Here is a 57,671-nt window from a genome sequence, read left to right as displayed (position 1 = left end):
TTTCTGTTTCAGCTAATGCTTTTAAAGCTAAATTTCTTTGAACATTTTTTTCAGCTTGAGGCCTTGTGGACTCTGCTAATGACTTAACTAATTCCGGAGTGAAAGTAGATTTAACATCAAGACCTTGTTGAGCAAATCTTTGAGCGGTTTGTTCAATATTATTCCTCACTTCTATATCAATCATAGATTTTGGAATTTCAGCAACCAATTCGTTTGTTAAGGCATCTAATAAAGCTTCAATTTTGATATCTTTTTGAGTTTTTTCAAAATTGTCTTTAAGTTGCTTTTCAATATCTTTCTTTAACTCTTTTAATGATTCTTTGTTGCCAGACTGTTTTGCAAAATCGTCATTAAGTTCAGGCAATTCTTTTTCCTTAAGATCCTTAAGATTTACTTCAAAGATTGCCTCTTTGCCTCTTGAATCCTCATGAGAATAATCTTCAGGAAATTTAAGGTTAAGTGTTTTAGTATCACCAATTTTCATCTTTACGATTCCCTCAACGAAACCGGGAATCATTTTGTTCTTTTCTAACTCAAGATCCATTGATTCACTTGTTCCACCATCAATCTCTTTACCAGAATCTTTATATTTTCCTTTGAAACTAACTACAGCAATATCTCCTAATTTTGCTGCTCTATTGGTAACTGGAATAATGTTTGCAAACTGATTTCTAGATTTTTCTAGCGCTTCATCTATTGACTTAGGATCAAACTTTGTTTTTGATATTTCAACACTTAGTCCTTTGGATTTTTTAAGTTTTAATTCTGGGGCAACATCAGTTTGAAGAGTAACCTTAAGTGATTTTTCAGGACTAAACTTTGCAAGTAAAGATTCAAATCCATCTACCAATTCTGGCTCACTTAGTGGCTCTATAGATTTTATTTTTAACGCTTCTTGCCATGATTTATCAATAATTTTTTCCAGAGCAGAAGCATGTAATTGTGTGATGCCAATTCTTTGGATTAAGACTTGTTTAGGAATCTTACCAAGTCTAAATCCCGGAATTTTAGCCGAACGACTGATAGAACTGATTGTTTCATTTACACACGTTTTGCATGTCTCAGATGGTATTTCTAATTCGAATGAAATTCTACTTTGAGGCAGAGGAGTTGTTTTGACTATTAGTGCATCTTTAGCCATGTTTTTCTAAGTTATTACTATGAACCGAATCTTAATTATTTCACATTATGTGATTTCCTTGAAAGTTAATTTTTTGATAAAGTAAAAAAAATAGTCAATCTATTTATAAAAATCATTTTAAAGTGTGAGACAATCTCCGTATTTGCCTAATAGGCCATTAAAAGTTGCTGTTTTAGGTTCTTCAGGTGCTGTGGGATCTGAATTGCTAAAAATTCTTGAACAACGTGATTTCCCAATATCAGAATTGGTCTTGCTTTCATCAGAGCGGTCAGAAGGAAAAAAAATTATTTGGAAAGATGAAGAATTAGTTACAAAAAAAACAACTAAGGAAGAATTTAAGAATCTTGATTTAGTTTTGGCTTCAGCTGGCGGAAGTATTTCAAAAAAATGGTTGTCTACCATTATTGATCAAAATGCTTTACTGATAGATAATTCAAGTGCTTTCAGATTAGATAAGAACGTTCCTCTTATAGTCCCTGAAGTTAATGCTAGTGACGTACTTAATCATGATGGGGTAATAGCGAATCCAAACTGCACTACCATTTTGTTGACATTAGTTTTAGCTCCATTAAACAAACTTTCGACTATTCAAAGAGTTATTGTCTCAACATATCAATCTGTCAGTGGTGCAGGCCAACTGGCGATGGAGGAACTAAAACTTTTAACTGAACAATATCTTCAAGGAAATCCTCAAAAAAGTGAAGTTTTGCCATACTCCCTTGCTTTTAATTTGTTTTTACATAATTCCCCTATGCTTTCAAATAATTACTGCGAAGAAGAGATGAAAATGGTTAATGAGACAAGGAAAATATTAAATATTGCTGATTTAAAGCTCTCTGCTACATGTGTTCGAGTCCCAGTACTGAGAGCACATTCTGAATCGATCAATATTGAATTTGCCGATGTAGTTGAGCCTAAAGATGCTCTTGAAGAATTAAAAAAATCTCCTGGAATTGAAATTATTGAGGATTACAAAAATAATAGATTTCCTATGCCAAATGACGTTATGGGAAGGGATAATGTTGCTGTTGGCAGGCTAAGAACTGATATAAGTCAGCCTCATGGATTAGAATTATGGTTATGTGGAGATCAAATAAGAAAAGGAGCAGCTCTGAATGCTGTTCAAATAGCTGAGTTATTAATTCCAAAAAAATGATTACAGACAAAACTGAGTGTAATAATCCACTATTTGGAAGAATATTGACTGCAATGGTTACTCCATTCACTGAGAATGGAGATGTAGATTATGAACTAGCTATAAAACTTTCAAATTATCTTTTTGAGAACGGTTCCGATGGAATTGTGTTGTGCGGTACTACTGGAGAATCTCCGACTCTTTCATGGGCGGAACAGCATGATTTATTTATTGCGGTAAAAGGATCTTTGGATGCAAGCTGTAAAGTAATAGTTGGCACTGGTAGCAATTGTACAAGCGAAGCTGTGGAAGCTACAAAAAAAGCTTACGACTCTGGTGCCGACGGTGCTTTGGTCGTTGTTCCTTATTACAATAAGCCGCCTCAAGAAGGTCTTTATAAACATTTCAGTTCTATTGCTAAATCTGCAAAGGATTTGCCTCTTATGCTCTACAACATTCCTGGCAGGACTGGATGCAATTTATTACCTGATACTGTGAAGAAACTTATGGATTTCTCAAATATTCTCAGTATTAAAGCTGCAAGCGGTAGAATAGAAGAAGTAACAGAACTAAGAGCTATTTGTGGCTCTGAACTCTCTGTATATAGTGGCGACGATTCATTGTTGCTTCCAATGTTATCTGTAGGTGCTGTAGGAGTAGTAAGTGTTGCAAGTCATTTAGTTGGATTGCAATTGAAAGAGATGATTCATTCTTTTCAAAGTGGAAAGGTTTCCAATGCTCTTGCTATTCATGAAAAACTTCAGCCTCTTTTCAAAGCACTCTTTATGACTACTAATCCAATCCCAATTAAGGCTGCTTTGGAGCTATCGGGATGGGATGTAGGTAATCCTAGAAGTCCTTTGTCACCTTTAACCAATGACATGAAAAAGCAACTATCTTTTATCCTGAATTCCCTATAATAGGGATTATATTTAACTTGATAATTAAATTTAAATAAACCTTATTTGATTACAAGCAGGCCTTCATAAATTTCAAAATTATGCAATCAAGTACAAATTCAACTGTAAATAGATCTACTCATGATTCATCTAGATCTAAAAGTAATACGCCAGCTCTACGAGTAATACCTCTTGGAGGACTACATGAAATAGGAAAAAACACTTGCGTTTTTGAATATGGTGATGAATTAATGCTTGTTGATGCTGGCCTAGCTTTCCCATCTGATGGTATGCATGGCGTAAACGTTGTTATGCCTGATACAACTTTTTTAAAAGAAAATCAAAGAAGAATAAAAGGAATGATTGTCACTCACGGGCATGAAGATCATATTGGAGGTATTTCTCATCATCTAAAGCATTTTAATATTCCGATTATTTATGGCCCAAGACTGGCAATGTCAATGCTTAGAGGAAAAATGGAGGAAGCAGGGGTATCTGATAGAACAACTATACAGACAGTAAATCCAAGAGATGTTGTAAAAGTAGGACAACATTTTTCTGTTGAATTTATTCGAAATACCCATTCTATTTGCGATAGCTTTTCTTTAGCAGTTACAACACCTGTTGGCACAATTATTTTCACGGGAGATTTTAAGTTTGATCATATGCCAGTAGATGGAGAGCAATTTGATATTGAAAGAATGGTGCATTACGGAGAGAAGGGTGTTTTATGCATGTTCAGTGATTCTACTAATGCCGAAGTTCCAGGTTTTTGTCCTTCTGAGAAGACTATCTATCCCTCTTTAGAAAAACATATTGCAGAGGCAAAAGAACGAGTTATCCTTACCACTTTTGCTAGTTCTGTTCATAGAGTGACAATGATCTTAGAATTGGCCATGAAACATGGAAGAAAGGTCGGTTTGTTAGGTAGATCGATGATAAATGTTATTGCTAAGGCGAGAGATATTGGTTATATGAAATGCCCAGATGATTTGTTTGTTCCTATCAAGCAAATTAGAGATTTGCCAGATAGGGAGACCTTATTATTAATGACGGGTAGTCAAGGAGAACCCCTAGCAGCGTTAAGCAGAATCTCTCGTGGTGAACATCAGCATGTTCGTCTTAAGACTACTGATACTGTAATATTTTCAGCCAGCCCAATTCCTGGTAATACTATTTCTGTTGTTAATACAATAGATAGATTAATGAAACTCGGAGCAAAGGTTGTTTATGGAAAGGGTGAGAATATTCATGTTTCTGGTCATGGTTTTCAAGAAGATCAAAAGTTAATGTTGGCACTCGCAAAACCTAAGTTTTTTGTTCCTGTTCATGGAGAACATAGAATGCTTGTTTGTCATGGCAAGAGTGCACAAACTATGGGGGTTCCAAAGGACAATATTTTAATTATTGAAAATGGAGATGTAGTTGAGTTAACACCTAATTCTATTCAAAAGGGTGATCCTGTAAAAGCTGGTGTTGAACTGCTTGATAACTCACGAAATGGGATAGTAGATGCTCGAGTATTAAAGGAAAGGCAGCAATTAGCTGGGGATGGTGTAGTAACTGTTTTAGCTCCTATTAGTACAGATGGGAAGATGGTTGCGCCTCCCAGAGTTAATTTAAGAGGAGTTGTTACTACTGCAGAGCCAAGAAAAATGTCTATGTGGACAGAACGAGAAATAAGCTGGGTCTTAGAAAATAGATGGAAACAATTATCCAGACAAACTGGGCCGAATAATTTTGAGGTAGATTGGATTGGTGTACAAAGAGAAATTGAAAATGGTTTATCGAGAAGAATGAGAAGAGAATTACAAGTTGAACCACTTATTTTGTGTTTAGTTCAACCTGCTCCAAGTGGAACTCGTGCTTATATTCCAAAGATTACCGAAGAGCAAAATTTCTCCAATAGAAATAGAAATAATAATAATTTCCATAAGAAATCAAACAATAATCATCCTAATAGTTCAAATAACCCACAAAATACCCAAAAAAGTCCAAAAGTTTCACAGAATCCATCAGCTGAGACTGCTACAGAAGATTCATTTGAAGGTAGAACAAGAAGAAGAAGATCTGCTGTAACATCTTAACTTTTTTCAAAATTTATATAGTTTTTATCCCAAACAATTTTTAAAAACTCTTGCAGATTAATTTGACCTTTATTTTTTTCATAAATTGAAGTTGCTAATTTTGTCAGATTTTTAGAACTACATTGCTTTGCAGATATTTCTTTTAAAAATCTATTTAAGATTGTGCACCTCGCTTCAATACACATACCATTTAGGAGATTCCTATCGATACCTTTAACATCTTTACAATATAAATACGCTAGTTCACTAAGATCATTACGTTCATTATTGTATTTGCTCATTTTTTGGGAAAAATTATTTATCCTTTCAGAACAACCAGGATAGATGACTTCTAAGGTAGGAATAATTTTTTTTCTTACTAAATTTCTTTTTAATTTAAGATCTGAATTTGTAGGATCTTCCCAGACTGGGATCTTCATATCATTGCAAAATTGTTTTGTATCTTCCCTACTGAAAATTAATATTGGTCTTATTAAAAAAATTTGATTTTCTATTAATCTTTTACTCTCAATATTACTCAGACCTGCAAAATTGCTTCCTCTAGATAAATTGAGGATAAATGTTTCTGCATTATCACTACTCGTGTGACCAGTTAACAAATAAATATTATGTTTTTGCTGGTTTTTATTTAATAAAGTTTTGGCTCTTTCACATAATTTTTTATATCTCCATTCTCGTGCTTTTTCTTCTGAAGAAATACTTTCTTTATTTGCTTGATCAAAAGAGAATGAAATATTTTTATCTTCGCAATAATCTTTTAATTCAAGAGCATATAGTGATGATTTTTCGTGCCACTGATGATCACCATGCCAAACACTAATAGACCAATTATGTAGTTTTTTTAGGTCATTAATTAGGGTTAATAAGGCCATTGAGTCTTGACCCCCCGAAACACTTATTAAAATATTGGATCCTTTGGGAATTAATATTTTTTTGGTAAGAATCTCCTTATGAAGCTGATGATGCCATGATGACCAATTTTTCTGACTTAATTTTTTATCAGTCATTTTGTGTTGCTCAGATAATATTTTTTAAAAAATGCACTGTTTTACTAAAACAATGTCACAATCGGGTAATAAATTCATTAAGTAAATGAGTCTGATTAATCTTTTGCCACAAAAAATCAAAGAAGAGTTAAGAAGCAAATCCTTACTCAAAGTTATTTCAGGATTGAATAATTTCGATGTTCAATCTGTGAAAATAATTGTTGAGGCTGCTTCATTAGGAGGTGCAGATCTTGTCGATATTGCTTGTAAACCTGAACTCGTTGATTTAGCACTTAAGAATTCAACACTACCCGTTTGTGTTAGTTCAGTAGTGCCTCGATCTTTTCAAGATTGTGTAAAAGCAGGAGCATCATTAATTGAGATAGGAAATTACGATACTTTTTATGAAAAAGGCATTCATTTTTCAGATAAAAAAGTTTTAAACATTACAAAAGAGACGAGGGATTTATTGCCTAATTTTCCTTTATCAGTAACTGTTCCTCATACTATGCCTATTGATAAACAAGTTGATCTTGCTGTAAAGCTAGTGGAAGAAGGCGTTGATATTATTCAAACAGAAGGTGGTACCAGTTCTACTCCTTACTCTCCAGGAATTCAAGGTTTTTTTGAAAAATCAGTACCAACTCTTGCAGCTACCTATGCTATTCATCAAGAATTTAAGAAACAATCTCTGAATATACCAATCATGAGTGCCTCTGGATTAAGCCAAGTAACTTGTCCACTAGCAATATCCTCTGGAGCCTCAGCAGTTGGCGTTGGATCTGTAGTTAATAAATTAGATGATTTAATATCAATGATTGCGGTTGTTAGGGGCTTAAAAGAATCTTTGAAAAATTCAATAATTGGAGAAAAAATTTCTTAGTATAGCAATATCCTTTAGCTACTAGCTTGATGAACAACTATAAGCTTCAAGCTCCTTACGAACCAAATGGAGATCAACCAGAAGCTATTAAAAAATTAGTTAAAGGCGTAAATAATGGTAAACAGTTTCAGACTCTTTTAGGAGCTACTGGAACTGGTAAAACATTTACCATTGCCAATGTAATTCAACAAACAGGAAGACCAGCACTTGTTTTAGCCCATAACAAAACGTTGGCTGCACAACTATGTAATGAATTAAGGGAATTTTTTCCAAAAAATGCTGTTGAGTACTTCATTTCTTACTACGATTATTATCAACCTGAAGCTTATGTACCTGTAAGTGATACTTACATAGCCAAAACTGCTTCAATTAATGAAGAAATAGATATGCTTAGGCATTCTGCAACACGCTCATTATTTGAAAGAAAAGATGTAATTGTTGTAGCCTCAATAAGTTGTATTTATGGTCTTGGTATACCGAGTGAGTATTTAAAAGCTGCAGTTAAATTTGAAGTGGGAAAATCAATAAATCTACGTTCTTCTTTGAGGTCTCTCGTTGAAAATCAATATACTAGAAATGATATTGAAATTACTAGAGGTAGATTCAGAATTAAAGGTGATGTTTTAGAAATCGGTCCAGCTTATGAAGATAGATTAATAAGAATTGAGTTATTTGGTGATGAAGTCGAAGCTATTAGATATGTTGACCCTACTACAGGAGAAATACTTGAAAGTTTGGAACAAGTTAGCGTTTACCCAGCGAAGCATTTTGTGACTCCAAAAGAAAGACTTGAGAGTGCAATAAGTGCAATTAGAAGTGAATTAAAAACTCAACTCGATAAATTTACATACGAAGGAAAATTATTAGAGGCTCAACGTCTAGAACAACGTACAAAATATGATTTAGAAATGCTTAAAGAGGTTGGTTATTGTAATGGAGTTGAGAATTATGCTCGTCATTTATCAGGTAGGGAGGAAGGTTCACCGCCAGAATGCTTAATAGATTACTTTCCCAAAGATTGGTTGTTGGTAGTTGATGAGAGTCATGTAACATGTCCTCAACTTCATGCGATGTACAACGGTGATCAATCTAGAAAAAAAGTTTTAATAGATCATGGTTTTAGATTGCCAAGTGCTGCAGATAATAGACCTTTAAAATGTGAAGAGTTTTGGGAAAAATCAAAACAGACATTATTTATAAGTGCAACCCCCGGTCAATGGGAATTAGATCAATGTGATGGTGAATTTATTGAGCAAGTTATAAGACCAACTGGGGTATTAGACCCGGTAATTGATGTAAGACCTAGTGAAGGCCAAATAGAAGATCTGTTATCTGAAATAAGAATTCGAGCTGAAAAGAATCAAAGAGTGCTTGTGACAACACTTACTAAGAGAATGGCTGAAGATCTAACTGATTTTTTATCTGAAAATAAAGTAAGAGTTAGATATTTGCATTCCGAAATCCATTCAATTGAAAGAATTGAAATTATTCAAGACCTTAGAATGGGCGAATATGATGTTTTGGTAGGAGTTAATTTATTAAGAGAGGGACTAGATCTTCCTGAAGTATCCTTAGTTGCCATTTTAGATGCTGATAAAGAAGGTTTTCTGAGGGCAGAAAGGTCATTGATTCAAACAATAGGAAGAGCTGCCAGACATGTTGAAGGTGTTGCCTTGCTTTATGCAGATAACTTCACAGATTCAATGAAAAGAGCAATATCTGAAACTGAAAGAAGAAGAACTATTCAAAAAAAATATAACCAAGTCAATGGTATTACTCCAAAACCTGCAGGCAAAAAAATAGAAAATTCAATATTATCTTTTCTAGAACTTTCCAGAAAACTAGATGCTGGTGGTTTATCTAAAGATTTAATAAATATAGTTAATAACAAAACTGACGCAATTCTCAGTTCCAGTGATAATCAATGTTTGCTCGAAGAATTGCCTGACTTAATAGAAAAGTTAGAAATTAAAATGAAAGATGCTGCAAAAGAGTTAAATTTTGAAGAAGCAGCAAATTTGAGGGATAGAATCAAAAAATTAAGACAAAAATTGGCAAGAAATAATTAAAAAGAACTTATTTTTCTAATTCGAAATGATTATGAATCGCATTAACTGCTTTGTCACAATCTTTTTCTAAGACAATACATGAAGTCCTGATTTCACTAGTGGCAATCATTTCAATATTGATATTTTGGTCAGCCAATGCTCTAAATATTTTTCCAGCCGTTCCAACCTTAAATGCCATTCCCGCTCCTACAGTACTTACTTTGGCTATAGCAGGGCCATCTTCAATGTATGATCCGGGTAATTTTTTTGTTAAGGCCTCAAAAACTAAGTTAGCTTTTTCTCTATCTTGTTTATTCATTGTAAGACTAATATCCTTAGTTTTTAAAGAGGAAATTCTTTCAGACTGAACAATAGTATCGATAAGTAAATTATTTTCAGCTAATGCTAAACATATCGATGCTGCTACACCTGGACGATCAGGCAGTTTTCGAAAACTTACTTGAACTTGGTTTTTATCTAATGCAATTCCTCTTACTTCAGGTTGATCTTGTTTTTCATTGATTGGATTAACAAATATTTGTGTATCGGATAACTTAAATTTCTCAGCAACAAATCTAATAGCTTTTGGTATATTATTAATTTCAATTACACAGCTGACTTTAATTTCACTAGTAGCTATTAACCTAACATTTATATTCGCTTGAGATAAAGTATCAAATAAATCAGCTGAAACACTAGGTCTGCCCATAATGCCTGCTCCTTGAATACTTAATTTAGTCATGTTTGTTTTTAAGTTATATTCTCCTCCTAATTGACTAGTTATAAGTTCACATTGTTCTGCAGTCTTTTTAACTTCTAATTCACTAACAGTAAATGTAATATCGTTTTTATTTCCATCATTTGTCGCTTGTATTATTAAATCTACGTTAATACTTGCTTCTGAAAGTTTTTCAAATATTTGCGCAGCAATCCCAGGCCTATCAGGAATATTTGAGAGACTGAATACTGCTTGGTTTTCTAATACTTCAAGACTATTGACTGTTTTTGTTAATTCTAAGCTTCCTCTTTTTAGCGGGAGAGGTTGGATTTGACTTTCTAGGAGAGTCCCACTTGAGTCACTTTGGCTTGATTTGACACACAATTTAATTCCATAATTGCGAGCAATTTCTACTGCTCTTGGATGCAGAACTGAAGCACCGACACTTGCAAGTTCAAGCATTTCCTCGCAGCTAATTTCATCTAAGAGTTTTGCATTAGGAACAATTCTTGGATCAGTAGTAAGAACCCCTGGAACGTCTGTATAAATTTCGCAAGTCTCAGCTCCTAAAGCTGTTGATAAAGCTACTGCGGAAGTATCTGAACCACCTCTACCCAAAGTTGTAATTTCCATTGAACCCGTATGGCTTAATGTTGTTCCTTGAAATCCAGCCACTACAACTACAAAACCCTGATTTATATAATTTTGGATCCTTTCTGTTTTAATATCCAGAATTCTCGCTTTCCCATGAATTGATTCAGTAATAATTCCAACCTGGCTACCGGTCATTGAAATTGCAGGTATTCCGTATTCGTTTAATGCCATTGAGAGAAGAGCTATGGTTACTTGCTCTCCAGTTGAGAGAAGCATATCCAATTCTCTTCGATTAGGATTTTTACTAATTGATTCCGCTAAACAATTTAAATCATCTGTAGTTTGCCCCATTGCAGAGACAACTACGACAATTTCATTTCCTGCTTCTTTACTTTGACAAATGCTACTTGCAATATTTTTAATTTTTTTAATATCACCGACAGAAGTACCGCCAAATTTTTTTACTAGTAAAGCCATATTTAAATCATAATGTAAATTCTTAAACTTATAATTTGGTTAACTTAAATTAATTAATTTCTCTGTAAAAACATTTATAGGATTATTACCTTGTTTTAGTAATGATTCAATATCTAGTAAGTTACTCATTAAATTAATTAAATATTCTTGAGATACATTTTTGACTTTTCTTCGAATAAAAAAAATTCTTTTTGGATTAGAAATGCCTGCAAGATTACAAATCTTTTCTGCATTATCGTTACCTGAATTAACTGCTAATTTTATAATGGTATGAATTCTTATTTGACTAATTAAACCTGCATTTAGTCTTAAAGCAGGTTCTCCTTTCTGTAAAGAATAATTTATTTCAATGAGGCTTTCATTAATATTTTTTTGTAAGAGAAGATCAATGATTTTGAAAATATTGGATTGATGATCACTAAATATTTTTTTTACATCAATACTTTTAAGAAAAAGTTGTGAATTCGAATCACTTGATACTGCAGAAAGGTATGTTTTTGCTTTGGCTAATTCATTTATTAGTTTAAAGCTATCATTACCAACTGAATCAATTATTAATTCAGCTGCATTTTTATCAATTTTGATATTCATTTCATTTGCTGCATCTTCTAAAAATCTTTTTTGTCCCTCATAGTCCCAGATTTCTGGTAAAGAAAATGATTTTTCTTTGGCTAAATTATTTTTGATAAGTTTTTGTAAAAATTTAGTACTCTTTAGTCTTGAGTCTGGTTTTTTTGTATTTTGTAAAATGAAATAAGTATTTTGAGGTATATTGTCATGAATTTTTTCAAATTTAGTTCTTAGATCTTCATTTTTGGCAGTAAAAATGGGATTATTTTTCAATGTAACTATTCTGTATCCATCTCCAAAAGGAGGTGTAAGAACTTCATCAAAAGCTTTATTGACTTGCTCATCATCATCTCCATTTAAATTAGTTACGTTTATTTCTTTCCATTCTTTGGATACTTCCTTATCAATTAATTTTTGAATAAATGTATTTTGAGCATTTAGATCATTACCCCATAATATTTGTATTGGCATAATAGCTCAATAAAAACCATATATTAACTATGATTACTTCTAACACAAATTAAATTTAATGGTAATAGATCATCCAATTTTTTTGGAAAGCATCAGATTCATAAGATCTCGTTTAGTAGCCAATGATCTAAATTATTTGGAAAAAAAAGTTTTAGAGAGATTAGTCCATACTTCAGGAGATTTTACAGTTCAAAATCTTGTAAATTTTAGTGAAGGTGCTTGTGAAAAGGGTCTTCAGGCACTTAAAAATGGTGCTCCTATTTTAACTGATACCGATATGGCAGCAGCAGCAATAAAATCCATGGCAGAAAATACCACTAGGAATAAAGTATTCACCGCTAGAATGTGGTTTGGAAAAAATAATCATACAAACTTAACTAAAACTGCATATGGCTTAAGTGAAGGTTGGAAGGAGTTATCCGCTATAAATTCTGGAAGCAAATCTCCTATTGTAGTTATTGGCAGTTCGCCTACAGCGTTAACTTATTTAATTGATATTTTAGAAAATGCAAAAGATTTACCTAGTTTAATTATCGGAATGCCTGTTGGATTTATTGGAGTAGAGAATAGCAAAAACAAACTGATTTCCACCGATCTTCCTAGAATTGTTTTGAATTCAACTAGAGGAGGTGCTGCCATGGCAGCTGCTGCGGTTAACGCCTTATTGAGGGAAACTATTTAAAAAGTATTTATTTTATAAAAATGTCAAAAATCTACTTAATATCATAATTTAATTTGTTATTTTCTTCTAAAGAATTTAAAACTGATTTTGCTTTTTCTATAACTTCTTTTGGAACTCCTGCTAATTTAGCTGCTTCTATGCCATAGCTTTTGTTTGAGCCCCCTTTAACAATCCTGTGGCTAAAAATTAGCTGATCGTTATTTTGTTCTACTAAAACTTGAAAATTTTGTATATTCTTATTTGAATTTTTTAAATAATTAAGCTCATGATAGTGCGTAGCAAAAATAGTATTACATTGAATTTTTTTTGCAAGATATTCACTTACTGACCAAGCTATTGAAAGTCCATCAAAAGTAGATGTCCCTCTGCCTATCTCATCAAGTAAAACTAGTGAGCTAGAAGTTGCCTGATTTAGAATTGATGCAGTTTCAGACATTTCTACCATAAATGTTGATTGTCCAGATGATTGATCATCAACTGCCCCAATTCTTGTGAAAATCCTATCTGCAATCTTGATTTCAGCATTATTAGCAGGAACAAAGCTACCAATTTGTGTGAGAATTTGTATTAAACCAAGTTGTCTTATAAAGCAACTTTTTCCGCTTGCATTGGGACCGGTTAATATAATTAATTTTTGATTATCCTCAAAAGAGATATCGTTTGCTACAAACTTTTTATCACTTAACAATTGCTCTACAATTGGATTTCTTCCTGCGATAATTTTTGTACTATTTTTTGTCATTGAATCATTTATTGGTATTAATGAAGGTTTTATAAAATTGTTTTCTACTGAAGTAATTGATAAACCAAGCAGTGCATCAAGAGATGCTATGGATTTTGCGATTGATCTTATTTGTTTTGTTTTTTCAGCAACTATATTTCTTAATTCGCAGAAAATTTCATATTCTTTTGATGAAGCTCTACTTTTTATTTGGAAAATCTTATTTTCTTTATTTTTAATTTCTGAAGTGATATACCTTTCTTCATTAGTAAGTGTTTGCCTTTTGATCCAATGTTGTGGAGCTAAATTAACTTTTGACTTATTTATAGAAATGTAATAACCAAAATTTTTATGAAATTGAATTTTTAGGTTTGAAATTTTGCTAATTTTCCTTTCTTTTAATTCCTCTTTATTTAGCCACTCAGAGTAATCATCCATTAAATTGCGTAAACCATCTAATATATTGTCAACACCATCGTGGATCATGCCTCCTTCACTAATATTTAGAGGAGGATTTTCTATTAGTTTAAAACTTATAGTATCAGCTAATTCTAAGAGTCCTTCATCAATATTTTTTAATTGATCAGTCCAATCTGGGAGATCATATTTAAATAATTCAATTATGGATTTTAGTCTAGGCAATTTTTTTAAACCTTCAGCTATTGCAATTAAGTCTCTGGGACTTGCATGACCTGCACAAGCTCTACCTGCAAGTCTTTCTAAATCCCCCATTGCTCTAAGTAAATTTTGGGTATCTGTACGTAATTTTTTAGATTCAAGAAAGTTTGTAATTATATTTTGTCTTTTATAAATTTCATTAACGTTTAATAGTGGTGAATCTATCCACCTTCTTAAACACCTTGCACCCATGCAAGTATAAGTTCTATCAATACTCCATAGTAGCGAACCTACATAATTGTTTTCTCGTTGTGTATTTTTGATTTCTAAGTTTTTTTGAGTTTGATAATCAATAATTAATTTGTTGTGACCATATTGGATTTGTGGAAAGTCTAATGAGATTTTTAAAGAAGAATCTTTATCTAAATTTGAAGGATTAATTTTTTCTAAATAATTTAATAAACCTCCAAGTGATCTAGTTGCATTGTTTAAATTTTTAAGTCCTATTCCCTCTAGGTTTGCAATTTGGAAATAATTTTTTATTAGATAATTTGCTTCATTAATTCCAAAATTAGTCTCTTGAGAAACAGTATATGTAATTTGACTATTTCCTTTAATTAATAAATTTCTTACTGCATTGCTTCCTACAATGATTTCTGAAGAATCTAATTTAATAATTTCATCAAATAGTTTTGACAGAGATTGGCCTTCTAAAGTTATTAATTCTCCTGTGCTTACATCAGCTTTTGATATACCCCATTCATAAGATTCATCTGAGTTTTCTTCTGATAAGTAAATAGCAGTAATCCAATTATTTTTCTTTGCTATCAACATCCCCTCTTCAATTACAGTTCCAGGAGTAATTATTCTTGTTATTCCTCTTTTAATTGGAGTCCCATAATTTCCAGAACTTTTTTCTAATTGATCGCATATAACCACAGAATAATTTTTTTTAATTAAATCAGCACAGTATCTCTCCATTGCATGATGGGGAACCCCTGCCATAGGGATCTTACCAATCTCTTTGCCAGCATCTTTACTGGTAAGCGTTATTTCTAAAAGGTTAGATATTAATACAGCGTCCTCAAAAAAACATTCAAAAAAATCTCCTAATCTATAAAGTAATAACCTATCTTTATTTTCTTCTTTTAGAGTTACATAATGCTTCATTACAGGAGTTAATTTCAGTTTTGAAACTGTTTTATAGCTATAAGATTCTTCATTGATGCAAACATTTTTGTTATTTGAAATTAAATCAGTCTTGAATTTATTTATTAAATTAGTTGAATTTTTTCTTTGTCTGGGTCTTTTTTGCGATTCTTTTTTTAAATCTTCCAAAGATAAATCTTCTGGAATTTTTGTTATTTCTTTTTGCTCATTATTATCATTACCAATCGCAAATAAATTCTTTTGAATTATCGTATCTTCTTGCATACTTTTTTAATTCCTAAATAGATATTAGGTAGAAATTTTTTTTTTGCATTTAAAGTGGCTAAAGTATGTAAATTTTCTCTAAAAATTATCATTTTCATGAGATTATAGTATTTATAATATTTGAAACCTAAGACTGAATTATGCAGGCTGTTAACTTTTTCTTCGTAAATGCTCTATTATTTGCTTCTTTAATTGCGGTAGTTGGAGTACCCGTTTTATATGTGACTCAACCTTCTACTGAGGAAGGACAGCGAGAAAGTAGGAGAAAAATTTATTCTATTGCTGCTGTTTGGGTTGTTTTGGTTTTTGTTACAGGGATAGTTTCTTCATTAGTTTGAACTTAATACCTTTTCGTGAGAGTCTATTAATATATCTAAGTAAAATTTAATGGCTATTTTTGAGGGTTCTTTTACTAATGCCTCTACTTTAAAAGTTGGGATTGTAATAGCAAGATTTAATGATTTAATTACAAATAAAATTCTATCTGGTTGTCTTGATTGTTTAAAAAGACATGGTTTAGATACTTCTGAATTAAGCAATCAAGTAGATATAGTTTGGGTTCCTGGTTCATTCGAATTACCAATCGCAGCTAAAACCCTCATGAAAAAAAAGAGTTATGACGTTGTAATTGCTCTTGGGGCTGTGATCCGTGGTGAAACTTCCCACTATGATGTAGTTATATCTGAGGCGAGCAAAGGTATTTCGCAAGTTTCAAATGAAAATAATGTTCCAATTATTTTTGGAGTTTTAACTACTGATACTATGCAGCAGGCTTTAGAAAGAGCAGGGATTAAAAATAATCTTGGTTGGAATTATGCTTTACAAGCAATTGAGATGGGATCCTTAATTAAAAATTTAAATTAATTGAAAAAATTTAATTATTTTTATCATTGATCCCTTCTTTGAGATAAAATAAAAAAGTTATGCGGATGTAGCTCAGTGGTAGAGCATCTCCTTGCCAAGGAGAATGTCGAGAGTTCGAATCTCTTCATCCGCTTTTAATGTTTGTATCTTTTAAGATATTCTTAATAAAAATTTCGTAATGACAAGAGTAATTTCTATTGAGGATTTAAAGGGATTATTTACTAAACCTTATGGTACAGATGCACCAACAAAACAAAAATGGGCTGAATTTTATAATGAGAATGTTATTTTTACAGACCCAACTCAGGAAACAGAGGGCTTAGATTCTTATGTTAAAGCTCAAGAAAAGCTAGTTAAAAGATGTGATGATGTTTTTTTAGAAACTCATGCAATTTCCATAACTGGGGATTGTGGATTTGTTGAATGGACAATGGGTTTAAAAATTATGGGTAAAGAATTTATTTATCCTGGAACTACTCGTTTATTATTTGGTGAAAATGGATTAATAAAAGAGCACAGAGATTACTTTGATTTTTGCGGCCCAACTTTTGGACCAGTTCCTATTTTAGGACCTTTTATAAGATGGCTTTATAGTAAATTTGTATCTTGATTTTGTTTATCTAGAAACAAAGTGCTTTATATTTCACGAATCAATAAATTTTGAGAAGTAACTTCTTTAAAATCAAATTGAGAATAAAATAATTTTTTATTTGTTGTCATTAAATATAATTTTTTTGTATTTTTAATTTTTTTAGAAGATAAAAGATTTTTTACAATTAATGTGCCAAAACCTTTGCCTTGGTGATTTTGATCTATAACAATATCCCAAAGCACTCCGCGGTAAATCCCATCGGTTAAAGCTCTACCAAAACCAACTATTTCCTTACCAACCCAAAGACTTATTACGACATCACTGTTAGCAAGACATTTTTTTAGATCATTAATTGTTCTATTTTTTGCCCAGAAAGCATTGGTATCTAGTAATTTTTGTAGCTTAATTAATCCATTTGTTGGTTTAAGATTAGGACCTAATCCAAAAACCCTTAACCCTAAAGCTCCTTTGGCATGTTTGATTAGAGATATTTCTTTCATTTATTAAAAAGATTTTTGAAAAGTGATGTCAGCTAGGTTATTTTTGTGACTTCAATCTAAATACCTTAATCGATCGTTTCTATAAAATAAAGAGATAATAGTTTTCTTCATTCTGTTGTAACGCACTAATTTATAATGTTTGTAATAAGATGAATTTTTTAAGGACTTTGACTTATGCTAAAACTTTTGTTGGGAGATCCGAATACACGAAAGTTAAAGCGCTATCAACCAATAGTGGAAGAGATAAATTTTTTAGAAGAAGAAATTTCTCAATTGACTGATGATGAGCTTAGAAAAGAAACTCAAAATCTTAAATCAAATATTTCAGCAGAATTAGATTTTAAAAAACAAAAAGAACTCCTAGAAGAATTTCTTCCTAAAGCCTTTGCAATCGTAAGAGAAGCAAGTAAACGTGTTCTTGATATGAGACATTTTGATGTTCAGTTAATAGGCGGGATGGTTTTAAATGAGTGTCAAATTGCTGAGATGAAGACTGGAGAGGGAAAAACTCTTGTCGCAACATTACCTTGTTATTTAAATGCTCTTACGGGAAAAGGTGTTCATGTTGTTACTGTAAATGATTATTTAGCTAGAAGGGATGCAGAGTGGATGGGACAAGTTCATCGTTTTTTAGGTTTATCCGTTGGTTTGATTCAGCAAGATATGAATCCAGTTGAGAGAAAGAAAAATTATGATTGTGATATAACTTATGCCACAAATTCAGAATTAGGATTTGATTATTTAAGAGATAATATGGCTACCGATATTAGTGAGGTAGTTCAAAGAAAATTTAATTACTGCGTAATTGATGAGGTTGATTCAATATTAATTGATGAAGCAAGAACGCCTTTAATCATTTCTGGCCAAGTTGAAAGACCACAAGAAAAATATCAAAAAGCTGCAGAATTATCTCTGGCATTAGTCAAAGCAAAAGAATTAAGTAAAGATGGTATTGATCCAGAAGGGGATTATGAAGTTGATGAAAAACAGAGAAGTTGTATATTAACTGATCAGGGTTTTGCAAAATGTGAAGAGTATTTGGGAGTTAATGATTTATATAATCCTCAAGATCCTTGGGCGCACTATATAACTAACGCTTTAAAAGCCAAAGAATTATTTATTAAAGATGTAAATTATATTATTAAGAACGATGAGGCTGTCATAGTGGATGAATTTACTGGTAGGGTAATGCCAGGAAGACGTTGGAGTGATGGACAACATCAGGCAATAGAAGCAAAAGAGAGTCTTAAAATTCAGCCTGAGACTCAAACATTAGCATCCATAACTTATCAGAATTTTTTCCTTTTATATCCTGGTTTAGCAGGAATGACGGGAACTGCAAAAACTGAGGAGGTTGAATTTGAAAAAACTTATAAATTAGAATCAACAGTTATACCGACAAATCAAATAAGAAAGAGACAAGATTGGTCTGATCAAGTATTTAAGACAGAGATTGGTAAATGGAAAGCCGTTGCTAAAGAAACTGCACAAATTCATAGAGATGGTAGACCTGTTTTAGTTGGTACAACAAGTGTTGAAAAAAGTGAATTATTAAGTTCACTTTTATCTGCCGAAAAAATCCCACATAATTTGTTAAATGCTAAGCCAGAGAACGTTGAACGTGAGGCAGAAATTGTTGCTCAGGCAGGAAGAGCAGGTGCTGTTACTATTGCGACTAATATGGCTGGAAGGGGAACAGATATAATTCTTGGCGGTAATAGTGACTATATGGCAAGGCTTAAATTAAAAGAAATTTTAATTCCTTTGTTAGTCAAGCCTGATAATGAGCATAAGCCACCAATACCTAAACAAAGAAATTCAAAATCTAAGGGTGGTTTTTCTACAAAAGCTGGTTCAAATTTGAAAAAGAACATTTCAAATTCTTCAACAAGTCTTTTCCCTTGCAAACTAGATGAAGCAATTGAAAAGAAACTCTCTCTTTTATCTGATGAACTTGTTAAAAATTGGGGAGATAGACAACTTTCTGTCTTGGAGCTTGATGACAGGATAGCTACAGCTGCAGAAAAAGCACCAACTGATGATAACTTGATAAAGCTTTTGAGAGAATCTTTGTCTGATGTAAAAAAAGAATATGAAAAAGTTTTGATTCATGAAGAAGAAAAAGTAAGAGAAGCTGGCGGTTTACATGTCATTGGTACTGAGAGACATGAATCAAGAAGAGTGGATAATCAACTTAGAGGAAGAGCAGGAAGACAAGGTGATCTTGGAAGTACAAGATTCTTTTTATCTTTAGATGATAATTTATTAAGGATTTTTGGAGGTGATAGAGTAGCAAATCTAATGAATGCTTTTAGGGTTGATGAAGATATGCCTATTGAGTCAGGAATGCTTACTAGGTCTCTAGAAAGTGCTCAAAAGAAAGTTGAAACCTACTATTACGATATTAGAAAACAAGTTTTTGAATACGACGAGGTAATGAACAATCAAAGAAAAGCAGTTTATGGCGAAAGACTAAGAGTATTGAAAGGAATTGATTTAAAGAGACAAGTAATAGGATATGGAGAAAGGACAATGATTGAAATTGTAGATGCTTATATTAATCCTGATCTTCCTCCTGAAGAATGGAATATTGATCAATTAATTTCTAAAGTCAAAGAATTTATATATTTATTAGATGATCTTAAATCTGATGATATTAATTTACTGTCAATAGAAGAATTAAAAAACTATCTTCAAGAGCAGTTGCGAATAGCTTATGATTTAAAGGAATCACAAATAGAAAAGATTCGTCCAGGATTAATGAGAGAAGCTGAAAGATTTTTCATTTTGCAGCAAATCGATAATTTATGGCGAGAACATCTTCAATCCATGGATTCCTTGAGGGAATCAGTCGGATTGAGAGGTTATGGTCAAAAAGATCCATTAATCGAATATAAAAACGAAGGATATGACATGTTTCTCGAAATGATGACTAATATGAGACGAAATGTTATTTATTCAATGTTTATGTTTCAACCTAAAACTGACGTTAATGAAAAAAATTAAATCAATATTTAATCATCTCCAAGAAATTCAAAAATTTCTTTGTCTTTAAGATTTTGAGAATCACCGAGTTTAGAAATATCAATAGATTCTGAGCTGGCTATACATTGTAGAGTTTTTTGTAATTTAAGAATTTCATTTTCAAGAGAGTCTATCCTATCCATTAAATTTTTTATCACATTAGCTTCTGCATCTGGTAAGGCAGAGTGAGCTAACGGATTTACTTTGACACCACTTTGATGCACTACCCTGCCAGGAACTCCAACTACAGTACTGTTCCCTTCTACATTTCGAACAACTACTGAGCCAGCACCAATACGGGTATTAGATCCTACCGTGATGGATCCAAGAACTTTTGCGCCCGCTCCGACTACAACATTTTCCATTAAGGTGGGGTGTCTTTTGCCATGGCTTTTACCAGTACCTCCTAATGTCACTCCCTGATAAAGCAAACAGTTATTTCCTATCTCAGCAGTTTCACCAATTACAACGCCCATTCCATGGTCTATGAAAACCCTTTTACCAATTTTTGCCCCAGGATGGATTTCAATACCTGTTGCTAGCCTATTAAGATGACTGAGTAAGCGGGGAATCAAAGGAATCTTTAATTGCCATAATTTATGCGTAAACCTATGTATAACTATTGATTGAAAGCCAGGGTAGCAAAGAAATATCTCTACTATTCCTCTTGCGGCGGGATCTCTCTCTCTGATAATTTCTATATCTGATTTAAAAGTTTTCAATACCATGGTTTAATTAATAACTCCTATTTCTTTTTTTAATTGATTTATTGTTTCGATACTTAAATAATTTTTAGCACATATTATTTGAGGTAATCTCATCAACTGAGAACGATTTTTTAATAATGTGTTTTCTACAACTGATAAACTAGGTCCATCACACACTATATGGTTCGAAGCCTTTAAAAGTGATAGTAATCTACTGTTATTGTCTGAGATTGCCGTCATAAGCATTAATTCACTACCACGCATGCTATGTATAATGACTTCTGCTGCTCTCAATAAACCAGGACTTATGCTAACAATACCTACACAACTTCCAGCATTTAATTCCTTGAGAATTTTTAATTCCTTTTGAAAGTCGCTCAAGTCAACTGCAATAGCGCGAACTCCATGTTGCTTAGCAACTTTTTCTAGAGGCTGTAAAAAATATCTGCTTGTGACAATCGTACCATTATTTGAATTACTCAAAACTTTTTCTAATTCTTCCATAGGAACAACTTCTACTGGTACATTAACTGTTGTAGAAAGGTCTTCTGCTATTAACATAGAAGCTCCAATATCTTCTCTAGGAGTACTGACTATGATTCTTGATCCGCACTTAATACGCCAATCAATTTCATTGTTCAATATCTCTCTCGTCTCTTGTAAAGTGAATCCAAGACTTATTAAGTTGTCAATAACCTTCTTTGCTTCTTGATCAGGTGCCTTACTTATTTTATCTTTTGAGTAAAGTGATTTTGTAAATTCTCTTTTAGTAAGATTATCTCTTACATAGATACCTGATCCAGCTATTGCTTCAACAACTCCATCTATTTCCAGTTGTCTGTAAACTTTGCTTATAGTATTCCGATGGAGTCCAGTCTGCATTGCAAGTTGCCTCGTACTGGGAAGTCTGTGTCCTGGAGGATAATGTCTTGCTGCAATTGCAAAACAAATTTGATTATATAGTTGAGTAGATGCTGGGATATCACTTTCTTGTTGAATATGGAATCTCACTTTAGAAAAATCCTGACTAATTTAATTTTTGATATAGTGACACTTTAACATTCGTCATATTTTTTGATAACAATTTATCACCCATCATCTTTTTTAATGAGAGGAGTTTTTCGAGGGCTTAAAAACATAATCATGTTTCTTCCTTCTCTTTTTGGTTTTTGTTGAACTTCTGATTGCTCTTCTAAATCATTAGCCATTTTTAAAAGAAGTGTCTCAGCTAAATTTGAGTGTTGAATTTCTCTTCCCCTAAAAATTACAGTGCATTTTACCTTATCTCCCGATTTTAGAAATTTAGTAGCTTGACCAATCCGAACATCATAATCATGCTTGTCAATTTTATACCTCATTTTTACTTCTTTAACTTCTGTTTGATGAGATTTTTTCCTTGCTTCTTTAGCTTTCTTTTCTTGTTCAAATTTATATTTACCGTAGTCCATGATTCTACAAACAGGAGGATTTGCTTTTTCGCTCACCAAAACTAAATCAAGTTCTCTTTGAGATGCTATTTCTAATGCTTTTAATCTATCTATGACGCCTAATTGTTTTCCATCTGAATCAACGACTCTCAATTGAGGGTATTTTATTCTTTCATTTATATTTGGTAGCTCTCTAACTGGAGCTCGTCGGTCAAAGCGTGGGCGTGGGGGCATTCAGTTAATTAAATAAATTGATTGGATGATGAACAAAATCTATTTTTATAAAGTTAGCTTAAAAAAGACTCTATCTTAATTATTGCATCTTTTAGCAGGTTTTTGTTATTAAGCCAAAGAGGATTATTTTTATTACGAAACCAAGTTTTTTGTCTTTTGGCAAATTGGATTGTTTTTGTCGCAGTCAACTCAATTGCTTTGTCAATTGTTGAACGGTTATTTAAAACATCCCTAGCTTCTCGATAACCAATGGTTTCTAATATTGGCAAATCAAATCCGTATTTAGAGATAAGGTGGTTCGTCTCCTCAATAATTCCAGATAAAAACATATTTTTTGTTCTTTGAAAAATTCTTTCTTTTAAATTATCTCTATCTAATCCAAGCTCTAGGATTTTCCAGTTAGGCGGTTTTTGAACTTTCAGAGTTGACAAAGGTTTACCTGTTACGTAAAAGACTTCTAAAGCTCTTATTGTTCTAATGTGGTCAGCAAAATTGATTTTTTTTGTTGATAATGGATCACAATTTTTTAACAGTTCCCAACATTTTTCCTGACCAAGTTCTTCTAATTGTCTTCTTAAATTATTTTGAGGAGGGACATCTGGTACAAAAAATCCTTTTGTTATTGAGTTCATATACAACCCACTTCCTCCAACAAGAAAAGGTAAATTATCTTGTTTAATTTCTCCCTTAATAGATTTTTGAGCAATTTCTTGAAATTGTTTTACATTAATTGGATTGATTGGTTCTTCAATATCTATTAAAAAATGCTTTATTTTTTTTTGTTGGATTTTAGATGGCTTGGCTGTTCCAATATCCATGGACTTATAAATTTGCCTTGAATCGATATTGTGTATATGAGTTTTAAAATATTCTGCAATTTCAATAGCTAATTCTGTTTTGCCACTTGCAGTAGGCCCAATTAAAATTATTACATGAGGTAGATACGAAGACATATGAATTTCTGAAGAAAAAAATATTAGCTATATAATTAAAGTGATTAAATTTTTCATTGACTTCGAGCCTTTATCTTATTGCGGTGGTAAGTTTAATGAAAGACCTTTTAAAAATAACATTTTAAAAGTCTAATATTTTTTTTATATTAAATGAGTGAGGACAAAAGATCTAATAAAATCTCAAATGATTATGGCGCGGAACAGATACAGGTTTTAGAGGGGTTAGAACCAGTTCGTAAACGCCCTGGGATGTATATAGGTTCAACAGGACCTAGGGGATTACACCATTTAGTATATGAGGTAGTTGATAACTCGGTTGATGAAGCACTTGCAGGACATTGTGATCACATAGAAATAGTTCTTCGAGCAGATGGTTCTGCTTTAATTTCTGATAATGGACGAGGTATTCCAACAGATATTCATCCAAGAACAGGGAAAAGTGCCTTAGAAACTGTACTAACTGTTCTTCATGCAGGAGGTAAATTTGGAAGTGGTGGTTATAAAGTTTCAGGGGGTTTGCATGGAGTAGGAATATCTGTAGTTAATGCTCTAAGCGAATGGGTTAATGTGACTGTTTATAGGGATGGAAGCGAATTTAATCAAAGATTTGAAAAAGGTGTATCAAAGGGTGAATTGGAAACTAAAAAGCAGACTGGCAAACCATCTAAGAAAGGAACAACTATTTGCTTTAAACCCGACAAAACGATTTTTTCTGGAGGAATTGAATTTGAATATGCTCTTCTTTCATCTAGATTAAGGGAGCTAGCTTATCTTAATGGCGGAGTAAAAATTGTTTTTAGAGATGAAAGAAATCAATTATCAGATGGTTCTTTTAAAGAAGAAATTTACTTGTATCAAGGAGGTATTAAAGAATATGTTGAATACATGAATGCTGAAAAAGATTCTATTCATCCTGAAATAATTTATGTTGACTCACAGAAAGAAAATGTATATGTAGAAGCAGCTTTGCAATGGTGTTCAGATGTATATTCAGATAATATTTTAGGATTTGCAAATAATATTAGAACTATTGATGGAGGAACTCATATTGAAGGGCTAAAAACAGTTCTGACAAGAACTTTCAATAATCTTGCAAAAAAGAGAGGCAAAAGAAAAGATATTGAAAAAAATTTAGCTGGCGAAAATATTAGAGAGGGTTTGACTGTTGTTTTATCAGTAAAAGTTCCAGATCCCGAATTTGAAGGACAAACAAAAACAAAATTAGGAAATACTGAAGTACGAGGAATTGTGGATTCTCTCATTGGGGAGGCTCTCACAAAATATATGGAATTCAATCCTGGAATTTTGGACTTGATTCTTGAAAAAGCAATTCAATCATTTAATGCAGCAGAAGCTGCGAGAAGGGCTAGAGAATTAGTAAGAAGAAAAAGTGTTCTAGAAAGTTCTACATTACCGGGCAAATTAGCAGATTGTAGTTCTAGAGATCCCTCAGAATCAGAAATTTATATAGTTGAAGGAGATTCAGCTGGTGGCTCCGCAAAACAAGGACGAGATAGAAATTTTCAGGCTATTTTGCCTCTCAGGGGTAAAATTCTTAATATTGAAAAAACTGACGATACTAAAATATATAAAAATACAGAAATACAGTCATTAATAACAGCTCTAGGATTAGGAATAAAAGGAGAGGAGTTCGACGAGAGCTCTTTGAGATATCATAGAGTTGTAATTATGACGGATGCTGATGTTGACGGTGCTCATATAAGAACTTTATTGCTGACATTTTTTTACAGATACCAAAGAGAACTTGTTGAGAAAGGTTTTATATACATTGCTTGTCCCCCTCTTTATAAAGTTGAAAGAGGTAAGAATCATAATTACTGTTATAACGAGAATCAATTAAAGGATACAATTCAAGGTTTTGGAGAAAATGCAAATTACAATATCCAAAGATTTAAGGGATTAGGTGAGATGATGCCAAAACAATTATGGGATACAACTATGAATCCTCAAACGAGGATGATGAAAAGGGTTGAAATCGAAGATGCACTTGAAGCTGACAGAATATTCAATATATTAATGGGAGATAAAGTTGCACCAAGAAGAGAATTTATTGAAACTCATAGTAGCAACTTAGATATGGCAACTTTAGACATATGATTAATAATGTTCTCAAGAATTTTTGTTTAATTACTTTTGCATTAATTGCTCCAATTACATTACCTGCTGGTGGGATCCAAAAAAGTTTAAATCAAAATAAGTTCCCTAATAATACAAATGAAATTATATTGAGTTCCAATACTTCTCTTTATTCTTGTCCTGAAATTTATGCTAAGGAATTATTAGTTCTTGATGTAGGTACAACTTTATCAGTATTACGTAATTGGAAAGTCAGCAAAAATGAAACTTGGGTTAGGGTTGAATTAGCTTCTAATAAATTTTTAGATGATCCTAATAAGATTTTAAAAGGCTGGATAAAAATGTAAATTTTGGATTTTAGTTCAATAAGTATAATTTTACTCGGCAGTACTTTTGGATTAATACTGAGAATATTCATACAAAATAATTTTAAAAAAAGTATAGGTTTTGATATTCAAAATACTTCAATAGTAAATTTTTTATCATCTTTTTTTTTAGGAATTTTAGTAGCTTTAAATTTTATTAATAACGAAATATTAGTGTTATTTTATAGTGGTTTTTTAGGATGTTTTAGTACATTTTCTTCCTTTATTTATCAATTATTTATTTTATTTCAAAAGAGAAAATTCCTAAGATTATTTTTCCACTATATTGAAGTGATAATTTTTTCATTCCTTTTCTTTTATTTAGGTTATTTTCTTATTCAGTTTTTTTAAAGTGAAAATAAATAATTTTATTTATATTCTTTTAGCTGCTTACCTAGCTACTTTTTTAAGATTAACTATAAATAATAATTTTTTTATTTCAATAATTGGATCATTTTTAGTGGGTTTTTTTATCAGTAGAAGATTGAGTGATTCAACTGAAAAAATTTTATTGAGTGGTTTTTTTTCTTGCTTTACATCCTTTAGCGGATTTATATATTTTTTGTACAAAATTTTAAATCAAGGGGATTGGATAAAATTTATAATTTTTTTTAATTTAATCATTATCGTAAATTTATTCACAATGCTTTTCGGGTTCTGGATAAGTAGAAAAATTACTTAGATTTCATATAATGGTGTTGTTACTTTGATAAGGGATTATATTTATGAATGAAAATAATCTTGAAACAGTTACATCGTTATCTTCAGATTTAAGTACAAGAGAAAATATTACTATTCAACTTGAGGAATTGCTCATCGCGGGAAATTATGATGAGGCAAAGTTACTTTTAGAGCCTTCCCAACCTGTTGATATTGCAGATGCTATTGGAAGCCTTCCACTAATATTGCAGGCATTAGCATTTCGATTATTAAAGAAAAATGAAGCAATTGAGGTTTATGAATATTTAGATCCAGTAGTTCAGCAAACTTTATTAGAAAGACTTCGTTCAGGAGAAGTTTTAGAAATCGTTGAAAAAATGTCTCCTGATGATAGGGTTCAACTCTTTGATGAATTACCTGCAAAAGTTGTACGAAAATTTTTGTCTGCTCTTAGTCCTGGTGAAAGGAAAGTAACAGCTGAATTACTTGGATATGAGCCTGAAACTGCTGGAAGATTAATGACAACTGAATTTATAGACCTTAAAGAGATGCAAACAGCAGCTGAGGCTCTTTCTTTAGTTAGAAAAAGAGCCCCATTTACTGAAACTATTTATAGCTTATATGTTACAGATAAAGAAAGACATTTAACTGGTATTCTCTCTTTAAGAGACCTTGTAACTGCTGATCCTTCTAAGCCAATTGGAGACGTTATGACAAGAGATGTAGTTAATATTTCTACTAATACGAATCAAGAAGAGGTTGCTAGAGCAATACAAAGATATGATTTTTTAGCTCTCCCAGTTGTTGATAAAGAAAAAAGACTGGTTGGGATAGTAACTGTTGATGATTTAATTGATGTCATAGAACAAGAAGCAACAAGAGATATTTATGCAGCGGGGGCAGTACAACCTGGAGATGAAGATGATTATTTCCAAAGTAGTTTGTTTACGATTGCTCGAAGAAGAATTTTATGGTTATTAATTTTGGTTTTGGCAAATGGTTTAACGACAAAAGTTATAGCTATGAATGATCAAATATTAAAAGAAATAGTTTTATTAGCTGCATTTATTCCACTACTTATAGGTACTGGGGGAAATGTTGGTGCTCAAAGTTCAACGGTTGTCATTAGAGGTTTAAGTACTCAAAAATTGAAGTCTCTTGGTGCAATTAAGGCAGTAGTTAAGGAGGCAATAACAGGCGCTCTTTTAGGTGTTTTCATGATGCTTGTAGTATTTCCTTTCGCTTGGTGGCAAGGAGAAGGGCCTTTAATAGCTTCTGCTGTGGGAATAAGTTTAATATCCATAACAACTTTAGCTGCTACAACAGGAGCGATCCTCCCTTTGTTGTTTGACAGAATGAAATTGGATCCAGCCTTAATGTCCTCCCCTTTCATTACAACCGTCACTGATATTGCTGGTGTATTTATTTATCTCAGTACAGCAAAATGGCTATTAAACTCATCATTGACCTAAATTGACTAGGTATTTATTCTCATTTTTGTAAAAATGTGGATTTTTTTGTTTAACTTTACATTTCTTAATGGTATTGTTTACAAAACATCATTCAACTTTCATGTCTTCTGAAACAATAAGTGAAAATAAACTAACTTCAATCGCGAGTATAAAAAGTAGTAATGATGTTGATCTTGTTCGGTCATACTTAAGGGATATAGGAAGAGTTCCATTACTATCTCATGAGCAAGAAATTACTCTAGGTAGACAAGTTCAAGAGTACATGGAAGTTGAAAGAGCAGAATTAGAAATTATTGAATTAACAGGAGATAAGCCTAGTATTGATGAATTATCGACCAAATTAAATTTATCTACTTCCATAATTAAAAAAAGATTGAGAGCTGGACAGAGAGCTAAAGAAAGGATGGTTGCAGCAAATTTAAGATTGGTAGTAAGCGTTGCAAAAAAATATACAAAAAGAAATATGGAACTTTTAGATTTAATTCAGGAGGGAACTATAGGACTAGTCAGAGGAGTTGAAAAATTTGATCCAGCCAGAGGTTATAAGTTTTCAACATATGCATACTGGTGGATTAGACAAGGTATTACAAGAGCAATAGCTGAAAAAAGTCGGGCGATAAGGCTACCAATTCACATAACTGAAATGTTGAATAAGTTAAAAAAAGGTCAAAGAGAGCTCAGTCAAGAAATGTCTAGAACTCCAACTGTAAGTGAACTTGCGAAATACGTAGAGCTTCCAGAAGATGACGTTAAAGATTTAATGTGCAAAGCTGGGCAGCCAGTTAGTCTTGAAACCAAAGTTGGTGATGGTGAAGATACTGTTTTATTAGATTTACTGGCAGGGGGCGAGGATTTGCCAGACGAACAAATAGAGATGGATTGTATGAGAGGTGATCTGCATTCTCTTTTACATCAATTACCTGATCTGCAATGTAGAGTTTTAAGAATGAGATACGGAATGGATGGTGATGAGCCAATGTCTCTTACAGGTATAGGAAGGGTACTAGGGATAAGTAGAGATCGAGTAAGAAACCTAGAAAGAGATGGATTAAGAGGCTTGAGAAGACTTAGTGATAATGTAGAAGCTTATTTTGTTTCTTGAATAAATTCATTTATTAACTTATTTGTTTTTTCAGGTTCTTCATCATGAGGACAATGACCAGCCCCATTAATAATATCTAATCTTTTAATATTCCTGAATTTTTTCTTCCACTCTTTTGCTTCATTTAAAGATTCCCAAGGATCTTTTTCTCCCCAAATCAATTGGATTGGAGCATCAACCTTATCGAAAAGGTCAGTAGCAAGATAGTCATCAAATAAGTTAATAAAACCACGAAATGCTTCTTTAGAGTTTTTCCTTTGAGAGGGTTGATAAAGTATTTCAATCAATTCTTTATCGATATTTTTTCCTGAAGGGTAAGCTTGTTCAAGTATTTTCTTTATAACTTTTGGATTAGCAGCTCTTGTAAAAAGTGTATTACTAATTACTCTTTGTCTGACTATCGTTTTAAGGACGGGTCTCAGTAGATTCATTAAGATATCACTTTTTTTTAAACGTTTATCATCCATAGTTCTTTGTGCACAATCAATCAAAATGACACCTTTGCAATTATCTTTGAGGATTTCAGCAGCTTTCAATGCAATAACACCACCAATTGAATTTCCTACCAAGTAAACAGGAGATTTTATTACCTCTGCACAAAATGTTGATATTTGATTACCCCATAAGTCAAATGAATATTTAATTGAGTTTTCTTTATCAGGTTCGTAATTTAATAAAGCACTAGGCTGACTGCTTTTCCCAAATCCTAATAAGTCAATTGCGTAGCAGTTAGAAAATTTACCAAGAAAATCTTGATTATGTCTCCAGTGGTTTTTTGATGCCCCAAATCCATGAACTAATAAAATTTTAATATTTTTTTCAGAAGTAGATTCTTTTGATAAAGACCAAGAAATTTCCCAATTTTTCCACTTCCAAGTTTCAGATTTATTTAAAGACACTATGAATATGCTTTTAATTAAACTTTAATTCAAAAAAAAATTATTCGTTTTTAATAAATTATTCTTAGTTAAGAAAAAGCGTTCATTTTATGAAAAAGAAAAAGGTCATATGTATTGGAGAGGCTTTAATAGACAGAATCAGAAATAAGTCAAATCAAGGATTTACAGATTTTTTGGGTGGTGCGCCGGCTAATGTTGCTTGTGCATTAAGAAAATTAAAAATAGATTCAACATTTATAGGAAGTTTGGGTAGTGATGATTATGGAAAAAAATTTATTACGCAATTTAATGAATTGGACGTTAATTTAGATTTCTTGCAATTAGATAATGATTCATCTACTCGCGTGGTTAATGTAGATAGAGATCAATTTGGAGATCGTTTTTTTTCAGGCTTTGAGGAAAGTTCTCATTCATGCTTTGCAGACGAAGTTCTTAGTAAGAAATTAATCGAAAAAGAAATTTTAAATTTGGAGAAATCTTTTCTAGAAACAAAATATTTGGTTACAGGAACGATCTTATTATCATCTCCAATATCAGCAGAGACTATTTTTTTTCTTCTTGAACAGGCTAAAAAATTTGAAGTCAAAATAGTTATTGATTTGAATTGGAGAGAGGTCTTTTGGGATCATTCAAGTTTTTCATCAGAAATTAGTAAAGCCGCGAGAGTTAATTTAATCAAGAAATTTTTAAATCATGCAAATGTTTTAAAACTTGCTAAGGAAGAAGCAACTTTGTTTTTTGAGGATGAAAATCCCTTGCTAATATCTCAACAATTGTCTAATAGACCAGATGTAATAATAACTGATGGAAAAAATCCCGTTGCATGGTATATCAATGGATTGCAGGGAATTACCGAAACTCCTACTTCACAAAAAATTGTTGATACAACTGGCGCAGGCGATGCTTTTCTAGCTGGCTTAATTTCAAAATTAATTTCTTCTGGCTATCCTTCAAATGAACTAGAGATAGAAGATTGCATTAAGTTCGCAGGTGTTTGTGGATTATTAACTTGTCTTGGTGAAGGCGCCATCGAGCAACAGCCATATTATGAGAAGGTTAATAAATTTTTGGGATCTCTTATTTCGTAGTTTCTTCCATAATTTTTTGCGTAACTAATTTCTATTTTCCAGAAATTATCAATAACTGGTTCTATTAATTCTGGCCATTCAATAACTAAAATAGCTTGTCTTTGTATTGCCTCTTCTTCTTCTGAAAAAAAAACTTCTTTTGCTGAAGAAACATTTTCTAACCTGTATAAATCAAGGTGAATTAGTGGAATTTTTCCGGAGTTATAGTGATGCGATAAAGCAAATGTAGGGCTTGTAATGTCCTCAGAGATTGATAAGCCTTTAGCAATCCCTTGAACAAATGAAGTTTTCCCAGCCCCAATTGGACCCTGTAATAAAACAATTGATTGGGGATTTAATTTGTGTGAGAGTTTTTTTCCTAAATTTAAAGTCTCTTTTAAATTCTCAACAAACACAAAATTACACAAAAATCATTTATAGTTTAATAGAAAAAGTATTTACTAGATATGGTTATCGCAAATTCAGTTAAGACCTCTATACCTAATTACGTAATTGCTGATATCTCTTTATCAGATTTTGGTCGTAAAGAAATTAAAATTGCTGAAACAGAAATGCCTGGATTAATGGCACTTAGAGATAAATATCAATCTGAAAAGCCACTAAAAGGTGCAAAAATAGCTGGAAGTCTTCATATGACTATTCAGACAGCAGTCTTAATAGAAACTCTTGTTGATCTTGGTGCAGAAGTGAAATGGGCTTCATGCAATATTTTTTCAACTCAAGATCATGCGGCTGCAGCTATCGCAGATCAAGGAATTTCTGTATACGCAAAAAAAGGTGAGACTCTTGATGAATATTGGCAATATACCCACTATATCCTTGATTGGGGTTCAGACTCTCCAAATATGATTCTTGATGATGGGGGAGATGCAACTGGCTTATTGATACTCGGTAGTAAAGCAGAAAAAGATTTATCTGTTTTAGATAATCCCGGTAATGAAGAAGAAATTGCTTTATTCAATTCTATTAAGTCTAAGTTGGAAAATGATAGTGACTTCTATTCTAGAATTAAGAGTAATATCATTGGTGTCACTGAAGAAACTACAACGGGAGTTGCAAGACTTTATCAACTGCAAAAGCAAAATGCTTTACCTTTCCCTGCTATCAACGTTAATGATTCAGTAACTAAGAGCAAATTTGATAATTTATATGGCTGTCGCGAATCTTTAGTAGATAGTATAAAGCGCGCAACTGATGTGATGATTGCTGGGAAGGTTGCTTTAGTAATGGGTTTTGGAGATGTAGGTAAAGGTTCAGCCCAGTCTCTAAGAGGACTTGGTGCAATTGTAAAAGTTGCTGAAGTTGATCCAATTTGTGCTCTTCAAGCGGCAATGGAAGGTTTTAGCGTTGTTACATTAGACGATGTTGTGGAAGATATAGATATATTTGTTACAGCAACTGGGAACTATCAGGTAATAACAAACGAAAATCTTGTCAAGATGAAAGATGAGGCCATAGTTTGTAATATTGGTCATTTCGATAATGAAATTGATGTGGCTTCATTGAAAGATTATCCATGGGAAAATATTAAGCCGCAGGTTGATCACATAACTTTACCGAGTGGCAATAAAATAATTCTTTTAGCCGAAGGTAGATTAGTTAACTTAGGTTGTGCCACTGGACATCCAAGTTTTGTTATGAGTAATTCTTTTACTAATCAAGTACTAGCTCAAATTGAACTTTTCAATAAGTCAGAAAAATATGCTAAGGAGGTTTATGTTTTACCAAAGCATTTAGATGAAATGGTAGCTAGATTACATCTTGATAAAATTGGTGCAAAATTAACAAAATTAACTAAGGAACAAGCTGACTATATTAATGTCTCTGTTGAAGGACCTTACAAACCAGAGCTTTATAGATACTAAGTTTGAGTTTAATTTTTGTAAATTTTCTTACTTCAATTCCCGACTATATTAGTTTGGCTGTTGAAAAGAATTCAACAATTGCATACCTCACTATTTGTTTGGCTATGTTTTTGGAAAACATAATACCTCCAATTCCTTCGGAAATAATAATGCCATTGGGAGGTTTTTTTGTTTATCAACAAAAATTAAATTTCTATATTTTAGTTTTTTGGGGATTACTTGGAACTATTTTAGGATCATTGCCTTGGTATTATTTAGGTAGATTAGTAAATGAAAAAAGACTTTCAAATTTTCTAGATAAAAAAGGAAAATATCTGGGTATTTCTTCTAATGATTTAAGTAAAAGTAAAAGGTGGTTTGATAAGTACGGGGTTTCTTTAGTTTTTTGGGGCCGATTAGTACCAGGTATAAGAACTTTAATTTCAGTTCCCGCTGGCATAGAACTTATGCCATTAAGAAAATTTTTGCTTTGGACTACATTTGGGAGCTTGATATGGGTAGCACTTCTCACTTATTCAGGTTATTTATTTGGTGAAAATTATCCAATCATTCAAACTTATTTAGATCAAATCAAATATGTTGTAAAGCCAATTTTAATTTTAATTTTCTTATATTTTTTTATAAAAATACTTTTTAGATTTTTGAAAAAAAATAGAGCTTAGAAAGGAATTTCACTTGAGTTACTGTTGTTAGAATATTGGTTATTATCAGTATCTTTTCGTGAGCCTAGTAAGTTTAATCTATCTACCCTAACAACTGGTTTATATCTATCTTCCCCAGTATTTTTATCTTTCCAACTATCAATTTTAAAGCTTCCTGTAATTCCAATTAATGATCCTTTTTTCACATAATCTGCGGCTATTTGTGCTTGCTTGCCCCATATTTCTAAATTAAACCAATCTGGCTCTTCATCTCTGCTTCTTCTGTTAACTGCAATTGTGAAATTCGCTACGATACTGCCTGATTCAAAATATCTGACATCTGGTTCTCTTCCTGCTCTGCCAACAAGGTTAATAGTGTTAATTTCCATAATTTTTTTTTTTAATACTACTCATATTTTCAGGTTCTGCTCAAAGTTTTGCGTGCTATTCATAACTAAACGACAGAATTCTGAGAGCTTACTAAAAAATAGATATATTATTTATAAAAAGAATTCTTATTGTGATTTTTAACAGATTTAAATTTTCTAGAGATATTGGCATAGATTTGGGAACGGCCAATACTCTTATACATGTATCAGGAAAAGGCGTTGTTTTACAGGAGCCTTCTGTGGTAGCTATGGATTTAGAAGAAGGGATTCCATTAGCTGTTGGTAAAGAAGCAAAGTTAATGCTTGGAAGGACCCCTGGCAATATAAGAGCTGTAAGACCACTAAGAGATGGGGTTATCGCAGATTTTGATGCTGCAGAACAAATGATAAAAACATTTATTCAAAAATGTAATGAAGGCAAGGGGATAGTAGCCCCAAGAATAGTGATTGGTATTCCAAGTGGAGTTACTAGTGTTGAGCGAAGAGCAGTAAGAGAAGCTGGATTAGCGGGAGCTAGAGAAGTTCATTTAATTGATGAACCTGTTGCAGCAGCAATAGGAGCATCATTACCAGTAACTGAGCCAATTGGAACAATGATTGTTGATATTGGTGGAGGTACTACTGAGGTTGCAGTATTAAGTTTAGGTGGAACTGTATTGAGTGAATCTGTTCGAATAGCTGGCGATGAAATAAATGAGTCAATTGCGCTATATCTTAAAAAAGTTCACAATTTAGTTGTTGGAGAGAGAACTGCAGAAGATATCAAGATAAAAATTGGATCTGCATTTCCAGATGATGATTTTGATAAAACTACTTTAGAGGTTAGAGGTTTACATCTTTTATCTGGTCTACCTAGGTCAGTCACTTTGACATCAGGAGAAATCAGAGAAGCTATGGCTGAAACACTTAGCAAAATAGTCGAAGCTGTAAAAAGAACTTTAGAGCGAACTCCTCCTGAACTTGCTGCAGATATTGTTGATAGAGGGATTATGCTTGCAGGTGGTGGAGCTTTAGTGAGAGGCATTAATGATTTATTGAGCGATGAAACAGGAATTTTTACTCACATAGCAGAAAACCCACTGCTTTGCGTAGTGAATGGTTGTGGAGAGGTGTTGGATGATTTTAAAAAACTCAAAAGAGTTGTTGACACTCCAGAATTTATAAGGAATGCCATAAGAGATTAATGTTATGTTAGGTATCCGACGAATTTCTACTAGTCGTTGGTGGCATAAAAAGAAAAATTGGCTATTTTTTGCAATTTTTTTATTTTTGGTTTTTGTAAGAATATCAAAAGGAGCTTTTTATAAAGATTTTTATTATTTTATTTCAAAACCTTTTTGGCCTGGTCAATTTCAAAAAGAAATTGTTCTTGAGAGTATTGATCAAGAATATTTAATAAAGTTAAATCTTCTTAAAAAAGATAATATAAGATTGCGACAAATCTTATCTCTTCAAGAATCATCTAATGATGAACATATTTCAGCTGCAGTTATTTCGAGAAAAACAGGTAGTTGGTGGAGACAAATAATTTTAAACAAAGGTTCAAAGGATGGAGTAGAAATTGGTAATATTGTGATTGGTCCAGGTGGATTATTAGGAAGAGTAAAGAATACTTCTTTATTCACTTCGTCGGTAACTTTAATAACTTCTCCAGAAAGTAAGTTAGGCGTTTGGGTGGATAGAATTCAAATCAATGGATTACTAGTCGGTTTAGGAGATGATTATCCTAGCCTAATACTTTATTCAAAAGATGCTGATATTAAAGTCGGAGATTTTGTATCATCTTCTCCTGCTAGTACTTTATTACCTCCAAATATCCCTATTGGTATTGTCCAATCTATAGATGAGACATTGAAATCAAAAAAAACGGCAAAAATTTCACTTTTAGCAAAACCTCATGTAATTGATTGGGTGCAAATTTTGAAAGTAAATATTTAATGAATAAATTTTTTACAAAAAAATTATCCATAATAAGCTTTATTTTTATCCCAATTATTTTTTTGTGGCACCCTAATTGGCTTGGATTTTTAGGTGTTCAGCCATATTGGCCGTTATTTTGGTTATTGCCTTGGTCAATGATTAATGGATCAATCAATGGATTAATATTTGGTTTGTTTTTAGGTCTCATCTTAGATTCTCTAACTTTAAATGAAAGTTTTACTCAAATACCAGGCTTAATTTTTTGTGGGTTTTTGTTTGGGAGAATTAAATTACATAGTGATATTTTGTTGGGACATTTTAGGTATGGTTTAATTTGTTCTTTTGGAAGTTTTTTATGTGGGACTCTTTATTTTTTACAAATTTTGTTTAGAAATTATTCAGATATTAATTCTTTAATTTTGATTCCCAGTGTTAGAAATATCTTAGCTGAAGTTTTTTTGACAGGTTTTTTTGCTCCCTTTATTTGCTCCCAACTTTTAAGAATGTTTAAATTTTCAAGAAGAAAAATACAGTAATAAATTTTGCCAAGAGGTAAAAGTGTTTGAAAAATTTATACACCTTAAGATCATTTAAAATGTTTGTAAACCTTAGGAATATCTCTTTGAGGGTTCGTAATGTTATATTTTTAATTGTTAGAATAAATATTCAATGCAATAGTTCTTTGCTTTGAAATATCGAGAAATCTTTTTTAACTATGTCAAAAGCAAGAATTTTAGTTGTTGATGATGAACCAGCAGTTTTGAAGGTATTAGTTACGAGGCTTCAACTAGCAGGATATCAAGTTTATTCAGCCACTAACGGCGAAGAAGCTCTTGAGTCTTTTCACAGGGATTCCCCAGATTTGATAGTTCTTGATGTTATGCTTCCAAAAATGGATGGATTTGCTGTTTGTAGAAGAATTAGAGCTGAGTCAGTAGTACCAATAATATTTTTAACCGCTCTAGAGGCTATTTCAGAGAGAGTTGCTGGTTTGGATTTAGGAGCTGATGATTACTTATCTAAACCATTTAGCCCAAAAGAGTTAGAGGCTAGAATAGCTACAATTTTGAGAAGAATGGGCCCAACTGTATCGGTTACTGAAACCAAAGAAGTTCCTTCAGGCAAAGGAGTTATGAAATTTGGAAGTTTAGTTGTTGATACTAATCGCAGACAAGTTTCTAGAGCTGGAGATAGAATTAGTCTAACTTATACTGAATTTAGTCTCCTAGAGTTATTATTTGACGAACCTGGTAAGGTTGTTCCTCGAGCAGAAATTTTGGAACAGCTGTGGGGCTATCCTCCTCGTAGAGCGGCAGATTTAAGAGTTGTAGATGTATATGTTGCAAGACTAAGAGGTAAATTGGAACCAGATCCAAGAAATCCAGAATTAATACTAACTGTTAGAGGAATTGGTTACGCATCTCAGAGAGTTGGCGAAACAGCAACATCTTTGGCAAGTTGAGCAATAGTCTGATAATTTTATTAAATAAAACAAATATATTAAAATAAATTTTGTCTGAAATAAAAGAAGCACGCTTACAAAAAGCTAATTCACTCGTTAGTAAAGGATTTGCTTCTTACGCACAGAGTTTTAAGGTATCACATACTACCAGTTTTCTTATTCAAAAATTTGATCATCTAGAAAATGGTCAAGAGGAAGACTTCAGTGTTTCTATTGCTGGTAGAGTTCTGGCAAAAAGGGTAATGGGCAAAATTGCCTTTTTCACAATAAGCGATCAAGAAGGTCAGATTCAGCTTTATCTAGATAAAAGGATTATTAATTTCAATTTAGAAAAACAAAAATTACTTTCTTTTGAAGATCTCAAGGAAATAGTAGATATTGGTGATTGGATAGGCGTCTATGGAACTATTAAAAAAACTAATAAAGGTGAGCTTTCAATTAAAGTAGAAAAATGGGAAATGTTATCCAAATCATTACAACCTCTCCCAGATAAATGGCATGGATTGACTGATATTGAAAAAAGATATAGACAACGTTATTTAGATTTAATAGTAAATCCTCACTCCAAAAATGTATTTAAAACCAGAGCGAAATGTATAAGTTTTATAAGAAAATGGCTAGATAATAGAAATTTTTTAGAGATAGAGACTCCAATTCTGCAATCTGAAGCTGGTGGTGCTGAAGCAAGACCATTTATAACTCATCACAATACATTAGATATTCCGCTGTATCTAAGAATAGCTACAGAATTACATTTAAAAAGAATGGTTGTTGGAGGATTTGAGAAAGTATATGAATTGGGAAGAATCTTCCGTAATGAGGGGATAAGTACAAGGCATAATCCAGAATTCACCTCAGTTGAAATTTATGAAGCTTATTCTGATTATGTAGATATGATGAATTTAACTGAAGAATTGATTAAAGATATCGTAGCTGATGCATGTGGGTCTTTAATTATAAATTATCAAAATAAAGAAATTGATTTTTCTAAGCCTTGGTTAAGAATATCCATGAAAGATATTGTCAAAAAATATACAGGGATTGATTTTGATTCTTTCAGTGGAGACTTTCTAGCAGCAAAACAAGCCGTTAAAAATATCAATGTTGATTGTTCTAATAAAGTAAATACTATGGGAAGACTTTTAAATGAGGTCTTCGAGCAAAAAGTAGAATCAAAACTTATAGAACCCACTTTTGTTATTGATTATCCTGTTGAAATTTCTCCTTTAGCTAGGCCTCATCATGATAATAAAGAAATAGTTCAGAGATTTGAATTATTCATTGTTGGTCGAGAACTGGCAAATGCGTTTAGTGAGTTGATAGATCCAGTAGATCAAAGAGAAAGAATGCAATTACAGCAATCTCTTAGAGATGAAGGAGATCTTGAGGCTCACTGTATAGATGAAGATTTTTTAAATGCTTTAGAGATTGGCATGCCGCCTACGGGAGGATTAGGTATAGGCATTGATAGGCTAATTATGTTAATTACTAATAGCGCATCGATTAGAGATGTAATCCCTTTCCCATTGTTAAAACCAGAAATAACTTCCAAAAAAAGTTAAAAATTACCCTCGAATGAAGTAAAATAGTTAAATTAATCCAATACGAAATTTTTTAAATGAGTGGTGAACGTGTTGGTTTCCGTTTCAAACACGCGGATGCAGTAGTAAAAAGAAATCCTCAAGGCCGATCAAGAAGAGGATGGGTTATTGAACCAGTAGAGCAAACTACAAGTAGAGGTACAAAAATGCCTGCATACAAAATTCGCTGGAGAGATAGTGAGAGGCCAGAAACTGTATTGCAGCATATGCTAATTGCAGATCCAGATCCTTCCCCACCTCCAAGTTCAGTAAGTTTAGATTGATATTTTCAATAATTCTGCCTAATCTTTTATCTTTTTAGTGCAGAGTTGATTTCTTTTTTTATGCTTTTTTGTTTTTCATCTTGTCGTTTGTCATGTAATTTTTTCCCTTTGCCAACTCCAATAGTTAGTTTTATCCATGAGCCTTTTAAATAAAGAGATAATGGAACAATAGTCATTCCTTTTTTTTCAGTATTGGATTTCATTTTTATTATTTCTTTTTTATGTAGTAGCAACTTTCTATTTCTTAATGGATCATGATTAAAGAAAGACCCCACATTTTTATGTGGTGAAATGTGAACATTTAATAATAAGATCTCACCATCTCTGAATGAACAGTATCCATCTCTTAAATTTGCTTTTCCGTTTCTAATGGACTTTACTTCAGTCCCTAAAAGCTCAATTCCAGCTTCGATTGTTTCAGATATTGCATATTGAAATTTTGCATATCTATTCTCAGCTAGAAGTTTAAAATTATTTGCTTTATTAGTATTTTTTTTAACTTTGTTTGAATTTTTTGCCATTTTAGTTGTAAAAAATCTTTCTACTCAGAACAATTGCAATTAACCTTTCATTATGGCAATAATTTCTTCCAATATAGGCGATAATGACTTTTCTCTTCGTAAAAAAGAGCTTAGGCTAGTTGATTCAAAAATCATTCCAGAAGAAAAGAGAAATAATAATCTGAACTTAGCCCGGCCTCTTACTTTAAAAGAATTTATTGGCCAAGAACAACTTAAATCTTCTTTAAGAATAGCTATAGATGCTTCAATTATTAGAAAAGAACCTTTGGAGCATACTCTTTTATATGGACAGCCTGGTCTAGGTAAGACTACTCTTGCTTTTTTGATAGCCCATGAATTGAATACAAAATGTAGGATTGCGACTGCACCAGCAATTGAAAGACCAAGAGATATTGTAGGTTTACTTCTTGGATTAAAAGAAGGTGAAGTTTTATTTATCGATGAGATACATCGCTTAAATAGGTTAACTGAAGAGTTGTTATATTCTGCAATGGAGGATTTTAGACTTGACTTAACTATGGGAGCTAATAGAGGAGCCCGTTGCAGAACAATTAATCTTCCTAGGTTTACTCTGATTGGCGCGACAACTAAATTAGCCTCAATAAGTGCACCTCTAAGAGATAGATTTGGTATATCTCAGAAAATTGAATTTTATACATATGATGAATTAAAACAAATAATTGTTAATTTCTCCCGATTAATAAACCTCAATTTAGATGATGAAGCATCTTATGATTTAGCAAAGATATCTCGAGGGACTCCAAGAATTGCTTTAAGATTATTAAGACGAGTTAGAGATTATGCTCAAGTTGTTATGAAAACTAATACTATCTCAGTGAATTTAATAAAAAAAGCTTTAAATTCTTACCAAATAGACGAAAAAGGATTGGATTCTTTAGATAGACACTATTTATCTTTTCTTAACCAAAACAATAATATTCCAACTGGCCTTGATTCAATTGCATCTGGGTTGGGCGATGATTCTTCAATGTTAGAATTTGTTGTTGAGCCATATCTTATTAAAATTGGTTTTCTCACGAGAACTCCTCGAGGAAGATTGCTTACTGCTTTAGGAAAAAAGTACATTGATTCAAAAGATGATAACTTTTAAAAAAGTTAAGGTTTGTTTTTTATTAATTTTTATTTTTTTCAATATTTTTTATATTGCACCATGCTATTCATTATCTTTGAGAGAGGATTTGTTTAAAAATGCGTTAGATCTTAGTTCAGGCGGAAAATTTAATCTCGCTTTACAAGAATGGAATCAATATCTCGATTCTTATCCTGATGATGCTGCAGGTTTTAGCAATAGAGGAAATGTAAGACTTGTTGTAGGAGATGTTAAGGGATCAATAGATGACCAAAATAAGGCAATAAGTTTGAATCCTAGTGAAATAGATCCTTACATTAACAGGGGGATAGCTGAGGAAGCATTGGGTTTATGGTCGCAAGCGAAAAAAGATTATATGTTCGTTATTTCCCTAGATAGTAAAAATTTCTCTGCATTATATAATTTAGCTAACGTCGAAGGATCTACATCCCATTGGGATAAAGCAAGAGATTTATTCTCAAAAGCTGCTTTATATAATCCTGGATTTGCCATGGCTAGGTCAAGTTTGGCGTTAGCAGATTTCCAGTTGGGAAATATTGATGAAGCTGAAAAAGAATTAATAAAGTTAATTAGACGTTATCCAACTTTTGCAGATGCTAGGGCAGCTTTAACAGCTTTGAATTGGTCTAATGGTGAAGCTGGTAAAGCAGAGAGTAATTGGATAGCGGTAACTGAATTAGATCCTAGATATAGTGATGAAGAATGGTTAAAAAAAATAAGAAGATGGCCTCCACAACCAATTAAAGATTTAATGAACTTTATCGATTTAAAATAAGTAATGAATAGAGATCAGTTTTATAAAAAAATTGATTCGTTTAATGATGAATTAATTAACTTAAGAAGACATATCCATGCACATCCGGAATTAAGTGGACTTGAAAATCAAACAGCGATCTTGATCAGTGGTTTTTTAAAAGATATTGGTTGGAATGTTAGAGAATCTATAGGTAGGACTGGAGTTATAGCTGATTTTGGCCCCCTAGATAAAGGTATTATAGGTTTAAGAGTGGATATGGATGCTTTGCCAATATTTGAGGAAACTAAATTAAGTTTTTCTTCAAAAGTAGATGGTGTTATGCATGCCTGTGGTCACGATTTGCATATATCGATTGGATTGGGTGTGGCAAAAATTATTAAGGATTTAAAACTAAATTTTGGGACTCGGATAATTTTTCAGCCTGCTGAAGAAATTGCGAGTGGAGCTAGATGGATGATTAAGGATGGTGCAACTAATGGTTTAACCCATATTTTGGGAGTTCATGTCTACCCCGATTTATCCGTAGGGACTATTGGCATTAAAGAGGGAAGTTTAACTGCAGCTGCTGGAGAACTTAATGTTGAGATTAAAGGAAAATCAGGCCATGGTGCTCGACCTCATGAAGGAGTTGATGCTATTTGGGCGGCCTCTAAAGTTATCTCGGGAATTCAAGAATCAATAACACGGAAGTTAGACCCTTTAGATCCTGTAGTAATAACTTTTGGGAAAATAAATGGTGGCAATGCATTCAATGTTCTTGCAGAAAAGGTTAATTTAATTGGTACGGTTAGATGCACTAATCGTAAAGTATTTAAGAATATTGGTAATTGGCTCAATGAAAATATCACTTCTTTAGCTAATAGTTGCGGAGCTGAAGCAAAAGTAATATTTAGAGAAATCACTCCGGCAGTTAATAATAATTCTGAAATTAATAGAGTCCTTAGAGATTCGGGAATTAAGGTTTTGGGTCAAGAAAATGTTATCGAATTACAAAAACCATCATTAGGAGCTGAGGATTTCGCTGAATTTTTAAAAGATATTCCAGGGGCTATGTTTAGGCTTGGCGTTTCGAGTTCAAATGGATGTGCTCCGCTTCATAGTTCTAAATTTGATCCAGATGAAAGAGCTATTGCTGTTGGAATTAAAGTGATAACAGAATCCATAGTAAAATTAAACAATGAAAAAATTAATACTATTGGCAAATGAAAATTAATAAAAGATATTTTTTATCTTTTGTAGCTCCTTTCATGATTTTTATATCTGCCATCGGATTAATATTTAGGGATAATTCCAAGAAGATTTTTTATTTACCTATTGGCTTAATGGGGATTGTAATTATTTTGGAGAGGGGTATAAGCAGACAATTGGATAGAAAAAATATTTTAAAAAAGATAAAGTCTTATCAAAAAAATAAATAAAACAATTTTATTTATTTTCACGCAATATGAGATGACTTATTTTTAGAAAAGAGCTATTAATAAGATTAATACTAGGGGTGCTAAGAAATTTAACTTAGCTGAGATCATACCCTTTGAACCTGAATCATTAATCTTGATGCAGGGAAGTGGAGATTTGATCAAACTTTAGTAATAACACTTTTAAAAATTAAGAAATTATGAGAAGTTCTTGGATTAAGCCTCGCCTTGGGAAAGACAATGTAACTCAGATGAACTTTGCGAGAAACGGATATATCACTGAAGAAATGGATTTTGTTGCTAAAAAAGAGAATCTTCCTTCTTCTTTAATAATGGAAGAAGTGGCAAGAGGAAGATTAATTATTCCAGCTAATATTAATCATTTGAATCTTGAGCCAATGTCTATAGGTATTGCTTCTAGATGCAAAGTTAATGCCAATATTGGTGCTTCCCCTAATGCAAGTGATATCAATGAAGAAGTAGAAAAGCTCAAACTTGCTGTTAAATATGGTGCTGATACGGTTATGGATCTTTCTACGGGAGGAGTAAATTTAGATGAAGTCCGACAAGCAATTATTCAAGAATCTCCTGTTCCCATAGGAACTGTTCCTGTTTATCAAGCTTTAGAAAGTGTACATGGTTCAATAGATAGACTAACTGAAGACGATTTTCTTCATATTATTGAAAAACATTGTCAGCAGGGCGTAGATTATCAAACTATTCATGCTGGGCTATTAATAGAGCATTTGCCGAAAGTTAAAGGAAGAATTACTGGAATTGTCAGTAGAGGGGGAGGTATTTTAGCTCAATGGATGTTACATCATTTTAAGCAAAATCCTCTCTATACAAGGTTTGATGATATTTGTGAGATTTTTAAGAAATATGATTGTACTTTTTCTCTAGGAGATTCACTAAGGCCTGGATGTTTGCATGATGCTTCTGATGATGCTCAGCTAGCTGAATTGAAGACCTTAGGCGAGCTTACTCGAAGAGCATGGGAACATAATGTTCAAGTAATGGTTGAGGGTCCTGGTCATGTACCTATGGACCAAATTGAGTTTAATGTGAGAAAGCAAATGGAAGAATGTTCAGAAGCCCCATTTTATGTGCTTGGTCCATTAGTGACAGATATATCTCCTGGTTATGACCATATATCAAGTGCTATTGGGGCGGCGATGGCAGGGTGGTATGGAACTTCTATGTTATGTTATGTAACCCCAAAAGAACATCTAGGTCTACCAAATGCAGAAGATGTAAGAGAAGGCTTAATTGCTTATAAAATAGCTGCTCACGCTGCTGATATAGCAAGACATAGAGCTGGAGCTCGTGATCGAGATGATGAACTTAGTCATGCAAGGTATAACTTTGATTGGAATAAACAATTCGAACTTTCATTAGATCCGGAAAGGGCAAAGCAGTACCATGATGAAACACTGCCTGAAGAAATCTTTAAAAAGGCAGAGTTTTGTTCAATGTGTGGCCCTAAACATTGTCCAATGAATTCAAAGATTTCTGATGAATCTCTTGATCAGTTAAAAGATAAGCTTGAAGAATGCAATACTTCAGTGTAGTTATCAATTAGTAGTTATAGAATTTCCTTCGTCTTATTAACTACGTTTTCGACTGTAAATCCAAAATTTTTCATACATTCTCCACCTGGTGCTGATGCACCAAACCTATCCATAGTAATACAAATTCCATCAAAACCTGTATATTTATGCCAACCAAATGAATGGGCAGCTTCTACTACAACTCTCTTTTTCACACTACTAGGTAAAACACTTTCTTTATAAGATTCTTCTTGCTCTTCAAAAAGTTCTACACAAGGCATAGAAACAACTCTAATTTTTTTACCTAAGCTTGAAATTTCCTTACTTGCTTCAATGCAAAGATTCAGTTCGCTTCCAGTACCAATAAATATTAGATCTGGTGTTCCTTCACAATCGGAAACTACATATCCTCCTAGAGCAACTTTGTCGATCGAAGTATTTTCTTGATTTGGCATACCTTGTCTACTTAAACAAAGGGCAGAAGGTCTTTTTCGATTTTGAATAGCAAGCTTATAAGCTCCACTTGTCTCATTTCCATCTCCTGGTCTGAAAACTAGCATGTTAGGCATGGCACGAAGAGAAGGGATAGTTTCAATAGGTTGATGTGTTGGGCCATCTTCTCCTACACCAATTGAATCGTGAGTTAAGACATAGATTACTCCTAATTCGCTAAGTGCTGAAAGCCTCATTGAGCCCCTCATATAATCGGCGAAAACAAGGAAGGTTCCACCATAAGGGATAAGACCACTATTGTGATAGGCAATACCATTAAGTACAGCTGCCATTGCATGCTCTCGTACACCAAAATGTAAATATCTTTTTTCAGGGCTATGTGGCTGGAATGATCCAGTTTCTCCTTTTATATCTGTGTAATTAGAGTGAGTTAAATCTGCTGATCCGCCAATTAATTCAGGTAGGTTAGGACCTAGAGCACCCAAACATATTTGTGAATGCTTTCTGGTGGCTAACCCTTTATCATCAGGCGAATAAGAGGGGAGATCTGAGTCCCAATTCTCAGGTAATTGACCCTCTAACATTCTTTTTAACTCGGCTCCTTCAGAGGGATATTTTTTTTGATATTCTTCAAATTTAGAATCCCATTCTTTCTCTAAATTTTCACCTTTGTTTATTGATTTTCTAAAATGCGCATATACTTCATCTGGTATTTCAAATGGAGGATATTCCCAATTTAGAAACTCTCTAGTTAATGCAGCTTCTTCTTCTCCAACAGCTGCTCCATGAATTCCAGCAGTATCTGATTTATTGGGAGAACCATAACCTATGGTTGTAGAAATTTTTATAATTGAAGGTTTGTCTGTAATTAATTTTGCTTTTTCGATAGCTTCAGTTATTCCTTTAACATCATGATTCCCATCTTCAACATGTTGTACATGCCATCCATAAGCTTCGTATCTTTTTAAAACATCTTCGGTGAAAGAAACGTCGGTTCGCCCATCAATTGTAATTTGATTATCGTCATAGAGTGCAATTAATTTTCCAAGCTTAAGATGACCAGCTAATGAGCAGGCCTCTGATGCAATACCTTCTTGATTACAGCCGTCACCCATTATTACGTAAGTATAGTGATCAACGATATTGCAATCAGGCTTATTAAATTTAGCTGCTAAGTGAGTTTCAGCTATTGCTAAACCAACTGCATTTGAAATTCCTGCTCCAAGAGGCCCAGCTGTAACTTCAACACCTTCAGTTTCGAATGTTTCTGGATGTCCAGGAGTTTTTGATCCCCATTGCCTAAATTCTTTAATATCTTCTATGGAAACTGATTTATATCCTGTCAAATGAAGCAAGGAATATAACAGCATACAGCCATGACCAGCTGATAATACAAAACGGTCTCTATTGAACCATTTTGGGTTATTAGGGTTGTGATTAAGTATGTTTTGCCATAATGCATAACCCATAGGAGCACATCCCATTGGCAATCCAGGATGTCCACTATTAGATTTATTTACTGCATCTACAGCAAGCATTCTTATACTATTTACACAAAGTGATTCTAATGAAACAGATGCAGCGACCATTGTTTTAAAATAAGTTAAGTTGGAAATACAGAATTGGTTGTCTTCAATTCATTTTGCTGAAAGCAAGGCAAACATTGTGACCACCAAAGCCGAAAGAATTAGAAAGAGCAACTCCTACTTGAGCTTCTCTTGCATTATTTGGTACATAATCAAGATCACATTCAGGATCTCGATTGACGTAGTTAATTGTAGGAGGGATAAAATTATGTGTCAAAGAAAGTATACAAGCTACAGCTTCTATACCTCCTGAGCCTCCTAGGAGATGACCTGTCATCGACTTAGTAGAGCTTACAGGAATGAGGTAAGATCTGTCTCTAAAAATAGATTTAATTGCAGAAGTTTCATTTTTATCATTAGCTGATGTACTTGTTCCATGAGCATTTATGTAATCAACTTTTTCAAGGCTAAGACAAGCGTCTTCAATTGCTAATTTGATAGCTTCGGCGCCTCCAATCCCGCCTGGAGATGGAGCAGTTATATGATGAGCATCACATGTTGTTCCATAACCAACTATTTCTGCATAAATTCTCGCATTCCTTTTTTGTGCATTTTCTAAAGTTTCTAAAACAAGAATTCCAGATCCCTCTCCAATAACAAATCCATCTCTTTCTGCATCAAAAGGTCTGCTAGCAGTTTGAGGGCTTTCATTTCTGGAAGAAAGAGCTTTGGCACTGGCAAAACCAGCTACTCCAAGAGGCGTAATACTTGCTTCTGCTCCCCCACAGATCATTGCATCTGCTTTTCCAAGTTGGAGTAATCTAAAAGAATCACCAATTGCATTTGAACCGGCAGCGCAAGCGGTGGAAACAGAGGAACTTGGTCCTTTTGCACCCAAAGCGATAGCAGCTAATCCAGTTGCCATGTTTGGAATCATCATTGGGACTGTAAATGGACTTACTCTTTTAGGTCCTTTATGACTCAATATTTGAGCTTGACTTTCCATAGTTAGTAAGCCTCCAACACCAGAACCAATAATCACTCCAATTCTTGATGCATTAGCTTCAGTAATTTCAAGTCCAGAATCATTAAAGGCTTGCTTTGCAGCAATAACTCCAAACTGGGAAAAACGATCCCATCTTTTGGATTCTTTAGCTTCAATAAAATTTTCAGATTGAAGATTTTTTACTTCTGCAGCAAATTTGCAGGGATGTTGTTCAGGATCAAAGAGAGTAATATCTGAGACCCCATTAGTACCTGTTTGAAGACCGACTAAATATTCATCAATGTTATTACCAATTGGAGTTACTGCTCCGATACCAGTAATAACTACTCGATGGAAATTTGGCATCCTATACTAACCTTTTTTTTCTTCGATGAATTTTACTGCATCGCCAACAGTTGCTATTCCTTCAGCTGCTTCATCAGGAATTTCAATATCAAATGCTTCTTCAAGAGCCATTACTAATTCAACAGTATCTAGAGAATCTGCACCTAAATCATTTTGGAAATTTGAATCTGATTTGACTTCTCCTGCTTCAACGCTTAATTGTTCTGAAACAATAGAACAGACTTTTTCGAGGATTTCTTGTGACATAGTTTATGGAAATTACTAATTATCTATATGATTTTATGCCCTAGAGTTAACAAGAGTGAAGCATATCTTAATTTTTTTAATTTCTTTGTAAGACAATAGTATTATAAAACGAGGTTCAAAAGACAATTTTTACATGTCACACGCAGTTAAAATTTATGACACTTGCATTGGTTGTACCCAATGTGTAAGGGCTTGCCCACTTGATGTTTTAGAGATGGTTCCTTGGGACGGCTGTAAAGCTGGCCAAATAGCTTCATCTCCTAGAACAGAAGATTGTGTAGGTTGCAAAAGATGTGAAACGGCATGTCCTACAGATTTCTTAAGTATTCGTGTTTATTTAGGAGATGAGACTTCTAGGAGTATGGGTTTAGCATATTAATTTTTATAGTGCAGTTTTAAGAGAGTCCATGTTTTAGTAAATACGCATTTTATTTCAATATAATTGAAAAAAAAATCCGTATGTGTGGAATAGTTGCTGTAACTGGATATAAAAAAGCTTTACCATTATTAATTAATGGTTTAGAAAAACTTGAATACAGAGGTTATGATTCTGCAGGTATTGCAATAATAAATTCCGAAACAAATTGTATTTCTTGTAATAAAGCAGAAGGAAAACTTAAGAATTTAATAAGTAATCTTAATGATCATAATATTCCTGGAACTGTGGGTATAGGTCATACCAGATGGGCAACTCATGGAAAGCCTGAGGTTAAAAATGCACATCCTCATACCGATAGTTCAGGAAATATAGCAGTTGTTCAAAATGGCATTATTGAAAATTTCCAAGATTTAAAAAATAAATTAGAGAAAGAGGGTATTATTTTTAATTCTGATACAGATACCGAGGTAATTCCCCATCTAATTCAAAGAGAGTTAAATACATTAAGTAAACTTAATCTTGAGAATAATGGGTCAACATTATTAGTAGCTGTGAGAAATGTATTATCGGATTTAGAAGGATCTTATGCTTTAGCAGTTTTATGGTCTGGTGCTCCAACCTCTTTGGTAGTTGCAAGAAGACAAGCGCCCTTGATTATTGGTTTGGGTGAAGGAGAATTTATTTGTGCTAGTGATACTCCAGCCATTGCAAACTTTACGAATATTATTTTGCCTATGGAGGATGAAGAAATAGCTTTGTTGACTCCGCTTGGAATTGAAATATATGACTCAAGCAACGAGAGACAATATAGAAATCCAGTTTCTTTAAAAGTCTCAGAGCAAATAATGGATAAGATGAATTTCAAACACTACATGTTAAAAGAGATATATGATCAGCCACAGACTGCAAAAAACTGGTTGGAAAATTATTTAATTAAGAACTCAGATAATGGTCAATATCAAATCAACTATCCATTTGATACAGAGTTTTTTGAATCAATAGAAAGAATTGAAATTATTGCTTGTGGTACAAGTAAACATGCTGCAATGGTGGGCAGCTTTTTATTAGAACAATTTTCAGGTATCCCTACAAATGTCTTTTATGCAAGCGAATTTCGATATTCACCACCTCCACTATTGCCAAATACATTAACTATTGGAGTCACTCAATCTGGAGAAACTGCTGATACAATTGCGGCTATCGATATGGAAATTAAAAGACGTTCTTCAATTGAAAATAAAAAATTTAAACCCAATCTTATTGCAATAACAAATAGAAAAGAGAGTTCCATAGGAAGGCAGGTCTCAAATATAATTGATATCTGTGCAGGAATAGAAGTTGGAGTTGCAGCAACAAAAACTTTTTTTGCTCAATTACTTTCTTTTTATGGATTAGCTATAAAATTTGCTCAAATTAAAGGTAATCAAAGTCCTGATGAAATAGGTAAATTAATAAACGAACTTATAAAACTTCCGCCATTACTGGAAGATCTCTTAGAGAAACATAATAAATCTTCAGAAAAGCTAGCACATGACTTTTTTAATATTAAAGATGTTATTTTTTTAGGAAGAGGAATAAATTATCCTATTGCTCTTGAAGGCGCGTTAAAACTTAAAGAAATTAGTTATATTCATGCAGCTGGATATCCTGCTGGTGAAATGAAACATGGTCCAATAGCTTTGTTAGATAAAAAAGTACCTGTAATTTCTATTGCCTCCCCTGGTGAGGTTTTTGATAAAGTTATCAGTAATGCTCAAGAAGCAAAAGCTAGAGATTCATATTTGATTGGGATTGCTCCTGAATGTAATGGAACTGAAATCTTTGATTATTTAATGAAAGTTCCTTCCTCTAATGAATGGATTTCACCTCTACTTAATATACTGCCTTTACAATTATTGAGTTACCATATTGCAGCTCATAGGGGACTTGACGTGGATCAACCAAGAAATTTAGCTAAAAGTGTAACTGTTGAATAATGAGTTTCTTACAAATTTTTATTTTTTAATTTATAGCTCTAAAAGTCCATTTGGAGGATTGATGATTAGAAAATTATTTTTTATATCTACTAATGGGACTATTTCTTTAACAAATGGTATAAGAACTTTTTTTTGATTTTTAAATAGTTCAATAACAAGTAAATTATTTTTCTCATTTTCTAAATTGATAACTTTCCCAATTTTTTTTAATTCATCATTTTCTAAAGTCTTGACCTCGAGATTTACAAGTTCTAACAAGTGGAATTCTTCCTTTTTTAATTTGGGTAGTTTATCGGTTTTTACAAGAATTTTAAATTTTTTCAGTTGCTCTGCATGATTTCTTGTATTTATTCCTTGGAACTTAACTATGAAGGTTTCTTTACCAGGCTGTTTGAAACCAGATATAAGTTCTATTTTTGAAGGAGGTTCATTTTCTTTTTGCAACCATCTAATTCCCGGTTTTAAAAATCTTTCTTCAAAATCACTTAGAGATTTAACCTTTACCTGTCCATTAATTCCATGACATGATGTTATCAATCCAACAGTCAACCATTCATTTTTATTTATCATATATTGTATTAGAAAGAGTGTTTTATGGAATTATCTACTAAACCCATACTCCCTGGTTCTTTTGTTGTTGTAAAAGACACTAATTCTATATATAGAGGATATAAAGGGTTTGTACAAAGAGTTACAAAAAAAAGAGCAGCGGTTCTTTTTGAAGGAGGTAATTGGGATAAACTCATAACTTTTCAGCTAACCAATTTAGAAATAGTATAAAAATTAGATTTTACCTGTAGTAATAAATTTTTCTATCAAAACTCTAGCTGCATTTGTTTCTGCTTGTTTATGGGACTTGCCGAATGCAGATGATTCTTTTAATCCTTCGATAAATATATCGCAAGAAAATCTTTTAGGGTCCCCATTTTTCTTTGAGACTTCAATTATTTTATAGACTGGCAAATCAAAACCTTTACTTTGACACCACTCTTGCAATACTGTTTTAGATTTGAATTTATATGGAGCTTTTAAAAATATTTCTGAATCTTCCTCCCAAATATCATCTAACCAAAGATTTACTTCCTGAATGGAATTAAAGCACTTGTAAACAGCACCGATTAAAGCTTCTGTAGCTTCACCAATAATAGTATTTTTTGAATTTTCATCACCAAGAGCTTTAGGTCCTTTAATTATTAATTTTTCTATATTAATTTTTTCCCCTAATTTAGTTAACCATTCATCACTTACAATTTGTGCTCTTAGCTCTGATCTTTCTCCTACACTCATTTGAGGATATTTTTTTTCAATAAAATTAGAAGCAGCTAATCTGAGTACTGCATCTCCGAAAAATTCTAGTTTTTCATAATTTATGATTTTATCCTCTGAGGAATGGATAAATGCTTGATTAAAATCTTGAATAATTGAAATATTTTGAGTTCTAATTATTTCAGAAAATCTTTTTGATTTAATATTTAAAGACTTTAAAAAAGTAGTTATTTGATTAATTCTCTTTGCGTTAATTATATTTGTCATCTGATTTGAATAATCACAACAATTAGAAAGCAGGTCATAAGCCGGGTTCTGTTCATCTTAATTAAGATGGGCAATCATCTATCTAGGACTGGAATTACTTCACAGTCTCAAGCGGCGCTTAAAAGTAGATTGTGTAATGGTCATAAATCTACTAAGCCTTGCTCCCAGCCGGGGTTTACCTAGCCAACACTTCTCAATGTTGCTGGTGCGCTCTTACCACACCCTTGCACCCTTGCCATACATAAAGTATTAGGCGGTATGTTTCTGTGGCACTATCCTCACGGTTGCCCGCACTGGGAATTACCCAGCAAGCCTGACCATGTGGGAGCCCGGACTTTCCTCAAGAAAGTTTTATTTTGGAAACAAAATAAAACTTTCTTGCGATTGCCTCTCCTGCTTTCATTTAGCATAATGCTTAATACTCCAAAAATCATCTATTGGGGCTGTAGCTCAGCAGGATAGAGCAACGGTTTCCTAAACCGTAGGTCGTGGGTTCGACTCCCGCCAGTCCCGTAAAAATAAAAAACTATATGTAGTATGTGTGCAAACTTGCTACTCTCTAGCTAGCGTATAGTTAGTAGTAAATCTTTTATGGCTAAGTTGCATGATATGCGTTTAAAGCTCTTAATTCAACAAGAGCATGAACGCATTTCTAAATCCCAACCTAATGATTTAGATCTTTCAATAGTTCAAGCAAGATGCCTTTGCTGGCTTGCTCTATTGGCGGAAGCTCACGAAGATCAAGCAAATGATGCTGAAAAAAGAGGCGATGCCGAGCAAGCAATGGGATGGTTTGCTGATTCTATGAGACTAAGAGATGTTATTAATTTGGTTACTAGTATTGAGATACCTTTGCCAGATAGTCCAGATTCACTCGATGAAAATGACGAATTATTGGATGGCCCTACAATTTTGCCCAAATAGTGAGATGATATAAAAAGAATTATATTTTCTTTTGGCTGAAGAACCATGTCAATGCTCTGATTGTCAGAGATTTTATAAAGAGCATGATCGTCTGATTAGAGAATTTCCTACTTTTAAGCAGCAACAAGAATTGAATTGGGCATCTATTCAATCTTTCAGAACTCTTTGTACTAAGGTTACTGATGAGTTGCAGAGAGAATTATCTGAAAGAGAATCAAATGAAGAAACCAGTACAAAAGAAAAACATATTTCTGATACAGAAATTACTGAAGCTTTAGATGAACTTGAAAGTGTTAATGCCTATTTATATTCAATTGAAGCATTAATGGAAAGAATATTTGATACAAAAATTTCAAACAATATTGAATCAAAATTTAAAGAAATTGCAAATGAATTAGCCCCAGACCCATTAAATATGGATCGATTAATTTTGAATAGATTATTTCATCAAACTCCAGATTCACCAGATAAGAAAAATATTAATTAGTTAATTCTTCGACATCGCAAGTAATTTCAACTGGCATTGGAGAGACTTTCCAAATAGATTTACAGTACTCTCTAATAGATCTATCTGAAGAAAAATATCCTGATCTAGCAGTATTTAATAATGCCATTTTATTCCAAGATTTTTTATTATTCCAGCATTCACTGACCACATCCTGTTTATTTAAGTAATCTTCAAAGTCAGCCATAACAAAAAATGGGTCATGTCCTGTAAGGCTATTTAATAAAGGTTTAAATAATTCTTTATCCCCATTGCTAAAGTGGCCAATTTCAATTAGGCGTATAACCTCTTTGAGCTCTGGACATTGATCAATAAAAGTTTTGGGAGAATAATTATTATTTTTTAAGTCCATAATTTCGCTTTCAGTTTTACCAAAAAGGAAGAAATTCTCTTTTTTCACAAGATCTCTTAATTCAACATTAGCTCCATCTAAGGTTCCAATAGTTAACGCTCCATTCATTGCAAATTTCATATTTCCAGTCCCAGATGCTTCTTTTCCAGCAGTTGAAATTTGTTCTGAAAGATCCGTTGCAGGATAAACTATTTCACCAAGTTTAACGTTATAGTCTGGTAGAAAAACAACTCTTAATAGACCATCCATATCTGGATCGGAATTGACTACGTCAGCAATACCATTTATAAATCGAATCATCAGCTTTGCCATAAAGTAGCCTGGTGCAGCTTTACCTCCAAATATTATTGTTCTTGGGACTTCATATTTGTTTGTACCATTTTTGATTCTTAAATATTGAGCAATAATTTGAAGAGCGTTTAAATGTTGCCTTTTATATTGATGTATTCTTTTTACTTGAACATCAAATAAACTTGATGGGTCTACAAGTATTCCAGTTTTTGAATGGATAAAACTAGCTAATTTTCTTTTGCCATTTAGTTTAGTTTCCTCAAATTTTTGTAAAAAATTGTTGTCATCTTTTTTTTCTTCTAACTTCTTAAGAAGTTCCATATTTGTTATCCAATTTGGACCAACTTCTTCTTCTAGAAGGTTAGATAATGATGGATTAGATAAGGCAACCCATCTTCTTGGAGTAACCCCATTAGTTACATTTGTAAATTTTTCAGGCCATAATGCTGCGAATTCAGGCAGAAGTTGTCTTTTTATTAGATCTGAGTGAAGAGCTGCAACACCATTTATATGATGTGCTCCAATTGTAGCTAAGTGGGCCATTCGCACTGATTTGGAACCTTCTTCATCAATTATTGAAAGTTTTTGAAGGATCTTGTCATCTCCAGGATAACGTAGTCTTAATTGTTGTAGAAATCTCCAATTAATTTCATAAATAATTTCTAGATGACGAGGAAGAAGATCATTAAATAAACCTAAATCCCATTTCTCTAAAGCTTCTGGTAGTAATGTGTGGTTGGTATAAGCAACTGAGGAGGTTGTTATATTCCAAGCTTTATCCCAACCTATTTGATATTGGTCAATAAGAAGTCTCATTAATTCTGCAACTGCAATAGCAGGATGGGTATCATTCAATTGGACTGTCCAATGCTTAGGGAATTCTGTTATTGGTATTGATCTTTTTTCAAGGCTTCTCAACATATCTTGAAGAGAACAACTTACAAAAAAGTGTTGTTGTTTGAGTCTTAATCTTCTACCTTCGTCAGTTCCATCATTTGGATATAGAACTTTTGAAAGAGTTTCAGATGCAACTTTTTCTTCTACTGCACCATAATAATCACCAATATTGAATGCATAAAAGTCAAAACTTTCAGTTGCATCAGCTCTCCATAATCTTAATCTGTCACATGTATTTACTCTGTATCCTAAAACTGGAACATCATGAGGTACTCCAATAGCATGTTCAGAGGGAATCCATCTTGATCTGTAGTTCCCTTTATCATCTCTATAACTTTCAGTTCTGCCTCCAAAACCAACGAAACATGATTCGTCTGGTTGTGGAAGTTCCCATGGCCATCCACCTTTTAACCATTTGTCAGTTACTTCAACTTGCCAACCATCCCTAATTAACTGATTGAATATTCCAAATTCATATCTAATACCATAACCAACTGCTGGAACTTGTAGAGATGCTAATGATTCCATATAACAAGCTGCAAGTCTGCCAAGTCCACCATTTCCTAATCCAGGCTCCTCTTCAACTTCAAGAATTGTTGACAATGATTCAATGCCAAATCTTTTTAAAGCATCTTCTGCCTCTTGAGTTATTCCAAGATTTAGAAGATTATTACTTAATTGAGGGCCTATTAAAAATTCTGCTGATAAGTAGGCGACTGTTTTTTGTGGTTTTTTTCTTATGACTTCTTGGCTGGCTAAATATCTTGTCATTAGCCTATCTTTAACTGCATAACTTAAAGCCATGTACAAGTCGTGAGGACTTGCAGAAGTAGCTAACTTTCCAAGAGTATAAAAAAGATGGGCTGTCATTCCTTGAAAAACAGCATCAGAATCCATGCCAGCTTTCTCAGGATCTAAATAGCAGCCTGGTGTAGGCAAGCGTAGATCAAAGGGTTCGTTGGAATTCATTGGATTAGCCATATAACAGACAATAGCCATTTTTAAGAAAATTTCTTTGTTGTAACTTCAGATCCACACTTGTTGAGTATTTTTGCTTTTTTCTTACATATTTCTTAAAGTGGGCCCTCAATAAACTATCTTCCAATTAGGTAGTTTATTTTTTACACTTAAATGTACTCTTTACTTGCTGAATTAAGTGCACATGATTTAGAAGTTGCTGAAACGTTGATCGGAGTTATAAGATTTTTATTGATCTTTTTAGCAGCAAGAGCATTAGCAGAAGTATTAGTAAGACTAAGTTTGCCAACGATTGTAGGTGAGCTTCTTGCAGGGGTTGTAATAGGAGCATCAGGATTCCATTTATTGATACCGCCCTCAGCTGGAACTGAACTAAATGAGGGACTTGTAAATGTAATTAGTTCATTAGCGTCAATCCCCCCAGAAGCAGTACCTGATGTTTATTTCGAAAGCTTTCCCTCGCTCCAAGCAGTAGCAACACTTGGTTTATATGCACTTTTATTTTTAACAGGCTTAGAAAGTGAGTTAGAGGAATTGGTAGCTGTCGGTGCTCAGGCTTTTACTGTTGCTATGGCTGGCGTAATTTTACCGTTTGCGTTTGGAACTCTTGGATTAATGTTTATTTTCCAAGTAGATCTAATTCCAGCAGTTTTTGCTGGAGCATCTATGACAGCAACAAGTATAGGAATTACTGCAAGTGTTTTTGGTGAGTTGGGATATTTAAAAACTAGAGAAGGACAGATTGTTATTGGTGCAGCAGTGTTAGACGATATTTTGGGAATTGTTATTCTGGCAGTTGTAGTCGCCCTTGCTGCCGGAGGTACTTTAGAAATTGCTCCTATTGTTAAATTAGTTGCAGCAGCTGTAGTATTTGTTATTGCTGCTATTGCATTAAGTAGAACAGCAGCTCCAGGTTTTGATTGGTTATTAGATAGATTAAAGGCTCCTGGAGCCGTAGTGGTAGCTTCTTTTGTGATACTTGTGCTGTGTTGTTTTGTCGCAACAGCCATTGGATTGGAAGCAGCTTTAGGTGCTTTTGCAGCTGGATTAATTCTTAGTAGTTCTAAAAATAATCACGCAATTCAACAATCCGTTTTACCTTTAGTATCCTTATTCGCAACTATTTTCTTTGTATTAGTTGGAGCTGGAATGGATTTATCAGTTATCAATCCACTTGATCCAACAAGTAGATCAGCTCTTGTAGTTGCAGGATTTTTATTAGTTGTTGCGATTATTGGAAAAATTGCAGCAGGATGGGTATTCTCAAGTGATAAACCTACAAATAGATTAGTTGTTGGTCTGGGTATGATGCCTAGA

General features: G+C 33.0%; 55 protein-coding genes, 2 tRNA genes, 1 other RNA gene and 1 riboswitch (1 of these 59 running past the window's edge). Of the genes, 37 read left to right on the top strand and 21 right to left on the bottom strand.

Annotation, left to right across the window (positions count from 1 at the left end):
* Positions 1-1,141, bottom strand: the 5' portion of a protein-coding gene (tig, locus tag MK115_RS03140; protein WP_287609187.1) for a trigger factor. Its footprint begins 293 nt before the window's first position; the window shows 1,141 of its 1,434 coding nt (coding positions 1-1,141); the start codon lies at positions 1,139-1,141; its stop codon lies beyond the left edge, outside the window.
* 124 nt (positions 1,142-1,265) lie between these two features.
* Here tig and MK115_RS03135 point away from each other — a divergent pair, with 124 nt between their 5' ends.
* The 3 genes from MK115_RS03135 (at position 1,266) to MK115_RS03125 (ending at position 5,262) form a co-directional block, all read left to right on the top strand.
* Positions 1,266-2,297 (top strand): aspartate-semialdehyde dehydrogenase, encoded by a 1,032-nt coding sequence (locus MK115_RS03135; RefSeq protein ID WP_287609185.1) that lies wholly within the window; start codon positions 1,266-1,268, stop codon positions 2,295-2,297.
* Complete coding sequence (dapA, locus tag MK115_RS03130; protein ID WP_287609183.1) at positions 2,294-3,196, top strand: 4-hydroxy-tetrahydrodipicolinate synthase; 903 nt, start codon at positions 2,294-2,296, stop codon at positions 3,194-3,196. Before MK115_RS03135 ends, dapA begins: the two co-directional genes overlap by 4 nt.
* 80 nt (positions 3,197-3,276) lie before the next feature.
* Positions 3,277-5,262, top strand: coding sequence for a ribonuclease J (locus MK115_RS03125; RefSeq protein WP_287609182.1), 1,986 nt, complete (start codon positions 3,277-3,279; stop codon positions 5,260-5,262).
* On the opposite strand, the gene tilS is transcribed toward MK115_RS03125, so the two are convergent.
* The gene (gene tilS, locus MK115_RS03120; protein WP_287609180.1) at positions 5,259-6,269 is read right to left on the bottom strand and encodes a tRNA lysidine(34) synthetase TilS; all 1,011 of its coding nucleotides are present in this window, start codon (positions 6,267-6,269) and stop codon (positions 5,259-5,261) included. The genes MK115_RS03125 and tilS overlap by 4 nt on opposite strands.
* Before the next feature lie 85 nt (positions 6,270-6,354).
* On the opposite strand from tilS, the gene MK115_RS03115 reads away from it, so the two are divergent.
* A complete protein-coding gene (locus MK115_RS03115) occupies positions 6,355-7,131 on the top strand; it encodes a DUF561 domain-containing protein (RefSeq protein ID WP_075487484.1) in 777 nt (258 codons plus the stop codon).
* Positions 7,132-7,160: 29 nt separating this feature from the next.
* The gene (gene uvrB / locus MK115_RS03110; protein WP_287609177.1) at positions 7,161-9,200 is read left to right on the top strand and encodes an excinuclease ABC subunit UvrB; all 2,040 of its coding nucleotides are present in this window, start codon (positions 7,161-7,163) and stop codon (positions 9,198-9,200) included.
* A gap of 7 nt (positions 9,201-9,207) precedes the next feature.
* Here uvrB and MK115_RS03105 read toward each other — a convergent pair whose 3' ends face one another.
* Positions 9,208-10,968 carry an aspartate kinase gene (locus MK115_RS03105; RefSeq protein WP_287609175.1) on the bottom strand — a complete coding sequence of 587 codons (1,761 nt, stop codon included), beginning with the start codon at positions 10,966-10,968 and terminating at the stop codon, positions 9,208-9,210.
* A 39-nt stretch (positions 10,969-11,007) separates the two neighbouring features.
* Positions 11,008-12,009 (bottom strand): DNA polymerase III subunit delta, encoded by a 1,002-nt coding sequence (gene holA / locus MK115_RS03100; RefSeq protein WP_287609173.1) that lies wholly within the window; start codon positions 12,007-12,009, stop codon positions 11,008-11,010.
* A gap of 58 nt (positions 12,010-12,067) precedes the next feature.
* On the opposite strand from holA, the gene MK115_RS03095 reads away from it, so the two are divergent.
* A complete protein-coding gene (locus MK115_RS03095) occupies positions 12,068-12,691 on the top strand; it encodes a precorrin-8X methylmutase (RefSeq protein WP_287609171.1) in 624 nt (207 codons plus the stop codon).
* A gap of 31 nt (positions 12,692-12,722) precedes the next feature.
* Here MK115_RS03095 and mutS read toward each other — a convergent pair whose 3' ends face one another.
* Complete coding sequence (mutS, locus tag MK115_RS03090) at positions 12,723-15,464, bottom strand: DNA mismatch repair protein MutS (protein ID WP_287609170.1); 2,742 nt, start codon at positions 15,462-15,464, stop codon at positions 12,723-12,725.
* Positions 15,465-15,604: 140 nt separating this feature from the next.
* Between mutS and psbZ the strand changes: the two genes are divergently transcribed.
* The 4 genes from psbZ (at position 15,605) to MK115_RS03070 (ending at position 16,938) form a co-directional block, all read left to right on the top strand.
* Entirely contained in the window at positions 15,605-15,802 is a 198-nt protein-coding gene (gene psbZ, locus MK115_RS03085; RefSeq protein WP_002807211.1) for a photosystem II reaction center protein PsbZ, read from the top strand.
* A 49-nt stretch (positions 15,803-15,851) separates the two neighbouring features.
* On the top strand, positions 15,852-16,328 hold the full coding sequence (gene ribH / locus MK115_RS03080) for a 6,7-dimethyl-8-ribityllumazine synthase (protein WP_025893656.1): 477 nt from the start codon (positions 15,852-15,854) through the stop codon (positions 16,326-16,328).
* A 61-nt stretch (positions 16,329-16,389) separates the two neighbouring features.
* Positions 16,390-16,461, top strand: a tRNA-Gly gene (locus tag MK115_RS03075).
* Positions 16,462-16,506: 45 nt separating this feature from the next.
* Positions 16,507-16,938: a nuclear transport factor 2 family protein gene (locus MK115_RS03070; RefSeq protein ID WP_025915236.1), complete on the top strand. Its 432-nt coding sequence runs from the start codon at positions 16,507-16,509 to the stop codon at positions 16,936-16,938.
* Positions 16,939-16,964: 26 nt separating this feature from the next.
* Here MK115_RS03070 and MK115_RS03065 read toward each other — a convergent pair whose 3' ends face one another.
* Positions 16,965-17,420 (bottom strand): GNAT family N-acetyltransferase, encoded by a 456-nt coding sequence (locus MK115_RS03065; protein WP_287609161.1) that lies wholly within the window; start codon positions 17,418-17,420, stop codon positions 16,965-16,967.
* A gap of 174 nt (positions 17,421-17,594) precedes the next feature.
* On the opposite strand from MK115_RS03065, the gene secA reads away from it, so the two are divergent.
* Positions 17,595-20,426 (top strand): preprotein translocase subunit SecA, encoded by a 2,832-nt coding sequence (gene secA, locus MK115_RS03060; RefSeq protein WP_287609159.1) that lies wholly within the window; start codon positions 17,595-17,597, stop codon positions 20,424-20,426.
* Positions 20,427-20,434: 8 nt separating this feature from the next.
* Here secA and cysE read toward each other — a convergent pair whose 3' ends face one another.
* From cysE to miaA, 4 genes are all read right to left on the bottom strand, one after another.
* Entirely contained in the window at positions 20,435-21,172 is a 738-nt protein-coding gene (gene cysE, locus MK115_RS03055) for a serine O-acetyltransferase (protein ID WP_079292308.1), read from the bottom strand.
* Positions 21,173-21,175: 3 nt separating this feature from the next.
* The gene (locus MK115_RS03050) at positions 21,176-22,162 is read right to left on the bottom strand and encodes a GntR family transcriptional regulator (protein ID WP_287609154.1); all 987 of its coding nucleotides are present in this window, start codon (positions 22,160-22,162) and stop codon (positions 21,176-21,178) included.
* A gap of 77 nt (positions 22,163-22,239) precedes the next feature.
* Complete coding sequence (gene infC, locus MK115_RS03045; protein ID WP_011819248.1) at positions 22,240-22,812, bottom strand: translation initiation factor IF-3; 573 nt, start codon at positions 22,810-22,812, stop codon at positions 22,240-22,242.
* Between the two features lie 53 nt (positions 22,813-22,865).
* Complete coding sequence (miaA, locus tag MK115_RS03040; RefSeq protein ID WP_287609151.1) at positions 22,866-23,765, bottom strand: tRNA (adenosine(37)-N6)-dimethylallyltransferase MiaA; 900 nt, start codon at positions 23,763-23,765, stop codon at positions 22,866-22,868.
* 150 nt (positions 23,766-23,915) lie between these two features.
* Between miaA and gyrB the strand changes: the two genes are divergently transcribed.
* The 6 genes from gyrB (at position 23,916) to MK115_RS03010 (ending at position 29,461) form a co-directional block, all read left to right on the top strand.
* Entirely contained in the window at positions 23,916-25,883 is a 1,968-nt protein-coding gene (gene gyrB, locus MK115_RS03035) for a DNA topoisomerase (ATP-hydrolyzing) subunit B (protein WP_025961579.1), read from the top strand.
* A complete protein-coding gene (locus MK115_RS03030) occupies positions 25,880-26,209 on the top strand; it encodes a hypothetical protein (RefSeq protein WP_287609148.1) in 330 nt (109 codons plus the stop codon). The genes gyrB and MK115_RS03030 overlap by 4 nt, the downstream gene beginning before the upstream one ends.
* A 3-nt stretch (positions 26,210-26,212) precedes the next feature.
* The gene (locus MK115_RS03025; protein WP_287609146.1) at positions 26,213-26,578 is read left to right on the top strand and encodes a fluoride efflux transporter FluC; all 366 of its coding nucleotides are present in this window, start codon (positions 26,213-26,215) and stop codon (positions 26,576-26,578) included.
* A gap of 1 nt (position 26,579) precedes the next feature.
* Positions 26,580-26,909, top strand: a complete 330-nt coding sequence (locus tag MK115_RS03020) for a CrcB family protein (protein ID WP_287609144.1) — start codon at positions 26,580-26,582, stop codon at positions 26,907-26,909.
* A gap of 43 nt (positions 26,910-26,952) precedes the next feature.
* A complete protein-coding gene (mgtE, locus tag MK115_RS03015; protein ID WP_287609142.1) occupies positions 26,953-28,359 on the top strand; it encodes a magnesium transporter in 1,407 nt (468 codons plus the stop codon).
* Between the two features lie 100 nt (positions 28,360-28,459).
* Positions 28,460-29,461: an RpoD/SigA family RNA polymerase sigma factor gene (locus tag MK115_RS03010; RefSeq protein WP_287609140.1), complete on the top strand. Its 1,002-nt coding sequence runs from the start codon at positions 28,460-28,462 to the stop codon at positions 29,459-29,461.
* On the opposite strand, the gene MK115_RS03005 is transcribed toward MK115_RS03010, so the two are convergent.
* A complete protein-coding gene (locus MK115_RS03005; protein WP_287609138.1) occupies positions 29,446-30,360 on the bottom strand; it encodes an alpha/beta fold hydrolase in 915 nt (304 codons plus the stop codon). The genes MK115_RS03010 and MK115_RS03005 overlap by 16 nt on opposite strands.
* Before the next feature lie 89 nt (positions 30,361-30,449).
* Here MK115_RS03005 and MK115_RS03000 point away from each other — a divergent pair, with 89 nt between their 5' ends.
* Positions 30,450-31,448 (top strand): carbohydrate kinase family protein, encoded by a 999-nt coding sequence (locus MK115_RS03000; protein WP_287609136.1) that lies wholly within the window; start codon positions 30,450-30,452, stop codon positions 31,446-31,448.
* Here the strand turns inward: MK115_RS03000 and tsaE are convergent.
* On the bottom strand, positions 31,406-31,843 hold the full coding sequence (gene tsaE, locus MK115_RS02995; RefSeq protein WP_287609134.1) for a tRNA (adenosine(37)-N6)-threonylcarbamoyltransferase complex ATPase subunit type 1 TsaE: 438 nt from the start codon (positions 31,841-31,843) through the stop codon (positions 31,406-31,408). The two genes, MK115_RS03000 and tsaE, sit on opposite strands and share 43 nt — an antisense overlap.
* Positions 31,844-31,894: 51 nt before the next feature.
* Here tsaE and ahcY point away from each other — a divergent pair, with 51 nt between their 5' ends.
* Both ahcY and MK115_RS02985 read left to right on the top strand, forming a co-directional pair.
* The gene (ahcY, locus tag MK115_RS02990; RefSeq protein WP_287609133.1) at positions 31,895-33,313 is read left to right on the top strand and encodes an adenosylhomocysteinase; all 1,419 of its coding nucleotides are present in this window, start codon (positions 31,895-31,897) and stop codon (positions 33,311-33,313) included.
* Positions 33,314-33,315: 2 nt separating this feature from the next.
* Positions 33,316-33,975, top strand: a complete 660-nt coding sequence (locus MK115_RS02985) for a DedA family protein (protein WP_287609131.1) — start codon at positions 33,316-33,318, stop codon at positions 33,973-33,975.
* Here the strand turns inward: MK115_RS02985 and MK115_RS02980 are convergent.
* Complete coding sequence (locus MK115_RS02980; protein ID WP_287609129.1) at positions 33,972-34,343, bottom strand: single-stranded DNA-binding protein; 372 nt, start codon at positions 34,341-34,343, stop codon at positions 33,972-33,974. The genes MK115_RS02985 and MK115_RS02980 overlap by 4 nt on opposite strands.
* Positions 34,344-34,474: 131 nt before the next feature.
* On the opposite strand from MK115_RS02980, the gene MK115_RS02975 reads away from it, so the two are divergent.
* The 6 genes from MK115_RS02975 (at position 34,475) to MK115_RS02950 (ending at position 39,589) form a co-directional block, all read left to right on the top strand.
* Positions 34,475-35,527, top strand: a complete 1,053-nt coding sequence (locus tag MK115_RS02975) for a rod shape-determining protein (RefSeq protein ID WP_011819234.1) — start codon at positions 34,475-34,477, stop codon at positions 35,525-35,527.
* A gap of 4 nt (positions 35,528-35,531) precedes the next feature.
* The gene (mreC, locus tag MK115_RS02970; RefSeq protein ID WP_287609126.1) at positions 35,532-36,281 is read left to right on the top strand and encodes a rod shape-determining protein MreC; all 750 of its coding nucleotides are present in this window, start codon (positions 35,532-35,534) and stop codon (positions 36,279-36,281) included.
* Positions 36,281-36,799 carry a hypothetical protein gene (locus tag MK115_RS02965; protein WP_287609124.1) on the top strand — a complete coding sequence of 173 codons (519 nt, stop codon included), beginning with the start codon at positions 36,281-36,283 and terminating at the stop codon, positions 36,797-36,799. The genes mreC and MK115_RS02965 overlap by 1 nt, the downstream gene beginning before the upstream one ends.
* Positions 36,800-36,978: 179 nt before the next feature.
* The gene (gene rpaB / locus MK115_RS02960; RefSeq protein WP_011819231.1) at positions 36,979-37,725 is read left to right on the top strand and encodes a response regulator transcription factor RpaB; all 747 of its coding nucleotides are present in this window, start codon (positions 36,979-36,981) and stop codon (positions 37,723-37,725) included.
* Between the two features lie 50 nt (positions 37,726-37,775).
* A complete protein-coding gene (lysS, locus tag MK115_RS02955) occupies positions 37,776-39,287 on the top strand; it encodes a lysine--tRNA ligase (RefSeq protein ID WP_287609119.1) in 1,512 nt (503 codons plus the stop codon).
* Between the two features lie 56 nt (positions 39,288-39,343).
* Positions 39,344-39,589: a DUF8660 family protein gene (locus MK115_RS02950; RefSeq protein WP_002805793.1), complete on the top strand. Its 246-nt coding sequence runs from the start codon at positions 39,344-39,346 to the stop codon at positions 39,587-39,589.
* Positions 39,590-39,615: 26 nt separating this feature from the next.
* Here the strand turns inward: MK115_RS02950 and smpB are convergent, their stop codons facing one another.
* Positions 39,616-40,110 (bottom strand): SsrA-binding protein SmpB, encoded by a 495-nt coding sequence (gene smpB, locus MK115_RS02945; RefSeq protein WP_025895100.1) that lies wholly within the window; start codon positions 40,108-40,110, stop codon positions 39,616-39,618.
* Positions 40,111-40,162: 52 nt separating this feature from the next.
* Here smpB and ruvB point away from each other — a divergent pair, with 52 nt between their 5' ends.
* From ruvB to thiC, 4 genes are all read left to right on the top strand, one after another.
* The gene (gene ruvB / locus MK115_RS02940) at positions 40,163-41,221 is read left to right on the top strand and encodes a Holliday junction branch migration DNA helicase RuvB (protein ID WP_287609105.1); all 1,059 of its coding nucleotides are present in this window, start codon (positions 40,163-40,165) and stop codon (positions 41,219-41,221) included.
* Positions 41,208-41,996, top strand: a complete 789-nt coding sequence (locus MK115_RS02935; RefSeq protein ID WP_287609103.1) for a tetratricopeptide repeat protein — start codon at positions 41,208-41,210, stop codon at positions 41,994-41,996. The genes ruvB and MK115_RS02935 overlap by 14 nt, the downstream gene beginning before the upstream one ends.
* A 3-nt stretch (positions 41,997-41,999) precedes the next feature.
* Positions 42,000-43,184: an amidohydrolase gene (locus MK115_RS02930; RefSeq protein ID WP_287609101.1), complete on the top strand. Its 1,185-nt coding sequence runs from the start codon at positions 42,000-42,002 to the stop codon at positions 43,182-43,184.
* Between the two features lie 275 nt (positions 43,185-43,459).
* A riboswitch (TPP riboswitch) is annotated at positions 43,460-43,558 on the top strand.
* A 35-nt stretch (positions 43,559-43,593) separates the two neighbouring features.
* Positions 43,594-44,964 carry a phosphomethylpyrimidine synthase ThiC gene (thiC, locus tag MK115_RS02925; protein WP_011819223.1) on the top strand — a complete coding sequence of 457 codons (1,371 nt, stop codon included), beginning with the start codon at positions 43,594-43,596 and terminating at the stop codon, positions 44,962-44,964.
* A gap of 14 nt (positions 44,965-44,978) precedes the next feature.
* On the opposite strand, the gene tkt is transcribed toward thiC, so the two are convergent.
* Genes tkt through acpP form a run of 3 tightly spaced genes read right to left on the bottom strand, consistent with a single transcriptional unit; the run spans position 44,979 to position 48,519 of the window.
* Entirely contained in the window at positions 44,979-46,985 is a 2,007-nt protein-coding gene (tkt, locus tag MK115_RS02920; RefSeq protein WP_287609097.1) for a transketolase, read from the bottom strand.
* Between the two features lie 43 nt (positions 46,986-47,028).
* Entirely contained in the window at positions 47,029-48,273 is a 1,245-nt protein-coding gene (gene fabF / locus MK115_RS02915; protein WP_079299075.1) for a beta-ketoacyl-ACP synthase II, read from the bottom strand.
* Between the two features lie 6 nt (positions 48,274-48,279).
* A complete protein-coding gene (gene acpP, locus MK115_RS02910) occupies positions 48,280-48,519 on the bottom strand; it encodes an acyl carrier protein (RefSeq protein ID WP_002808065.1) in 240 nt (79 codons plus the stop codon).
* A 133-nt stretch (positions 48,520-48,652) separates the two neighbouring features.
* On the opposite strand from acpP, the gene psaC reads away from it, so the two are divergent.
* Positions 48,653-48,898 (top strand): photosystem I iron-sulfur center protein PsaC, encoded by a 246-nt coding sequence (gene psaC / locus MK115_RS02905; protein ID WP_007099573.1) that lies wholly within the window; start codon positions 48,653-48,655, stop codon positions 48,896-48,898.
* An 80-nt stretch (positions 48,899-48,978) separates the two neighbouring features.
* Positions 48,979-50,874 (top strand): glutamine--fructose-6-phosphate transaminase (isomerizing), encoded by a 1,896-nt coding sequence (glmS, locus tag MK115_RS02900; RefSeq protein WP_287609051.1) that lies wholly within the window; start codon positions 48,979-48,981, stop codon positions 50,872-50,874.
* A 30-nt stretch (positions 50,875-50,904) separates the two neighbouring features.
* On the opposite strand, the gene rimM is transcribed toward glmS, so the two are convergent.
* On the bottom strand, positions 50,905-51,444 hold the full coding sequence (gene rimM / locus MK115_RS02895; protein WP_287609049.1) for a ribosome maturation factor RimM: 540 nt from the start codon (positions 51,442-51,444) through the stop codon (positions 50,905-50,907).
* 24 nt (positions 51,445-51,468) lie between these two features.
* Between rimM and MK115_RS02890 the strand changes: the two genes are divergently transcribed.
* Positions 51,469-51,654 carry an NAD(P)H dehydrogenase subunit NdhS gene (locus MK115_RS02890; protein WP_011863707.1) on the top strand — a complete coding sequence of 62 codons (186 nt, stop codon included), beginning with the start codon at positions 51,469-51,471 and terminating at the stop codon, positions 51,652-51,654.
* Between the two features lie 3 nt (positions 51,655-51,657).
* Here MK115_RS02890 and MK115_RS02885 read toward each other — a convergent pair whose 3' ends face one another.
* Positions 51,658-52,407, bottom strand: a complete 750-nt coding sequence (locus MK115_RS02885; protein ID WP_287609046.1) for a ribonuclease III family protein — start codon at positions 52,405-52,407, stop codon at positions 51,658-51,660.
* A 21-nt stretch (positions 52,408-52,428) separates the two neighbouring features.
* Positions 52,429-52,808, bottom strand: an RNA gene (gene rnpB / locus MK115_RS02880) — RNase P RNA component class A.
* Positions 52,809-52,846: 38 nt separating this feature from the next.
* Here rnpB and MK115_RS02875 point away from each other — a divergent pair.
* From MK115_RS02875 to MK115_RS02865, 3 genes are all read left to right on the top strand, one after another.
* A tRNA-Arg gene (locus tag MK115_RS02875) sits at positions 52,847-52,920 on the top strand.
* Between the two features lie 78 nt (positions 52,921-52,998).
* Positions 52,999-53,331 carry a DUF8670 family protein gene (locus MK115_RS02870; RefSeq protein ID WP_011377237.1) on the top strand — a complete coding sequence of 111 codons (333 nt, stop codon included), beginning with the start codon at positions 52,999-53,001 and terminating at the stop codon, positions 53,329-53,331.
* Between the two features lie 31 nt (positions 53,332-53,362).
* Positions 53,363-53,818: a DUF8661 family protein gene (locus tag MK115_RS02865; protein ID WP_287609037.1), complete on the top strand. Its 456-nt coding sequence runs from the start codon at positions 53,363-53,365 to the stop codon at positions 53,816-53,818.
* Here the strand turns inward: MK115_RS02865 and MK115_RS02860 are convergent.
* Positions 53,811-56,357 (bottom strand): glycogen/starch/alpha-glucan phosphorylase, encoded by a 2,547-nt coding sequence (locus MK115_RS02860; RefSeq protein WP_287609226.1) that lies wholly within the window; start codon positions 56,355-56,357, stop codon positions 53,811-53,813. The two genes, MK115_RS02865 and MK115_RS02860, sit on opposite strands and share 8 nt — an antisense overlap.
* Before the next feature lie 150 nt (positions 56,358-56,507).
* Between MK115_RS02860 and MK115_RS02855 the strand changes: the two genes are divergently transcribed.
* Positions 56,508-57,671: cation:proton antiporter (locus MK115_RS02855; RefSeq protein WP_287609036.1), on the top strand; the 1,164-nt coding region annotated here is incomplete at its 3' end.

It is taken from the genome of Prochlorococcus sp. ALOHA_ZT_50 (genome assembly GCF_022447305.1).
GTDB lineage: Bacteria > Cyanobacteriota > Cyanobacteriia > PCC-6307 > Cyanobiaceae > Prochlorococcus_A.
The sequence above is the reverse complement of the archived record's forward strand: the minus strand, read 5'-3'. Positions and strand labels throughout refer to the sequence as shown.

Coding starts and splice junctions, on each gene's coding strand:
- glmS (WP_287609051.1), top strand. CDS start 48,979: ATGTGTGGAATAGTTGCTGTAACTGGATATAAAAAAGCTTTACCATTA.
- MK115_RS03000 (WP_287609136.1), top strand. CDS start 30,450: ATGAAAAAGAAAAAGGTCATATGTATTGGAGAGGCTTTAATAGACAGA.
- MK115_RS03065 (WP_287609161.1), bottom strand. CDS start 17,420: ATGAAAGAAATATCTCTAATCAAACATGCCAAAGGAGCTTTAGGGTTA.
- mreC (WP_287609126.1), top strand. CDS start 35,532: ATGTTAGGTATCCGACGAATTTCTACTAGTCGTTGGTGGCATAAAAAG.
- dapA (WP_287609183.1), top strand. CDS start 2,294: ATGATTACAGACAAAACTGAGTGTAATAATCCACTATTTGGAAGAATA.
- MK115_RS03115 (WP_075487484.1), top strand. CDS start 6,355: ATGAGTCTGATTAATCTTTTGCCACAAAAAATCAAAGAAGAGTTAAGA.
- MK115_RS02980 (WP_287609129.1), bottom strand. CDS start 34,343: ATGGAAATTAACACTATTAACCTTGTTGGCAGAGCAGGAAGAGAACCA.
- rimM (WP_287609049.1), bottom strand. CDS start 51,444: ATGATAAATAAAAATGAATGGTTGACTGTTGGATTGATAACATCATGT.
- MK115_RS02860 (WP_287609226.1), bottom strand. CDS start 56,357: ATGGCTAATCCAATGAATTCCAACGAACCCTTTGATCTACGCTTGCCT.
- mutS (WP_287609170.1), bottom strand. CDS start 15,464: ATGCAAGAAGATACGATAATTCAAAAGAATTTATTTGCGATTGGTAAT.
- thiC (WP_011819223.1), top strand. CDS start 43,594: ATGAGAAGTTCTTGGATTAAGCCTCGCCTTGGGAAAGACAATGTAACT.
- MK115_RS02885 (WP_287609046.1), bottom strand. CDS start 52,407: ATGACAAATATAATTAACGCAAAGAGAATTAATCAAATAACTACTTTT.
- MK115_RS03070 (WP_025915236.1), top strand. CDS start 16,507: ATGACAAGAGTAATTTCTATTGAGGATTTAAAGGGATTATTTACTAAA.
- rpaB (WP_011819231.1), top strand. CDS start 36,979: ATGTCAAAAGCAAGAATTTTAGTTGTTGATGATGAACCAGCAGTTTTG.
- holA (WP_287609173.1), bottom strand. CDS start 12,009: ATGCCAATACAAATATTATGGGGTAATGATCTAAATGCTCAAAATACA.
- MK115_RS03010 (WP_287609140.1), top strand. CDS start 28,460: ATGTCTTCTGAAACAATAAGTGAAAATAAACTAACTTCAATCGCGAGT.
- ribH (WP_025893656.1), top strand. CDS start 15,852: ATGGCTATTTTTGAGGGTTCTTTTACTAATGCCTCTACTTTAAAAGTT.
- smpB (WP_025895100.1), bottom strand. CDS start 40,110: ATGGCAAAAAATTCAAACAAAGTTAAAAAAAATACTAATAAAGCAAAT.
- fabF (WP_079299075.1), bottom strand. CDS start 48,273: ATGCCAAATTTCCATCGAGTAGTTATTACTGGTATCGGAGCAGTAACT.
- cysE (WP_079292308.1), bottom strand. CDS start 21,172: ATGGTATTGAAAACTTTTAAATCAGATATAGAAATTATCAGAGAGAGA.
- miaA (WP_287609151.1), bottom strand. CDS start 23,765: ATGTCTTCGTATCTACCTCATGTAATAATTTTAATTGGGCCTACTGCA.
- secA (WP_287609159.1), top strand. CDS start 17,595: ATGCTAAAACTTTTGTTGGGAGATCCGAATACACGAAAGTTAAAGCGC.
- tkt (WP_287609097.1), bottom strand. CDS start 46,985: ATGGTCGCTGCATCTGTTTCATTAGAATCACTTTGTGTAAATAGTATA.
- MK115_RS03095 (WP_287609171.1), top strand. CDS start 12,068: ATGGTAATAGATCATCCAATTTTTTTGGAAAGCATCAGATTCATAAGA.
- gyrB (WP_025961579.1), top strand. CDS start 23,916: ATGAGTGAGGACAAAAGATCTAATAAAATCTCAAATGATTATGGCGCG.
- MK115_RS03030 (WP_287609148.1), top strand. CDS start 25,880: ATGATTAATAATGTTCTCAAGAATTTTTGTTTAATTACTTTTGCATTA.
- uvrB (WP_287609177.1), top strand. CDS start 7,161: ATGAACAACTATAAGCTTCAAGCTCCTTACGAACCAAATGGAGATCAA.
- ruvB (WP_287609105.1), top strand. CDS start 40,163: ATGGCAATAATTTCTTCCAATATAGGCGATAATGACTTTTCTCTTCGT.
- psbZ (WP_002807211.1), top strand. CDS start 15,605: ATGCAGGCTGTTAACTTTTTCTTCGTAAATGCTCTATTATTTGCTTCT.
- ahcY (WP_287609133.1), top strand. CDS start 31,895: ATGGTTATCGCAAATTCAGTTAAGACCTCTATACCTAATTACGTAATT.
- MK115_RS03125 (WP_287609182.1), top strand. CDS start 3,277: ATGCAATCAAGTACAAATTCAACTGTAAATAGATCTACTCATGATTCA.
- MK115_RS02935 (WP_287609103.1), top strand. CDS start 41,208: ATGATAACTTTTAAAAAAGTTAAGGTTTGTTTTTTATTAATTTTTATT.
- infC (WP_011819248.1), bottom strand. CDS start 22,812: ATGCCCCCACGCCCACGCTTTGACCGACGAGCTCCAGTTAGAGAGCTA.
- MK115_RS02870 (WP_011377237.1), top strand. CDS start 52,999: ATGGCTAAGTTGCATGATATGCGTTTAAAGCTCTTAATTCAACAAGAG.
- acpP (WP_002808065.1), bottom strand. CDS start 48,519: ATGTCACAAGAAATCCTCGAAAAAGTCTGTTCTATTGTTTCAGAACAA.
- MK115_RS02930 (WP_287609101.1), top strand. CDS start 42,000: ATGAATAGAGATCAGTTTTATAAAAAAATTGATTCGTTTAATGATGAA.
- MK115_RS02950 (WP_002805793.1), top strand. CDS start 39,344: ATGAGTGGTGAACGTGTTGGTTTCCGTTTCAAACACGCGGATGCAGTA.
- MK115_RS03105 (WP_287609175.1), bottom strand. CDS start 10,968: ATGGCTTTACTAGTAAAAAAATTTGGCGGTACTTCTGTCGGTGATATT.
- MK115_RS02890 (WP_011863707.1), top strand. CDS start 51,469: ATGGAATTATCTACTAAACCCATACTCCCTGGTTCTTTTGTTGTTGTA.
- mgtE (WP_287609142.1), top strand. CDS start 26,953: ATGAATGAAAATAATCTTGAAACAGTTACATCGTTATCTTCAGATTTA.
- MK115_RS02965 (WP_287609124.1), top strand. CDS start 36,281: ATGAATAAATTTTTTACAAAAAAATTATCCATAATAAGCTTTATTTTT.
- psaC (WP_007099573.1), top strand. CDS start 48,653: ATGTCACACGCAGTTAAAATTTATGACACTTGCATTGGTTGTACCCAA.
- tilS (WP_287609180.1), bottom strand. CDS start 6,269: ATGACTGATAAAAAATTAAGTCAGAAAAATTGGTCATCATGGCATCAT.